At 36.7% G+C, this 57671-nt stretch carries 44 protein-coding genes and 1 pseudogene; 21 read left to right on the top strand and 24 right to left on the bottom strand.

The genetic code is table 11. From position 1 onward, the window contains the following. Window positions 1-333: 333 nt before the first annotated feature. The gene (locus tag SAGCYANO_RS09690) at window positions 334-1014 is read right to left on the bottom strand and encodes an SDR family oxidoreductase (RefSeq protein ID WP_202219883.1); all 681 of its coding nucleotides are present in this window, start codon (window positions 1012-1014) and stop codon (window positions 334-336) included. Window positions 1015-1410: 396 nt separating this feature from the next. Here SAGCYANO_RS09690 and SAGCYANO_RS09685 point away from each other — a divergent pair, with 396 nt between their 5' ends. Then, window positions 1411-2316, top strand: a complete 906-nt coding sequence (locus SAGCYANO_RS09685; RefSeq protein ID WP_202219882.1) for a glutaminase — start codon at window positions 1411-1413, stop codon at window positions 2314-2316. A gap of 748 nt (window positions 2317-3064) precedes the next feature. Here SAGCYANO_RS09685 and SAGCYANO_RS09680 read toward each other — a convergent pair. From SAGCYANO_RS09680 to argS, 3 genes are all read right to left on the bottom strand, one after another. After that, window positions 3065-3547 (bottom strand): PleD family two-component system response regulator, encoded by a 483-nt coding sequence (locus SAGCYANO_RS09680; RefSeq protein WP_202219881.1) that lies wholly within the window; start codon window positions 3545-3547, stop codon window positions 3065-3067. A 782-nt stretch (window positions 3548-4329) separates the two neighbouring features. Beyond that, complete coding sequence (locus SAGCYANO_RS09675) at window positions 4330-4470, bottom strand: hypothetical protein (RefSeq protein ID WP_202219880.1); 141 nt, start codon at window positions 4468-4470, stop codon at window positions 4330-4332. Between the two features lie 1283 nt (window positions 4471-5753). Further along, window positions 5754-7511 carry an arginine--tRNA ligase gene (gene argS, locus SAGCYANO_RS09670; protein WP_202219932.1) on the bottom strand — a complete coding sequence of 586 codons (1758 nt, stop codon included), beginning with the start codon at window positions 7509-7511 and terminating at the stop codon, window positions 5754-5756. 181 nt (window positions 7512-7692) lie between these two features. Here argS and SAGCYANO_RS09665 point away from each other — a divergent pair, with 181 nt between their 5' ends. Next, window positions 7693-7851, top strand: coding sequence for a hypothetical protein (locus tag SAGCYANO_RS09665; protein WP_202219879.1), 159 nt, complete (start codon window positions 7693-7695; stop codon window positions 7849-7851). 570 nt (window positions 7852-8421) lie between these two features. Next, window positions 8422-8844 carry a hypothetical protein gene (locus SAGCYANO_RS09660; protein ID WP_202219878.1) on the top strand — a complete coding sequence of 141 codons (423 nt, stop codon included), beginning with the start codon at window positions 8422-8424 and terminating at the stop codon, window positions 8842-8844. 30 nt (window positions 8845-8874) lie between these two features. Here the strand turns inward: SAGCYANO_RS09660 and SAGCYANO_RS09655 are convergent, their stop codons facing one another. Next, on the bottom strand, window positions 8875-9255 hold the full coding sequence (locus SAGCYANO_RS09655; protein ID WP_237396016.1) for a hypothetical protein: 381 nt from the start codon (window positions 9253-9255) through the stop codon (window positions 8875-8877). Between the two features lie 2140 nt (window positions 9256-11395). On the opposite strand from SAGCYANO_RS09655, the gene SAGCYANO_RS09650 reads away from it, so the two are divergent. The 5 genes from SAGCYANO_RS09650 to SAGCYANO_RS09630 all read left to right on the top strand — a co-directional run bounded on the left by SAGCYANO_RS09650 (window position 11396) and on the right by SAGCYANO_RS09630 (window position 19188). Then, complete coding sequence (locus SAGCYANO_RS09650) at window positions 11396-12784, top strand: malic enzyme-like NAD(P)-binding protein (protein WP_202219876.1); 1389 nt, start codon at window positions 11396-11398, stop codon at window positions 12782-12784. A gap of 1156 nt (window positions 12785-13940) precedes the next feature. Then, a complete protein-coding gene (locus SAGCYANO_RS09645) occupies window positions 13941-15389 on the top strand; it encodes a hypothetical protein (protein WP_202219875.1) in 1449 nt (482 codons plus the stop codon). Window positions 15390-16379: 990 nt separating this feature from the next. Further along, window positions 16380-16841 (top strand): ribosome maturation factor RimP, encoded by a 462-nt coding sequence (gene rimP / locus SAGCYANO_RS09640; RefSeq protein ID WP_202219874.1) that lies wholly within the window; start codon window positions 16380-16382, stop codon window positions 16839-16841. Between the two features lie 331 nt (window positions 16842-17172). Continuing rightward, a complete protein-coding gene (gene nusA, locus SAGCYANO_RS09635; RefSeq protein WP_202219873.1) occupies window positions 17173-18516 on the top strand; it encodes a transcription termination factor NusA in 1344 nt (447 codons plus the stop codon). 393 nt (window positions 18517-18909) lie between these two features. Further along, window positions 18910-19188 carry a YlxR family protein gene (locus tag SAGCYANO_RS09630; RefSeq protein ID WP_202219931.1) on the top strand — a complete coding sequence of 93 codons (279 nt, stop codon included), beginning with the start codon at window positions 18910-18912 and terminating at the stop codon, window positions 19186-19188. A 590-nt stretch (window positions 19189-19778) separates the two neighbouring features. On the opposite strand, the gene SAGCYANO_RS49125 is transcribed toward SAGCYANO_RS09630, so the two are convergent. The 4 genes from SAGCYANO_RS49125 to SAGCYANO_RS49110 all read right to left on the bottom strand — a co-directional run bounded on the left by SAGCYANO_RS49125 (window position 19779) and on the right by SAGCYANO_RS49110 (window position 20923). Then, a complete protein-coding gene (locus tag SAGCYANO_RS49125) occupies window positions 19779-20165 on the bottom strand; it encodes a transposase (protein ID WP_307785861.1) in 387 nt (128 codons plus the stop codon). A gap of 77 nt (window positions 20166-20242) precedes the next feature. Beyond that, window positions 20243-20539, bottom strand: a complete 297-nt coding sequence (locus SAGCYANO_RS49120; RefSeq protein WP_307785860.1) for a transposase — start codon at window positions 20537-20539, stop codon at window positions 20243-20245. A gap of 44 nt (window positions 20540-20583) precedes the next feature. Then, window positions 20584-20841, bottom strand: a complete 258-nt coding sequence (locus SAGCYANO_RS49115; RefSeq protein WP_307785859.1) for a hypothetical protein — start codon at window positions 20839-20841, stop codon at window positions 20584-20586. Further along, window positions 20828-20923 (bottom strand): helix-turn-helix domain-containing protein, encoded by a 96-nt coding sequence (locus tag SAGCYANO_RS49110; RefSeq protein WP_237396434.1) that lies wholly within the window; start codon window positions 20921-20923, stop codon window positions 20828-20830. Before SAGCYANO_RS49110 ends, SAGCYANO_RS49115 begins: the two co-directional genes overlap by 14 nt. Window positions 20924-21578: 655 nt before the next feature. Between SAGCYANO_RS49110 and infB the strand changes: the two genes are divergently transcribed. Both infB and SAGCYANO_RS09615 read left to right on the top strand, forming a co-directional pair. Further along, window positions 21579-24707: a translation initiation factor IF-2 gene (infB, locus tag SAGCYANO_RS09620; RefSeq protein WP_202219872.1), complete on the top strand. Its 3129-nt coding sequence runs from the start codon at window positions 21579-21581 to the stop codon at window positions 24705-24707. Between the two features lie 828 nt (window positions 24708-25535). Beyond that, entirely contained in the window at window positions 25536-25766 is a 231-nt protein-coding gene (locus SAGCYANO_RS09615; protein WP_237396031.1) for a hypothetical protein, read from the top strand. Window positions 25767-27041: 1275 nt separating this feature from the next. Here SAGCYANO_RS09615 and SAGCYANO_RS09610 read toward each other — a convergent pair. The 4 genes from SAGCYANO_RS09610 to SAGCYANO_RS09595 all read right to left on the bottom strand — a co-directional run bounded on the left by SAGCYANO_RS09610 (window position 27042) and on the right by SAGCYANO_RS09595 (window position 31009). Then, complete coding sequence (locus SAGCYANO_RS09610; RefSeq protein WP_202219871.1) at window positions 27042-27320, bottom strand: DUF3493 domain-containing protein; 279 nt, start codon at window positions 27318-27320, stop codon at window positions 27042-27044. Window positions 27321-27539: 219 nt separating this feature from the next. After that, window positions 27540-28766 (bottom strand): DUF445 domain-containing protein, encoded by a 1227-nt coding sequence (locus SAGCYANO_RS09605; protein ID WP_202219870.1) that lies wholly within the window; start codon window positions 28764-28766, stop codon window positions 27540-27542. 449 nt (window positions 28767-29215) lie between these two features. Beyond that, window positions 29216-29917, bottom strand: a complete 702-nt coding sequence (gene ubiE, locus SAGCYANO_RS09600; RefSeq protein WP_202219869.1) for a bifunctional demethylmenaquinone methyltransferase/2-methoxy-6-polyprenyl-1,4-benzoquinol methylase UbiE — start codon at window positions 29915-29917, stop codon at window positions 29216-29218. 153 nt (window positions 29918-30070) lie between these two features. Then, complete coding sequence (locus SAGCYANO_RS09595; RefSeq protein ID WP_202219868.1) at window positions 30071-31009, bottom strand: response regulator; 939 nt, start codon at window positions 31007-31009, stop codon at window positions 30071-30073. 738 nt (window positions 31010-31747) lie between these two features. Between SAGCYANO_RS09595 and SAGCYANO_RS09590 the strand changes: the two genes are divergently transcribed. From SAGCYANO_RS09590 to SAGCYANO_RS09565, 6 genes are all read left to right on the top strand, one after another. Further along, window positions 31748-31939, top strand: a complete 192-nt coding sequence (locus SAGCYANO_RS09590) for a hypothetical protein (RefSeq protein WP_202219867.1) — start codon at window positions 31748-31750, stop codon at window positions 31937-31939. Between the two features lie 144 nt (window positions 31940-32083). Continuing rightward, window positions 32084-32404: a hypothetical protein gene (locus tag SAGCYANO_RS09585; RefSeq protein ID WP_202219866.1), complete on the top strand. Its 321-nt coding sequence runs from the start codon at window positions 32084-32086 to the stop codon at window positions 32402-32404. Further along, window positions 32398-32565 carry a hypothetical protein gene (locus tag SAGCYANO_RS09580; protein WP_202219865.1) on the top strand — a complete coding sequence of 56 codons (168 nt, stop codon included), beginning with the start codon at window positions 32398-32400 and terminating at the stop codon, window positions 32563-32565. Before SAGCYANO_RS09585 ends, SAGCYANO_RS09580 begins: the two co-directional genes overlap by 7 nt. 222 nt (window positions 32566-32787) lie before the next feature. Next, window positions 32788-33078, top strand: coding sequence for a hypothetical protein (locus SAGCYANO_RS09575; protein ID WP_202219864.1), 291 nt, complete (start codon window positions 32788-32790; stop codon window positions 33076-33078). A 656-nt stretch (window positions 33079-33734) separates the two neighbouring features. Next, window positions 33735-34853 carry a RuBisCO accumulation factor 1 gene (locus SAGCYANO_RS09570; RefSeq protein ID WP_202219863.1) on the top strand — a complete coding sequence of 373 codons (1119 nt, stop codon included), beginning with the start codon at window positions 33735-33737 and terminating at the stop codon, window positions 34851-34853. 908 nt (window positions 34854-35761) lie between these two features. After that, window positions 35762-36940 carry a phytanoyl-CoA dioxygenase family protein gene (locus SAGCYANO_RS09565; RefSeq protein ID WP_202219862.1) on the top strand — a complete coding sequence of 393 codons (1179 nt, stop codon included), beginning with the start codon at window positions 35762-35764 and terminating at the stop codon, window positions 36938-36940. Window positions 36941-37240: 300 nt separating this feature from the next. On the opposite strand, the gene SAGCYANO_RS09560 is transcribed toward SAGCYANO_RS09565, so the two are convergent. Together SAGCYANO_RS09560 and cysC are read right to left on the bottom strand one after the other, a co-directional pair. Next, entirely contained in the window at window positions 37241-38476 is a 1236-nt protein-coding gene (locus SAGCYANO_RS09560; RefSeq protein ID WP_237396015.1) for a transposase, read from the bottom strand. Window positions 38477-38675: 199 nt separating this feature from the next. Beyond that, window positions 38676-39200 (bottom strand): annotated as a pseudogene (gene cysC / locus SAGCYANO_RS09555) (adenylyl-sulfate kinase); the annotation flags it as partial. Window positions 39201-39958: 758 nt separating this feature from the next. Between cysC and SAGCYANO_RS09550 the strand changes: the two are divergent. The 4 genes from SAGCYANO_RS09550 (at window position 39959) to SAGCYANO_RS09535 (ending at window position 45849) form a co-directional block, all read left to right on the top strand. Beyond that, a complete protein-coding gene (locus tag SAGCYANO_RS09550) occupies window positions 39959-41386 on the top strand; it encodes a DASS family sodium-coupled anion symporter (RefSeq protein WP_202219861.1) in 1428 nt (475 codons plus the stop codon). Between the two features lie 372 nt (window positions 41387-41758). Further along, window positions 41759-42142 carry a hypothetical protein gene (locus SAGCYANO_RS09545; protein ID WP_202219860.1) on the top strand — a complete coding sequence of 128 codons (384 nt, stop codon included), beginning with the start codon at window positions 41759-41761 and terminating at the stop codon, window positions 42140-42142. A 421-nt stretch (window positions 42143-42563) separates the two neighbouring features. After that, a complete protein-coding gene (locus SAGCYANO_RS09540) occupies window positions 42564-43133 on the top strand; it encodes a Uma2 family endonuclease (RefSeq protein ID WP_202219859.1) in 570 nt (189 codons plus the stop codon). Window positions 43134-44154: 1021 nt separating this feature from the next. Further along, window positions 44155-45849, top strand: a complete 1695-nt coding sequence (locus tag SAGCYANO_RS09535; RefSeq protein WP_202219858.1) for an FG-GAP-like repeat-containing protein — start codon at window positions 44155-44157, stop codon at window positions 45847-45849. A gap of 444 nt (window positions 45850-46293) precedes the next feature. Here SAGCYANO_RS09535 and SAGCYANO_RS09530 read toward each other — a convergent pair whose 3' ends face one another. The 4 genes from SAGCYANO_RS09530 to SAGCYANO_RS09515 all read right to left on the bottom strand — a co-directional run bounded on the left by SAGCYANO_RS09530 (window position 46294) and on the right by SAGCYANO_RS09515 (window position 50326). Continuing rightward, window positions 46294-47082 (bottom strand): ABC-2 family transporter protein, encoded by a 789-nt coding sequence (locus tag SAGCYANO_RS09530; protein ID WP_202219857.1) that lies wholly within the window; start codon window positions 47080-47082, stop codon window positions 46294-46296. Between the two features lie 92 nt (window positions 47083-47174). Continuing rightward, on the bottom strand, window positions 47175-47885 hold the full coding sequence (locus SAGCYANO_RS09525) for a DUF1963 domain-containing protein (RefSeq protein WP_202219856.1): 711 nt from the start codon (window positions 47883-47885) through the stop codon (window positions 47175-47177). Between the two features lie 122 nt (window positions 47886-48007). Then, on the bottom strand, window positions 48008-48703 hold the full coding sequence (locus tag SAGCYANO_RS09520) for a DUF1963 domain-containing protein (RefSeq protein ID WP_202219855.1): 696 nt from the start codon (window positions 48701-48703) through the stop codon (window positions 48008-48010). 624 nt (window positions 48704-49327) lie between these two features. Next, on the bottom strand, window positions 49328-50326 hold the full coding sequence (locus SAGCYANO_RS09515; protein WP_202219854.1) for an ATP-binding cassette domain-containing protein: 999 nt from the start codon (window positions 50324-50326) through the stop codon (window positions 49328-49330). A gap of 88 nt (window positions 50327-50414) precedes the next feature. Between SAGCYANO_RS09515 and SAGCYANO_RS09510 the strand changes: the two genes are divergently transcribed. Beyond that, entirely contained in the window at window positions 50415-51218 is an 804-nt protein-coding gene (locus tag SAGCYANO_RS09510) for a calcium-binding protein (RefSeq protein ID WP_202219853.1), read from the top strand. 690 nt (window positions 51219-51908) lie between these two features. Here SAGCYANO_RS09510 and SAGCYANO_RS09505 read toward each other — a convergent pair. The 5 genes from SAGCYANO_RS09505 to SAGCYANO_RS09485 all read right to left on the bottom strand — a co-directional run. Then, window positions 51909-54845: a DUF4912 domain-containing protein gene (locus SAGCYANO_RS09505; RefSeq protein ID WP_202219852.1), complete on the bottom strand. Its 2937-nt coding sequence runs from the start codon at window positions 54843-54845 to the stop codon at window positions 51909-51911. After that, window positions 54761-56296 carry a DUF4912 domain-containing protein gene (locus SAGCYANO_RS09500; protein ID WP_202219851.1) on the bottom strand — a complete coding sequence of 512 codons (1536 nt, stop codon included), beginning with the start codon at window positions 56294-56296 and terminating at the stop codon, window positions 54761-54763. Before SAGCYANO_RS09500 ends, SAGCYANO_RS09505 begins: the two co-directional genes overlap by 85 nt. Next, the gene (locus tag SAGCYANO_RS09495) at window positions 56283-56801 is read right to left on the bottom strand and encodes a DUF4912 domain-containing protein (RefSeq protein WP_202219850.1); all 519 of its coding nucleotides are present in this window, start codon (window positions 56799-56801) and stop codon (window positions 56283-56285) included. Before SAGCYANO_RS09495 ends, SAGCYANO_RS09500 begins: the two co-directional genes overlap by 14 nt. Next, a complete protein-coding gene (locus SAGCYANO_RS09490) occupies window positions 56780-56971 on the bottom strand; it encodes a DUF4912 domain-containing protein (RefSeq protein WP_202219849.1) in 192 nt (63 codons plus the stop codon). The genes SAGCYANO_RS09495 and SAGCYANO_RS09490 overlap by 22 nt, the downstream gene beginning before the upstream one ends. Next, the coding region (locus SAGCYANO_RS09485) for a DUF4912 domain-containing protein (protein ID WP_202219848.1) at window positions 56958-57671 on the bottom strand (714 nt) is incomplete at its 5' end. The genes SAGCYANO_RS09485 and SAGCYANO_RS09490, both read right to left, overlap by 14 nt.

Genomic DNA, 57671 nt, shown 5'->3' with positions numbered 1-57671 from the left:
GTTGAGTTACAGAAATAATTACCGAAAAATTCAGGTATAAAGCCTCTGCATTCATGGAGAAAAAAGCGGTCGTTTTGCTTCGCATAACTACGTTAACGCTACGCGACATGTTTGCGGAGCATGACCTAGGAAAAAGCGTAGCTTCCCGAAGGGTGGGATGGCGGAGCGCGGAGCGCCTCTGATAAGAGGGGGTCTCAGAGCCATATCCATGAGACCAAGAGAAGAAACAAAATCCTTTTAACCAATCCTCTTACTTTATAAGAAGAGTTAATTCTAAATTCTAAATTCTAAATTCTAAATTCTTGAATATGCCACTTTCTAGAAATATCAGACTCAAGACACAGTTAAAGGCATTCCATTATCACTAGGTTTCAACTTCAACAACAAAGGAACAGCTTTCTTTACCCAAGACTGCACAGGAGTACAGGACTTTGCTGCCTCCCCAAAACAGACATCAAGCATCTCAGTATGAATAACTCCAGGGTTAAGAGGAATAGCGGCCATTCCTGACGGTAACTCTTGGGCTAAAGTACGGGTCAAACCCTCTATTGCCCACTTTGAAGCACAATAAGGCCCCACTTGTGGAGAAGTGGAACGTCCCCACCCAGAACTAAAATTAACAATTATTCCACTCTTTCTAGAAATCATAGCAGGGAGAAAATGACGCATCACATTTGCTACACCCTTAATATTAATATCAATTAATTGAGAAAATTCCTCACTATCAACTTCCCAAACAGACCCAAGTTGATTAACTATGGCGGCATTATTTATTAATAAGTCTGGCGGTGAATAATTACCTAATGTTTTAGCTGCCCACTCTCGCACAGATTTTTCATCTGCTACATTCACACAAGTAAACTGATGTGGATTACCATATTGAGTAGTTAATTTTTCAACAGCAGATGCAGAGCGAGCACAACCAATAATAGTATGACCTAATCTAATAAATTCATCGGTCATAGCTCTACCTAAACCACGGCTAACCCCTGTAATAACAATTATCTTTTTCATCGAGTATATATATTTTTTTACTTAGCTCTCATTATAATTAAACTCCGTTCTAATTTAAGAAGGAAGAAGTAAGAAGGAAGAAGGAAGAAGGAAAAAGTGGATAGGGATAGTCTTCGACACGCCACTTCCTGTCTACAAACCCCAAGCAATTGCAAACACCATGTAGACGGCGGTTAAACAATTAATAATTAACAATTACCTCTCCTTAAAAAAAAGAAGATTTATCCTTAAGGAAAATTTTTTCTTTTCTGTTTGCCTCATGGATATGGCGAGGATACTTCGCCATCCCTCTACCGCTTTTTTATCCTTTAAAGGAGAGGCTTTAAAACTCAATTATTCGGTAATTAAACCCAAAATAAAAAGATAACAATAATAAAACCCGATAATAATTTTAGAATGTTAGCCATTGACGAACAACAATTATCAGCCTGGGTAGAAACAGCATTAATTCAAACAAAACTAGGTAATTTACCTACTTATATTCCTTCACTTGCTGAAGCTAACCCTAATGATTTTGCCATAGTTTTACAAAGTATTGAAAATCAGATTACCTCATTAGGTAATGTAGAAAAAAAATTGCCTCTAATGAGTGCAATTAAACCTTTTTTGCTCTTATATTTATTATGTGAATTTGGCAGTGATTTTGTATTTAAAAGAGTGGGAATAGAACCTTCAGAAAAGCCTTTCAATTCTTTAGAACAACTAGAAATTGACGGTGGATGGCCAAGAAATCCAATGATTAATAGTGGAGCGATCGCTTTATCATCGTTACTACCAGGAAATACTGCTCAAGAGCGCTGTGAAAATTTTTGTTCTTGGCTGAACGAGTATGGAAAATGTCAATTATTTTTAGATACAAATATATTAGCTTCTGTTAGGTCTTTACCTAATCAGAATAATCAAGCGATCGCTGAAAAATTGGTAGAAGCTGGTTATATTCAAGACTGGAAAATTGCTTTAGATACTTATAATCAAATTTGTTGTTTATCTGGCACAATCTTTGATTTAGCTAATTTAGGAATGTTGTTAGTAAAAGGTCCTAATTCTAAGTGGAAAAAACACTGTTGTGCAGTTAAAGCACTAATGACTACCTGTGGTTTGTATGAAGCATCAAGTTGTTATACTGTAAAAATAGGAATTCCGATTAAGTCTAGTGTAAGTGGAATTGTTTTGGGAGTAGTTCCTAGTACAGGAATAATTGTTTGTTATAGTCCTCCTCTAGACAAGCAAGGAAATTCTGTAGCAGGTTTATTTCTTTTAGAACTAATTTCTCAAAATTTACATTTAAGTGTCTTTTGCTAAAAGGGGAGGAGTCAGGAGTCAGGAGTCAACCCACCCCTAACCCCTCCGGTGGAGGGGAAGTCAGGAGAAATGGGAATTATAGAGGAGGTAGTTGGATGTTTTGTCCCTTGATTTTTCTGCCCAACTCTTGCCCAAAATGCTCACTTTTTGTAGCTCTCAGACACCGAAAACCAGGTACTTTTTTCCATAAAAAAAATACTAAAGCCTTTATCTGTAAATGCTTTGAGATTCTATCGGTAATAGCAATTTGATAAATGTTTGCTACAAATATCTAGGGTATTTCTTAGGAGTCAACCCACCCCTAACCCCGACCGTGCAGGAAGTCAGGAGTCGTATGGGAATTGCTTTAATACCATTTTTTAGGGCGTAAATTATCTTTTTTATCAAAGGGATATCTCTTGCATTTGTCTTTTTATCCCTCATAACTATTCGTAACATTCTTTTTTCAAATTGGTACAAGTCCTAATTAACACTCCCCCACTCCCCCACTCCCCACTCCCCACTCCCCACTCTCTACTCCCCCGCTCTCTAGCTCAAAAAAACATAGAAAAGTGTGTTTAGGGTTTTAAAATTCATTTTGAGTCGCTCCCACCTGTAAATTTTTCAACAATAAAAACTCTCCAATTATCTTCCTTTATTTCTTATTTCTTCAAGCATTTAATTCACTGTTAATATTTTAAATCTAAATGCTGAAGTAATCTTTACTGAATTAATTAACCGTCAATCTTTTGAGAAATTTATCGGCAAATTAAATGGGGCAGAATTCATAACAATTCGACTTAGATTCTATTTCTGGGGAAAAAATTCTGACACAACCCTGCTTATAAATAAACTGGTCGCTATATCTGTTCTTGATATTTGTAATGATATTAAACCTTGCCATTATTGCCATTAACTCAGATCTTTTTATAGGTTTGCTCATATAACCATTAGCTCCTTGTTTCATGGCCCAATAGACATCAACTTCTTCGTTTTTATTAGAGAAAAAAACTACAGGTATATTCATAATTTTAGGCTCTGATTTAATTTGACGACAAACTGAATAGCCATTCATTTTTGGCATAATAATGTCTAAAAGTACTAAATCAGGATGTTCTAACTTAATTTTTTCTAGTGCTTCTAAACCATTACTTGCCAGTATAATACTCAATCCCATCTTAGTAAGAATATATGAACATAGTTTTCTGACAACCTCGCAGTCATCTACTATTAAGACTGTTTTTTTGATCATGATTAAATAATGAAGCTAGTGTATAGTTACCGAACTTAATTGAAGTGTAGATTCAGCACCTCTGAATTAGGTAATTTAATACTCGCACTCCTGACTGTGTTCCCAATTGCAGGTTAAATCAATCGATTCAGTTAACAATGAAATTTTTAACTAAGAAGATATTAATCTTATTAACCTAGTTTCAGAACTTTTTGGTAGAGCATACAATCGTATATGCCTATAACTATAATACACATTATTAGTAAAATATTAGAAGTTTTACCGAAAATTTGTGAAGTTATGATGAAATTTTTATAGCTAGGAGTTAATTAGCTAGAAAAAATTGAGTATTGAGGTGAAAATTTAGAGTATTTATACCAATTACCAAAAATAATCCTATACTTCAGTCTAGCTTCAATACTTAAGTAATTAGTAGAATTTTATAGCAATTCCCAAGAAGCATGAGGTACAAAATTCCTTGTTTTTAGGGAACAGGGAATAGGGAATAGTACACAAATAAATTAAAGATAAGTGTACCTAATTAGGATGAGAAACGCTATAGCAATTCCCAAGTAAGGTATTTACTTTACCTCCTCAAATTTTATACACCGCTTTTTACTTTGACTTTTTGAATATAGCAGTAGAAGGGAAGGGTGCGGAAAGATGAAAAACTTAAAATTCAGACAACATAATATTTTTCCTTCTTCCTTCTTACTTCTTCCTTCTTCCTTCTTCCTTTTTCCTTCATAACAATTCCCAAGTAAGGTATTTACTTTACCTCCTCAAATTTTATACACCGCTTTTTACTTTGACTTTTTTGAATATAGCAGTAGAAGGGAAGGGTGCGGAAAGATGAAAAACTTAAAATTCAGACAACACAATATTTTTCCTTCTTCCTTCTTCCTTCTTCCTTCTTCCTTCTTCCTTCTTCCTTCTTCCTTCATAGCAATTTCCAAGTAAGGTATTTACTTTAACTCCTCAAATTTTATACACCACTTTTTACTTTGACTTTTTTGAATATAGTAGTAGAAGGGAAGGGTGCGGAAAGATGAAAAACTTAAAATTCAGACAACACAATATTTTTCCTTCTTCCTTCTTCCTTCTTCCTTCTTCCTTCATAGCAATTTCCAAGTAAGGTATTTACTTTAACTCCTCAAATTTTATACACCACTTTTTACTTTGACTTTTTTGAATATAGTAGTAGAAGGGAAGGGTGCGGAAAGATGAAAAACTTAAAATTCAGACAACACAATATTTTTCCTTCTTCCTTCTTCCTTCTTCCTTCTTCCTTCTTCCTTCTTCCTTCTTCCTTCTTCCTTCTTCCTTCATAGCAATTCCCAAGTAAGGTATTTACTTTACCTCCTCAAATTTTATACACCGCTTTTTACTTTGACTTTTTTGAATATAGTAGTAGAAGGGAAGGGTGCGGAAAGATGAAAAACTTAAAACTCAGACAACATAATATTTTTCTTTCTTCCTTCTTCCTTCTTCCTTTTTCCTTCTGCTATATCAGCTTACTAAAGCAGAATTGGTATGAGATTTGAAAATTGTTTCAGCTTTTGTGGCATTTAAGTCCGGATAGAATATCTAATTAAACTTAAAATCAAAAATACTATCCGTTAAATACATCAAATTCTCAAGCTTTAGGAATAAATAAAACAATTAAATTGAGGTGAAAATCACAGTTCAGTATTTAGCATTCAGCTATCTAAAATGGAACTTTGCATTAGCAAATGGCCATTTGCCCCTACGAATAGAAAAAACCATGAGTATTTGTAGCAAACATTTATCAATTTGTTATAACTCCGTTAACGCTCCGCGACATATAAAGCGTTTGCGAAGCATTCCGTAGGAAAGCTTTGCGTTACCTTTCTGGCCATTAGCTAGCGTACAACTACGTTAATGCTCCTACTGTATGAATTCTATAACTAAGAAAGAATTGCTTAGGACTTATACGGATGATTAATCTTAGACTAGGAGATGTTTTTCCAACTGTTTCCAGTTAAGTGTTCCCTGCTATATAAATTACGTAAGCATTCAGCTATCAGCAATAAGACCCTGTGCTTAAGGACAAGGTCTAAATGAATATAGACTTTGGAGCTGACTTTTGTAGCAAGATTTTTCGTTTCTCAATTAAATATTGCTTTCATCACTTACTAAAAGCAATAGCTGATAGCTGATAGCTGACAGCTGTTTGCGCAGCATTCCGGAGGAAATGCTTACTAAATTACATTCTTTCTAAAACAGAAATTCCGAGCAAAGATAATCCCAACTTTAGAGTTCTAGCTGTCAAGTCACACAATAATAATCTAGAAGTACGCAAAGGTTCTTCTGAAGTTAAAACTGGGCAATTCTCAAAAAATTGATTAAACTTTCCACTTAATTCATATAAATATTCACAAAGACGATTAGGCAATAATTCAACAGCCACCATATTTAACACTTCATTCAACAACAATAGATGTTTTCCTAACACCAACTCTTGCTCATCTTTCAAGATTATTTTGCCATCCTCTCTTAACTTTTCAAAATCAATTTCTCCCTTCCGAGCAATTCCTTTAACCCGCACATAAGCATACAACAAATAAGGAGCAGTATTTCCATTCAAAGCCAACATTTTATCGAAACTAAAAACATAATTACTATTCCGATTTTGACTCAAATCTGCATACTTAACCGCACTCAAACCCACAACTTCAGATGCTTTTTGAATAAACTCATCACTCTCCGAACGATTCTCCTCTTCCAGCCTCTTTTCCAAATCATTCCGCGCCCTATTTATAGCCTCATCTAATAAATCTTTTAACCTAACAGTTTCCCCAGAACGAGTCTTTAACTTCTTCCCATCTTCTCCTAATACCAAACCAAAAGAAACATGAACAACTTCCAAATTTTCTGGAATCCAACCAGCACGTTTTGCCACTTGCCAAACTTGAGAAAAATGATTAGCTTGACCAGCATCCGTAACGTAAATTAATCGCTTTGCACCCTCCTTTTCAATCCGATGACATAAAGCAGCTAAGTCAGTAGTTGCATAATTATAACCACCATCAGATTTTTGTACAATTAATGGTAAACGCTCGCCTTCCTTATTAGTAAATCCCTCCAAAAATACACATTGAGCACCATTATTCTCCTCCAATAAACTTAACTTATTTAATTCTTCCACAACCCCAGACAACATAGAATTATAAAAAGATTCTCCCCGCTCATTTAACTCAATATCAAGTAAGTCATAAATAACTTGAAATTCCCGGCGAGATTGATTACATAAAAGTTGCCAAGCATAACGACTATCCTCCGCACCAGCTTGCAAATTTACTACTTCTTCTCTCGATTTTTCCTTAAAATCTTCATCTTCATCAAACCTTTTTTTTGCCTGTCGATAAAAAGCAACTAAATCTCCTATATCTAAAACATCAGCAGTTTTTAAAGCTTCTGGAAAAGCTTCTCGTAAATAAGTAATTAACATTCCAAACTGAGTACCCCAGTCTCCCACATGATTTAACCTGAGTACATCATGTCCCTGAAATTCTAGAACCCTTGCCAAAGAATCTCCAATAATTGTTGAACGTAAATGTCCAACGTGCATTTCTTTCGCAATATTGGGACTAGAAAAATCAATGACAACTCGCTGCGGATTTTTTGTAGGGGAAATATTAAGTCGTTCATCTTTGATAATCTGTTGTAAATGAACTTCTATATATTCTGGTTTGAGGGTAATATTTATAAAGCCTGGTCCAGCAATTTCTGGAGGCTTACATATATCAGTAATATCCAGCTTTTCGATAATTTGAGTAGCGATCGCTCTTGGTTTATTCTTTAATTTCTTAGCTAAAGACATTGCTACGTTACATTGATAATCTCCAAATTTGGGATTACTAGCTGGAACGACCATTGGATCTGTATTGGCTAAATCTTGACCTAAAGCAGCAATTATAGCTTTGTCAAATTTACTTTTGAGTTGTTCAATAGTAGAATTAATCATTATGTTTAAAATTTTAAATTTCTTATAGATAATAACTTTATTGTTATGAAAAAAGCACTGATATCTGATAAGCTCGTTGTAAATATTTAAGTAGGTAGGGAAAATCATTTATATATGGTGTTTCTCAAGTTACTGAGGTACGGTTGTTTTTTTCTTTTCTATTCCGTAAGGACGTTTCATGCAACGTCCCTGCTACTCCCACACAGTAAAGGAATTTTGTACCTCATTCTTCTTGGGAATTGCTATATTTGGCATTGGTAATTTTGGCTATGATTGTGCTTTAATGGCAATTGCCAAAGTATTAACTGAAAAGCATTTTATACTTGGCCAAATTTAGGTTTCATAGCTTGATTCACCAACGCCCTATATTTAACACCCCAATAATCTAACTAACGTACCAAATTAACTGTGTCAGTCCAGTAGTGGTGTGACACAAAAATGTTGTAATAGTAGAGGCGGGTTCCACGTTAAATTAATGAGTCTTAACCAATTATATGAAGCCTCCCCCCAATGATATAGTGCATAATTTTAGCTGTGTTAGTCCACTAGGGAGATGTTCAAAAAATTTTAATTTAGGTAATTAAACGATAATAACTAGATTTAGTATCAGATATATTTTCTGTTCCCAAATTTAGTATTTCATCTATATAATTTTAGATTAATTTGGCACAAATACTTATCTAATATAATTTATTTCTACTTTGTAGCTAGTATTTTAACTGTAGTATTAATGTAGTTTTTAAGGTATTAGATTCTGAATGTAGAATCTCCAATTTAACTTGAGATATTTAGATTAGCAATAATTATCTTATAGTTTTGTGATTTTAATAATAAGTATAAAAAATGATCGACAGACAATTTTAAGAAATGTTACAATTATTGACAATCATACTTGAGGACATTAATTATGTTATCCAAGCCAACTTTTGACGATCATTCCCTAAGTGAATCTTTCTATCAAGCACTAATTAATCTCTTCTATGAATCTTTAAGTTTTTCCACTCAATCGTTATTAGGTGAATGTAGTTTTGGCTTTGCTCCCGACTCCCTTGGAGTAAAAACTTTTTTCATTATTGCTCCTTCTATATCAGATGCAGATCGACTAATTCAAGATATTGACAGCCTCAAAAATCGAGTCATGTCTTTAATGGGAGGAGTAGGAAAACTTGCTATTTGTGTAAATCCATTGAAAGAAACAGAGGAGACTAATTCTCAGAATCAGGAAGAGGAAAAATTTCAAGACTGTGTTGATGAAGTCCGAGAATTTTTACCACAATATATGATGTGTAAAGTTTTTCCTATAGATTTATCGAATCAAAATCTAGATTAATTTTTTCATCCAATTAGATACTTTTGATATCTAAAACTTTTCAAATATTGTTTTTAGTTCAACCTCCGAAATAACTTTACCAGAAGGATTTTTAACTTTAACTTTGCCGTCGAAATAGTTAGTACCTTCATCACTTCTACCTTCATGATAGTAACGTGGTAACCAAATATATCTTCCTTGATAGAGAGTTTTATCGGAGGTAATCGTAAATTCTAAATCCTGATTATAAGTGTTCTTTGTATACTGTAAATGTAATCTGGTGATAAATGCTTGTCTGTGGTTCATACCCAAATCATTCAACTCTTGAGAATTTAACGGCATTGTATTACACGGGTCATAAGAACCTGTATCCCAAGCATATTCTATAACTGCAATTTCTTTGTTTGTAGTTTGAATAGTTGAAGTCAACAATTATCGATAAAATTCGCCAAATTTTGACCCTATGTTTAGTGGCACATTAAAGTTACTAGGAATCACCACATTTTCATAATTACTAACTTCAGCTTTTTCCTCTCCCCAAAAATCAGGAAATTTTCCAACTATATTTAACCTCTCTAAAGATAGAAACTAATATTCAACTTCCAACCCTAGAAAATTTAGTGAATTTTTTTCACTATGACTGAGTAAAATATATCAGCCAAAAATATTAATCCAGCTTCACATACTTTTGACATCAAACAGTCATAATTTCCATTTCCAATTTTTCCTCTCCCCAAAAATCAGGAAATTTTCCAACTATATTTAACCTCTCTAAAGATAGAAACTAATATTCAACTTCCACCTCTAGAGAATTTAGTGAATTTTTTCACTATGACTGAGTAGAATATATCAGCCAAAAAATATTAATCCAGCTTCACATACTTCTGACATCAAACAGTCATAATTTCCATTTCCAATTTTTCCTCCCCCCAAAAATCAGGAAATTTTCCAACTATTTTTCACCTCCCTTCTCTAAAGATAGAAACTAATATTCAGCTCCCCAAAAATCAGGAAATTTCAAGAGTATTTTTCACCTCCCTTATCTCAAGATAGAAACTAATATTCAGCGTTCAACCCTAGAGAATCTAGTAACTTTTTTCACTATGACTGAGTAGAATATATCAGCCAAAAAATATTAATCCAGCTTCACATACTTCTGACATCAAACAGTCATAATTTCCATTTCCAATTTTTCCTCTCCCCAAAAATCAGGAAATTTTCCAACTATATTTAACCTCTCTAAAGATAGAAACTAATATTCAACTTCCAACCCTAGAGAATTTAGTGAATTTTTTCACTATGACTGAGTAAAATATATCAGCCCAGAAATATTAATCCAGCTTCACATACTTTTGACATCAAACAGTCATAATTTCCATTTCCAATTTTTCCTCTCCCCAAAAATCAGGAAATTTTCCAACTATATTTAACCTCTCTAAAGATAGAAACTAATATTCAACTTCCACCTCTAGAGAATTTAGTGAATTTTTTCACTATGACTGAGTAGAATATATCAGCCAAAAAATATTAATCCAGCTTCACATACTTCTGACATCAAACAGTCATAATTTCCATTTCCAATTTTTCCTCTCCCCAAAAATCAGGAAATTTTCCAACTATATTTAACCTCTCTAAAGATAGAAACTAATATTCAACTTCCAACCCTAGAAAATTTAGTGAATTTTTTCACTATGACTGAGTAAAATATATCAGCCCAGAAATATTAATCCAGCTTCACATACTTCTGACATCAAACAGTCATAATTTCCATTTCCAATTTTTCCTCTCCCCAAAAATCAGGAAATTTTCCAACTATATTTAACCTCTCTAAAGATAGAAACTAATATTCAACTTCCAACCCTAGAAAATTTAGTGAATTTTTTCACTATGACTGAGTAAAATATATCAGCCCAGAAATATTAATCCAGCTTCACATACTTTTGACATCAAACAGTCATAATTTCCATTTCCAAAAATCGGCAAATTTCAAGAGTATTTTGGATAAAATAAAACCCAATAAATATTTTCAAATTTCATAATTCCATATCCTAATATTCTTCATTAATTTACAACTTGTAGCAACCTTAATATTATCTATTTTATATATAAATTAGGAATAAATTATGATAATTGAGGCATTATTTGAAAACATAGAATATGCCAGTTATCATATTCATATATACTCGTTTTTTATTCTTCCCCGTTCCCTGTTCCCCGTTCCCTACTCTTGGAGAATAACTATATTTTAGTCAACATTGTTAGACGATTTTTTTTGTGCTTAATAGTTGTGTATAATTGAGTATTCCCACCAACCTACTACCTGTCCTCTTTTTTAGATTTACTTCACTATTCAGTCTCTTAATTATCTAGTAGAGAAGGTTAATTCTTGAAATTCTATTGTTTCAGCCATTCTATAACTCAAGATAAATAATAGTGACTGCTTTATAGATAGAAAAACCATAAATGAAGAAATGAAGAAAATCCTGATTAAACCCAAAAAATGCTAAATCACACTTAACATTAACTACGATAATACTAAAATCTAGAACTCAAAACCTAGAACAAACCTAAAATGGTACAACTAACACCTAATCCTTCATTTAGTCTCACAATTCGCCTCGAAACTCCTAACCGCACCGGAATGTTGGCCAGCGTCACTCAAGCCATCGCATCAGAAGGAGGTAATATAGGCCACATTAACTTACTAGAGCAAAGTCGCCGAATTACACTCAGAGAAATTACAGTCGATGCCTATAGTACCGAACACGCCGAGAAAATTGTCCAAGCGGTTAAAGCATTGACAGAAATCAAAGTAGTTGATGTCTACGACAGAACCTTCAATTTACATCGTGGTGGTAAAATAGCAGTTCAAGGTAAAATACCATTAAAGTCTCAATCTGACCTATCAATGGCCTACACCCCAGGAGTAGGCAGAATATCCAAAGCAATTGCAGAAGACCCCGAACAAATCTATAAACTCACTATTAAACAAAATACAGTTGCCATTGTTACAGATGGTAGTGCAGTTTTAGGACTAGGTAATCTAGGTCCAGGAGGAGCTTTACCAGTAATGGAAGGTAAAGCAATGCTATTCAAAGAATTTGCTGGAGTAGACGCCTTTCCTATCTGTCTAGCAACTCAAGACACTGATGCTATTATCGAAACAGTTAAAAATATTGCTCCTGTATTTGGAGGAGTCAACTTAGAAGATATTGCTGCCCCTCGTTGTTTTGAAATAGAAGCCAAACTACGCCAAATATTAGACATTCCAGTATTTCACGACGACCAACACGGTACTGCAATAGTTAGTTTAGCTGCGTTGATTAATGCTTTAAAGTTGGTCAAAAAATCTATAGAAGATATTCGTATTGTAATTAATGGAGCTGGTGCTGCAGGAATAGCGATCGCTCGTTTGTTACGCAAAGCAGGGACTAATAAAATTTGGTTATGTGACTCTAAAGGTATAGTATCAAAAGGTCGTACAGGTTTAAACCCAGAAAAACAAGAATTTGCTGTTGAATCTTCAGGTACTCTAGCAGATGCTTTGGTAGACGCTGATGTATTTTTAGGTGTGAGTGCTCCAGGGGTTGTTACCCCAGAAATGGTACGCTCTATGGCCAAGGACCCTATAGTATTTGCTATGGCTAATCCCATTCCTGAAATACAACCAGAGTTAGTTAAAGGAGATGTGGCAGTTATGGCCACAGGTCGCAGTGATTACCCAAATCAAATTAATAATGTTTTGGCATTTCCCGGTATATTTCGCGGTGCCTTAGATTGTCGGGCCACTACCCTCACATCTACAATGTATTTAGAAGCTGCTAGAGCGATCGCCTCATTAGTCAAAGCTTCAGACCTAGATAAAGAACATATTGTACCTTCTGTCTTTGATAGTAGGGTAGCTACTGCTGTCGCCAGTGCAGTGGCCCATGCAGCTCGCCAAGAAGGAGTAGGGGAGTAAGGGAGTAGAGGAGTGAGGGAGTGAGGGAGTGGAGGAGTAGGGGAGTAGGGGAGTAGGGGAGTGGGGGAGAAGTAAAAATAATAATAATCAGGACTTACGCAGAACCACCTTATGTAGTAGGGGCAAATGGCATTTGCCCTCTACAGATAGCGTATTGCCTGAGAGTCTGCGTAAGTCCTGAATAATTTAGACATCTCCACCAAAAGAGGGAGTCGAGAATAGTTATTAGGAAAGGAGAATAGAATTTATATTTGTTAGAGTGATTTTTATGCAATTATTTTATTCTGTCTGTGATGCTAACTTTTTAACTGTTCCCTGTTCCCTCCTCCGGTGTTCCCTATTTCCTTTGACATCCTCCCGACGCTGCACTTGCGTGACAGCGCAGGATTCCCGCTCCATCACTGATAGGGACTTTCTGCTGCCTCTTGACAGAGGAGCTGCGCTAACATAGCACCAGCCTCCGAGGCCGAACCTCTTTTCGGTCTAAAGGCGCGCTCCACAGACTGACACTGCTAGCCCAGCAGCCTTATCCTATTTAGGATAGCACACTATTGTAAGAACCGCTCTTATTGATTGGTTTTTCCTGCGGAATGCTGCGCAAACATCCCGACGCTCCCCTAATAGCTGCCGCCACCATCCTCCGCCAACGGGAGAGCGCGGGTCTTCAACCAACGTTGAGATAAACCTACTTTCATACCTTAATTCAGCAATGCCGGAAAAACATTTCCCCTGAATTAGGATCGTCCTTAGTCTATGTCCGCGCCCTACCTGCTATTATCGAATAATTAAGGTTCAAAGCCTCTCCTTTAAATGAGAAACAAGCGGTCGTTTTGCTTCGCATAACTACGTTAACGCTACGCGACATGTTTGCGGAGCATGACCTAGGAAAAAGCGTAGCTTCCCGTAGTGGACTGTTTCATCTTAAATGTTGCATTAGAAAATGGGGTGATGGGAACCCACCCCTAACCCCTCCGGTGGAGGGGAATTGGGGGGTTACGAAAAAAGCTAATGTACTATTTTAGGTGAAACAATCCAGTAGGGTGGGATAGCGAGGAAACCTGCGCCATATCCAATTGACCAAAAAAGGAGAGGTAATTATTAATTATTAATTATTAATTGTTGAATATAGTCATTAGTCATTTCAAATAAATCATCAATGGCAACTACAAAATATATCCGCCGGAAAACTCGCAAAGTTCCAATATTTGAAAGAATCATGGCACTTTTAGTCCTAGTAAATTTTATTCTAGTGCTATTTAACATGACCTATATTACCTTTCGTGATTTTTATTTTGAGCATTTCCCAATACTCACAGAAAAATACGACCCAATAAAAGGAATTGAACCTAACAGAGATACAGAAAAATACTTAACTCACCTTCAAGAGTTGAAAAATCAAATTTCTCAAGGTGCTGATTCTTTAATAGTACAAGAAGAGTTGGCAGAATTACGAGAACTTAGTGCAGAAATGATCGATCAAAATCCTTTCGCAGTTGCCAACAAAAGTGGATCTTTAGAAAAAATAAAAAATAGAATCAGGGATAGAATTCCTAATTCAGAAGATTCTGCAAAAGAATCATTTAAAACCTTCTGGAGTAAAGAATACTTAACACAAAATGAATTGATTGAAGAACTAAATTGGTTTGAAACAGAAATTCAACCACTAATTGCTAAAAATTATTATCGTGGCATTGGTGAAAGTGGAGGATTAACTGATTATTTTGGCATTATTGATCTACCATTCATTGTGATATTTGGTATTGAATTTCTAGGCAGAACATTTTTAATTAGTCGTCGTTATCCAAGTGTCAATTGGCCAGAAGCAACCCTATGGCGTTGGTATGACATTTTTCTGCTATTACCATTTCTACAGATTTTACGGATAATTCCTGTAACAATTCGCCTCAATGATGCTCAAATTATTAACCTTGAAACAATTAGGGCACAAGCTAGCCGAGGTTTTCTTGCTTCCATTGCTCAAGAACTAACAGAAGTAGTAATAATGCAAGTAATTAATCAGGTGCAAAAAGACGTCAAAACAGGAGAATTAGCAAAGCAAATATTTTCCTCTCAAGACAAAACTTATATCGATCTAAATAACATTAATGAAATCGAAGCGATCGCTACAAGATTAGTACAAGTAACTGTTTGTAAAGTCATACCTCAATTACAACCAGATATAGAAGCTCTAATCCGTTACAGTGTAGAGAAAATAGTAGAAGAATCACCAGTTTTTCAGAGATTTCAACAAATACCAGGAGTAGAAAATTTAGCAAATCAACTATCAGAAAGATTAGTTCAAGAATTATCCAATCTTGCTACTGAAGGACCGCAAAATGCTTATGAAACAGTTAAAATAGCAATGGCAGATCCAGTAGGAACAAAATTATCTAACCAGCTAGTTCAAAACTTCGGTAAAGCACTAAGTACAGAATTACAACAAGAACACACATTAGAAGAACTTCAATCCTTAGTATCAGCCTTTCTTGAAGAAGTAAAAATTAACTATGTAATGCGGATGAGTGACGAAGATGTCGAGAAAATATTAGAACAAACCAGACAAATGCAGCTTAAAGCTAATCAAACCCAAAATAATATAAACTAATACCGTTTCACGGAAGTCAAAAGTTAAAAGTTAAAAGTTAAAAGATAAGATTTAATAGACAGAAAACTTTGAAGTTTCAATACTTTCAACGGATTATTTGGCATTATAATTTTGAAACTATTTGTAACCAAAAAATAAGGTCAATAGTCTCCCCTTGGCTGCGCCGCGAGCTACCGCTCTACAAGGGGATGAAAAAGCGGTCGAGAGATGGCGCAATTAGGAGCGGCTCTGTCAAGAGCGGGTTTCCTCGCCATATCTAATCGACCAAGAGAAAATCAAGTTATTTTCAATTATTTCAAGCCTCTGACTTTCCTAGGTCATGCTGCGCAAACAAGCAGAGAGAGGTACTGATAACTAATAACTGATAACTGAAATGACATCCTTAAAAGTGAAATGGTATAAAAATTTAATTGCAATAGGAGAAAAAATTCACTTGCTTATAAATAAAAAATATGATATGGATAAAGACTAATAGTTTAATAGAACTAAGAAGTAGGGAAAACCTATCCCGATTCTAAACTTGTATAATAAAGGTTGTAAACAAATATAGTCAGATATAGTTAAATATAGTATTTTGTCTCCAGAAATCTGGGCAACTATTGAGATAATTTAACTTTAAAACATAGACTATACAAGACTTATATCTATAAAAATGTCCATGTTTTTACGCCATTAATTTGTGTTATTATCACTTATGTCTGCTAAGACCAGAGGATTTTAGCAACGATTATGGAGTGTTTTGCACTCGACTTTTCATAAGGATGAAAACCCCAGAGGGAATCCTAAACTCAATGTGCTTGAGCGGAACATCAGCCTTCTTTGCCAGTAGACTTATGGACGGGTGAGTCAGAAAATCGCTTTTAGTCACCTATGAAGAGCGTGTCTAGGTAGGATTGTCTAGATTTTTAGAAGGTGTCAAGGATTTAAGTTAATGTTAACAGTTGTTAACGGGGAGTGGGTGAAGCCCACTTTTTTTGTTGCATTTGTCCTATGAGTCATCCATTAATACCACAAATTATCAAATTTGCTACCCCTATTGCCGAGTCCCTAGGATTGGAATTAGTAGGAGCAGTATTTCATACAAATCAGCATCCTCCAGTGCTACGTTTGGACATTCGGAACCTTCATCAAGACACAGGTTTAGATGATTGTGAACGGATGAGCCATGCCATAGAAGAATCACTAGATGCAGCAAATATTATTGCTGAACCATATCTACTAGAAATATCCAGTCCTGGTATTTCTAAATTTTTAGATAATGACCGAGATTTTATTGCCTTTAAAGGGTTTAGCGTAATTGTTAATACTTCCGAACCATATAAAGGTAAAAATCAGTGGACAGGACAACTGGTTGGTCGCGATCCAACAGCAATTTATATTAACCAAAAAGGACGACAAGTGACTATTCCACGCTCTCTAACTATGACTGTTGAATTACAGGAAGGAAAGTAATTAAATGACACTAGAAAATATTAAAGAACAAATATTAATTAAGGTCTTAAATTGATTTTTTGATTGCTCGTCAGGCTTAAATATCAACAACCAAAATCAACAACTAAAAAGAATTTCAAATTCCCATAGTTTCATAACTGGATATCAAGTCAAAGATAACACTCTATACTTGTCCCTCTTTACTTGTTGTTTCAATTCTCAAAGTTTAAGCTCTCGAAAAAACAAAAACTACTTCACTTGAATACCCAAATTATTAATATCCTAATTTCACAAGGATGAAAAAAACTCGCCTCACAGTACAAAAATTTAGAAAAATAGAGGATAAAAAATTATGTCAATGGTCAATTTGCCTGGACTTAAAGATATGATCGAAGGTATTAGTAAAGAGCGCAATTTACCAAAACAAGCAGTTCAAGCTGCTTTACGAGAAGCTCTGCTAAAAGGATATGAACGCTACCGACGTACTCAACGTCTAGATGGAATTCATTTCACAGATGATTACTTTGACAACTTTGAAGTAGAGTTAGATGTAGAAGAAGAAGGATTTCGAGTATTGGCCACTAAAACCATTGTTGAAGAAGTAACCAATCCAGACCACCACATAGCTCTGGAAGAAGTTAAAAAGGTGGCTCAAGAAGCCCAGTTAAATGATGCCGTATTCTTAGACGTCACACCAGAACAAAATGAATTTGGTCGTATGGCTGCTATCCAGACCAAACAAGTATTAGCTCAAAAACTACGGGACCAGCAGCGCAAGATGATTCAAGAAGAATTTCAAGATTTAGAAGGCGAAGTTCTTCAAGCCAAAGTCCTAAGATTTGAAAGACAATCAATTATCTTATCTGCAAGTAGTGGTTTTGGTAGACCAGAAGTAGAAGCTGAACTACCTAAGCGAGAACAATTACCCAACGATAACTATCGTGCTAATGCCACATTCAAAGTTTATCTCAAGCGAGTATGTGAAGGTTCAACTCGTGGGCCTCAGTTACTTGTATCCAGAGCAGATGCTGGTTTAGTGGTTTATTTATTTGCAAACGAAGTCCCAGAAATTGAAGATGAGATAGTAAGAATTGTAGCAGTAGCCAGGGAAGCAAATCCGCCATCCCGATATGTTGGCCCTCGGACTAAAATAGCAGTTGATACTCTAGAAAGAGATGTAGATCCTGTCGGAGCCTGTATTGGTGCCAGGGGGTCGAGAATTCAGGTAGTTGTGAATGAACTGAGGGGAGAAAAAATAGATGTGATTCGCTGGTCTCCAGATCCTGCAACTTATATTTCCAATTCCCTTAGTCCAGCTAGAGTAGACGAAGTTCGTTTAATAGATCCAGAGGAAAGAAGAGCACATATTCTGGTATCTGAGGATCAACTTAGTTTGGCTATAGGTAAGGAAGGACAAAATGTGCGTCTGGCCGCTCGCCTCACTGGCTGGAAAATTGATATTAAGGACACTGATAAATACGATCATGCTGAAGAAGATAGCAAAATTGCAGTTGAAGTTTCTCATCGGCAAGCATTAGCTGAACAAGAAGAAGCTGAACAAGCATTAGCTGAACAAGAAGAAGCTGAACAAGAAGAAAATTATGCTGAGGAATTAGAGTTACAAAATACAGATTTTGACGATCCAGATAATTATTCTGAAGTTGATGAAACTGAATATCCTGTGGAATTAACTTAAATATTAAAGATTGTCATTTCAGAGATAGAGTTAATTACTTACCTAAATAACATGGGAGCATGAAAGCCATCGTCTTTTAAGCGATGGATGAAAGGCGAGGAGTCGGATTTTCATCCGATGTATTTTATTTGACCTGTCGGCGATAGCTTGAGCTACTCTGTAATAGGCTAGTAGTTAACGTTTGCGGTAGCATGACCGTAGGAAAGTTATGCGAAGCGCAAAATGACCACTTTTTATTCCCTTTAAAGGGGATAATTTTGACCTAATCTTTTGCTCGTTTTTAAGTTAAAATATTAGGGAAAATATCTATAAATAGATTACTTAATATTTACCAATTTATTCTGAAAAAATCAAAAATAATTGAGTAAAGTTTTAATCAAACAAAAAGTTAAAATGAAGCCAAATTACCGTCGGTGTGTTAGTTGTAAAAAACTTGCTCCTAAAGAAGATTTTTTGCGAATTGTTCGTCTTAAAAAATCTTCTACCATTAGATTAGATCGAGGAGAAGGACGTTCAGCTTACATTTGTCCAGAAATAGAATGTTTGCAAATTGCTCGTAAAAAAAATAAATTAGGCCGTTCACTTAAAACTTATGTATCACCAGAAATATATCAAGAATTGTGGCAAAGATTGAAAAAATCTTCATCAAAAAATACAAAAGATGATGACTGAAAAAACTTCAAAAAACTGTTATAAAGTACAATAAAATAATATTTACATTATTCACAAATGAACTCGAAATTACTAAATAAATCCAAGACCACAATTAATTTTATCTATCTTCTCTAGCAGTTAGATATTTCATATATATAATTAGGGCTTACCGATCTAATCTAAAAGTATTTACAGATAAAGGTTTTAGCCTTTTTGGAGCCTTTAAAAAGTGCCTGGTATCACGTCTAAAAACCTCAAAAAGGAGCGTATTTTAGGCTCATAGTTGGGCATAAAAATCATTATTACAATTCTTACTCCTACCTCCTCGCTCGTACCCATTTCTCCCCTCCCCTCCTGGGAGGGGCTAGGGTGGGTTGGGAGGGGCGAGGGGTGGGTTGTCTCCTGTCTACCACCCTCACCCATAAAACTTTTTCAGCAAACCCTAATTAATATAGACCTATAAATTACTGAGCTGTAGTGCATTTTAATTTTAGATAGCTGAAACCCTTTTGACATCCTCTCCGGCCTGAAGGCGCGGAGATTCCTACTGAACCATAGCTCTTCGGTGGGTTGACGTTTCACTGGCTGCTGCTAGCTTGACGTTAGTCTTATGCTTGCCTCCACGTCCGTTTAATGTCTCGGACTGCCCGCCCGCGACTAATATATTTATTGCTGCATTCTCGTCTAAGAACGTGTTTGCTGCCACAGTTTAGACACTCCCATTCTCGCACCTTCAGGTCTAGCTTGCCACCTTTAAAGCCACAATTTGAGCAAATTTGAGAGGTAGGCTCCCAACGATTAATTACTCTAAAATCGCGACCATATTTTTCTGCTTTTCCTTCTAAAAAAGTCCTGAATGTTCTCCAGCCTAAATCTGATATGGCTCTAGATAATTTACGGTTTTTCACCATACCAGAAACGTTTAAATCTTCTAAAACAACTGTTTGGTTTTCACGAATTATTTTAGTAGATAATTTATGTAGAAAATCTGTCAAGCGTATCTTTCAGCTTGGCATGGAACTTAGCAACTCTAACCCGTGCTTTTTCATACCTTTTAGAGTCTTTAGTTTTTTTAGATAATGACAAACTTTACCTTTCTTAATTTCTTAATTCGTTTCTTCAGTGGCTTAGGAGCATTAACCTTCGTACCATCACTAAATGTAGCAAAGGTAGAAATGCCTAAATCTATACCTACTGAATTATCAGTTTGAGCTAAGATTTCTGGTTGTATTTCTACTACAAAACTCAAGAAATATCTATGAGCTGAATCTTTGATTACTGTTACTGATGATGGAGCAGCAGGCAACTTTCTTGACCAGACTATTTTCAGCTTTCCAATCTTGGCGCTTCTAAACTTTGTGTTGACCAATTTTAAACCCTCCCTTTGTAAACCTAGCAGTTTGCTTTGACTTTCTAATGCATGAATTTAGGAGGTTTTACAGGTCTACCTTTCTGTTGACCTTTAGTTGATTTGAAAAAATTTTGATAAGCCTGATTTAAATCATTTAAAGATTGCTGCAATGGTATCGCAGAAACTTCTGATAACCATTCTCTGTCTTCAGTGTTTTTTGATTGAGTGATAAACTGTTTTTGTAGTTGAGATAAGTAAGGTTTCTTTTCTCCCGATCTATACTTTTGTTGACAACAAGCCAGGCTATCATTCCAAACCACACGGACCGAACCAAATAGCTTTGCGCTCTCGGTATTTTTGTCCCGGTGTGGGATAGATACGATACTTAAATCTAGCTTTCATAATTTGACTCTTAAACTAAATACATGATAACATATTTCTTGAAATAAAATCAACTACTAAAAAGTCGCCCTAGAAGGGCGAGGCTTTAAACCCAATTTTCTGGTAAAACAGTATGCCAGTTTTCAAATTAAATGAAAAGCCTAAGGCAGCATTCAGACTACATAAAAATTATAAATCCTGCTAGAATAGATATTCCGAGGACAATAAATGTCTTAGGAAACTTAAATTCTGATTGAATTCAATATATCTATAAAGTTAAACCCTTGACTGAAGTACCATAAAGATTATATGTATAAAAAATAACAAACTTAAACAGGAGGAATAAATACAATTGCCAGAAACTTAAACTTAATATATATAATTTTCAACCCATACCATAAAGATCGAGTCTAGTTAATAAATGGAGCAACTATACTTTCAGGCAACTACTCTGAAATATTCATTTCTCCAATCTAAATAATCATGAGTTTTAACTAAAATATAAACTTAATCGAGATATTAGCTAAACAGTTCATAAACTCAAAGCAGTAAAAAATAAAAAAAAAGCATTTAATGTAGCTAAACTGAGCCTAAAGCTAGTATGATTGTAGTGTAGTCATTAAATAAACATTATGACAATGTAAAACTATAGACTTGTAAAGAGAGGGTAGAGTGGATGAACAACGGAAAAGTAAGAATTTACGAATTATCAAAGGAATTGAATTTGGATAACAAAGATATATTAGCAGTTTGTGAACAACTCAACATATCTGTGAAGAGTCACAGTAGTACTATTACAGAAGCAGAAGCAGAACTAATCCGCAAAAAAGCAGAAAGCTTACCCCACTCTCCCAGTAGGTCTTCTGTTCCAGAAAAAAGCAACTCTCAAAATCAAGAGTCAACTTCTAATCATAACGAGGGTAAGAAACAGCAGATATTAGAAATACGCAAACCAAAACCAAAACCATTAGAAGAAAGATCTAAATCCAAACTAAAAAATCAAAACCAAACCCAGAATAATAAAGTTCAGTTAGTGGCAACTCCTCCAAAACCTCCAGCACCAGAAACATTAGACCGGCAAACTAAGCCGAACGCTAAACCTAGGCCCAACCTGCCCCTCAAACAAGAGGGAGAAAAAGGTAAATCTGTATCAGAAGTAGATAAAAAATCTACAGATATAGGTGTGAACGTATCATTAAAAAATACAGTCGAAACGGAAGTCCCCCAATTAGTAGCACCACCTGTAAGACCAGCACCTCCTAGCACAAATCGAAATCTACAAAGTCCCCCCACAACAAAGCCTAATCAAAAAAATAAGAAAACAAAGCAGGAAGCTAAAAAAAGAAAAGATAGAGAAGAAAAACCTACTCAAAAGCCTGCAATTGTTAATAAAAAAGAAAACAAAGAGACTGCTCAAACAAAAAGTATAAAACCAGTTGTTCCAGTTAATGAAACTTCAAGTCAGTCAAAGCAAAAACGAGATAGACCTACAGTTAAAGCAAAGCCAGTTCAAGAACTACAAAAACCTCAGCTAGCACCAAAACCAAAACTAAAAACATCATTTGATTCTTCTGTAAAAGATACAGATATTGACTTAGATATAACAGAACAAAAAGAACCAGAAGAAAAAATAGTAGAAGAATTAGATTATAATGAGCTAGAAAAACCAAGACGAAAAATAACATCTCCAACTAAGCCTTCATCATCGAAATTAAAGAAAGGTCCAACTTGGGAAGAAGAAGAAGATCCAAGCGAAATTGCTCAGAAAAATACTAAAGCTAGTGCAAAAGCTAAACGTCTTCGTCCAAAACCACTCCTAGAAGAAGAAGATGAAGATTTAGAAGAAATTTTAAGTAAGCCAGAACCAGTAACAATGAGCTTATCTTTAGCTCGTCCACCAAAACCAAATAGTAGTTCTGGCAAAACTAAATCCAATTCTGGTAATAGCACTCCCAGCATCAAAAAGAAACCTAGTGTATCACAGCAAACTGTCAAGTCTGAAATTGCTGAACAAAATAAATCTGTTGAAGCTCAACCTGTAGAAAAGCTAGTAATTAATTCAAGCATGACAGTTCAAGAATTAGCAAAAGCTTTGGCAGTATCAGAAACAGAGATTATTAAAAGACTGTTTATGAAAGGCATAGCAGTCAACATTACAGAAAGCTTAGATATTGCCACCATAGAAATGGTAGCAGAAGAAGAGGGAATTCCTGTAGAAGCCCTAGAAGAAGAATCAGCAGCGAAGAAAACCACTGAGATGCTAGAAGATGCCGATCTAGAAAAGCTGGAACGTCGTCCTCCAGTAGTAACAATTATGGGGCACGTCGATCATGGAAAAACCAGTCTTCTAGATTCAATCCGTGCAACTAAAGTAGCAGCAGGGGAAGCGGGCGGTATTACTCAACATATTGGGGCCTATCATGTTGATGTTGAACATGAAGGTCAGATGCAACAAGTAGTATTCTTAGATACTCCTGGTCACGAAGCTTTCACTGCAATGCGAGCAAGAGGAACAAGAGTTACAGATGTCGCAGTGCTAGTTGTGGCAGCAGATGATGGTGTACAACCACAAACTATAGAAGCTATCAGCCATGCGAAAGCTGCGGGAGTACCACTTATAGTAGCAATTAACAAAGTCGATAAAGAAGAAGCAAACCCAGACCGTGTTAAGCAAGAATTGATGGAACATGGCTTAGTTCCTGAAGAATGGGGTGGTGACGCTATTATGGTTCCAGTTAGCGCGATAAAGAAACAGAATCTGGATAGCTTACTAGAAATGATTCTGTTAGTGTCAGAGGTAGAAGACTTACAAGCTAACCCAGAACGTCCGGCCAAAGGCACCATAATTGAAGCTCACTTAGATAAAGCTAGAGGACCAGTAGCTAGTTTGTTAGTACAAAATGGTACTTTGAAAGTGGGAGATATTGTCGTTGCTGGTTCTGTCTACGGAAAAGTGCGGGCAATGATTGATGACCGAGGCAACCGGGTGGAAAAAGCGAGTCCATCCTTTGCGGTAGAAGTTCTTGGTCTCAGAGATGTGCCTCAAGCTGGTGATGAGTTTGATGTGTTTGAATATGAAAAAGATGCTTCATCAATTGCTACAGACAGAGCAGATGCTAAAAGAGAATCCCGTATCATGCGTAGGACAACTCTTGGCGCTGTTTCAGCTCGTGCCCAAGCAGGAGACCTCAAAGAACTAAACTTGATACTAAAAGCAGATGTTCAAGGTTCTGTTGAGGCTATTGTTGCAGCTCTGCGACAACTACCTCAAAAAGAGGTGCAACTAAGGCTATTATTCTCTGGAGCTGGAGAAGTGACAGAAACAGATATTGACTTAGCAGCTGCTAGTGAAGCTGTGATTGTTGGCTTTAATACAACGATGGCATCAGGAGCACGTCAAGCAGCGGATGCGGCAGGAGTAGATGTGCGGGAATACAACGTCATATACAAACTCTTGGATGATATTCAAGGAGCAATGGAAGGTCTATTAGATCCTGAGCTAGTAGAGGAACCGTTAGGTGAAGTTGAAGTGCGTGCTGTGTTTACAATTAATCGTGGTGCTGTTGCAGGTTGTTATGTACTTTCTGGCAAAGTTATCCGTAACTGTAAGGTAAGAGTACGTCGCAAAGGAGAAGTTATTCACCAAGGTGTACTGGACTCGCTAAGGCGTATTAAGGATGATGTAAAAGAAGTCAATGCAGGTTATGAATGTGGCATTAGCTTAGACAACTTTAGTGCTTGGGCTGAGGGTGATATAGTTGAAGGCTATCAAATGGTAACTAAGCGTCGGAAACTGTCCGTGTAAAATGCTGAGAGAGTGTTTGTCAGATAAATATTAGATGGCGTAGGGTGTGAAGTGTGTTATAGAGGACACTACTTCATACCATGGGGTGTGTGAGGTGTAATATCAAATCCGGTTGAATACTTATTATATAGTTGAGAGTAGGGGACCCACCCCTAGCCCCTCCCCGACCGTGGAGGGGAAGAGGGGACTGGGGGAGTGGGAGAGATTAGATAGACATCTCCAATAATAAAAAATCTATGATCGTATTATCGTAACAGAAATTATCAATTATTTCCCCCTCCATACCTACTCCCTATCCGTGGAAGAGATGTCTAATATTGGAGTAATTTAAGAAATTATAAACAGATATTATATAGCCGGATTCTATGTGCAACCCCACCGGATTTGATATAAAACCTTTCGCAAAGTGGAAGTGAGTTCTATTGTAATTCCAGAAATGATTATTGTGCTGTCATACACCCTACTTAATCTTTCGTTTACCTGAATGCAGCAACTCAAATTTTTAGCAGGTTTAGTTATATCAAGCCACATTAATTAAATTGTATATAGGGAATTTGTATGCAATATTCCTATGTCTGAAGAAAAGCAATTTTTGTTACAGTTTTTTAAATGAGATATGCTACTTATTAACAAATAATTTGAGAAATAGGTAGGCATTAAAACTGTCTATCTTAAATGTTTGAATAAATTCAAAGATGATATCTAAAAGTCAAGATTTGATGACATATATAGTCCTGTACTAATACCTGGTTTGTGGATAGTGAGCTATCTTTAAATAAGTAGAAGCTAAAAATCTCAGCAACTTTATCACTAACTTAGGTAAGTATTATGAATAAATTTAATGTCACCTCTTGGAATAATAATTCAGCTAAAGTAATTACAAAAAATGAATCAGAATCTAGAATGTGGGATGGTTTGAAGCAAGCGATCGCTGTAAGTTCAGGTTTTCAGAGATGGCAATTAGAGCGTAAGATTAATGAAGGCCAGCAGCAAAATCTATCCTTGGATCGACAAGTTAGTATTTATTTACGGGAAACTCTAGAAACACTAGCTTATTAACAACAGTAGTCTATATTACAAATTTTCTTGTTCGTTTTTTATCTCAACGTTGGTTGAAGACCCGCGCTCTCCCGAAGGGGAGCGTCGGGATGAAAACCAATCAATTTTGCGGTTTCGTTAATAGTGTGTTAGACTTAGAAATATGGCTGCTGGGCTAGCAGTTTCAGTCTGTGGAGCGCGCCTTTAGACCGAAAAGAGGCTCGACCTTGGAGGCTGGTGCATTGAAGCAGAAAGACCTAATAGCGCGATGGTTAGGAATCCCGCGCTGTCACGCAAGTGCAGCGTCGGGAGGATGTCAAAGGCAGGAAATATACAGTAAGATTCAACTGCATCTTAGAAATACCATCACAAAAAGTTTTCTAATTCTATAGCAGTCGCAGAAAAGGGCGCGGACTACTTCAGAAGCTTCAGGACTTACACAAAATACGAAATTATATACACACCATTTGTAGGGGTTAACGGCTGTTAACCCATAGTATCTGTCATAATTATGCGTAATTCCTGAGCTTAAAACTTAGACAATGTAAGATTTTTCCTTCTGCTTTCTGCCTTCTGCCATAATTCTGATAACAACTCAAATTACAAAACGCCTGGTCCTAATATATTTAGAGCCAGGCGTTTTGCTTTTAAAAAAAGTTTTTTATATTTAGGGCCTTTATATTAGCTAACCCCACTTAGATATTTAAGGTCTTTATTTTTAGCTGACCTCAATTTATATTCATTTACTATTTGACAACAACTTTACAGGGATCGACGATTTCGTAATATTTTCTTTATTTTTGTGTATTTTTATGGCCAAATATATATCCTTATGACAAAATTTAAACTTTTGTTACTTAGACGAAGAGGATCGATTATGGCGCTCCGCGCTCCGCGCAAGTCAAAAGTCAAAAGTCAAAAGTTAAAAGTTAAAAGTTAAAAGTTAAAAGTTAAAAGTTAAAAATCAAAAGTTAAAAGTTAAAAGTTAAAAGTTAAAAGTAATCTTTGACGATCATAAATGTCAGCGCCCTTTGTTTTGACTGCTATACTTAGGGCTTGCTGAATAAAGCTAAAAGTCAGGATAGCTTACAGTAATGGAGCTTTTTATATTCAATTTATCTCCTTAAGTTATTGGCTAGTTTTGCCTCAAAATACTGAAATTTTCTGCTGAAATTCAAGAAAATTTCTTCACATAAAATTGCCGAAACCATTGCCTGTTCCCCACAAATCGACCCGTCCCCGCGTCTGGTCCGTCTCCGTGTCCTACCCCCACCAACCAATTTTTTCACCCGTACCCTACTTACTGGCCTGTTGCTCCCAACGAAATAGGACAATCATCAGGACTACAATTCCGACTTGTAAAGCAAAATTAGGGAAAGCAGAAGCAATATTTTGGCCAGCAATAATTTTTGCCAAAAAAATAAAAGCTCCGATGAAACCAGAAGCTCCGAAAGCTACATATATAAATTGCCGTAGTCCTCGATAAGGTGTATCCAGTTCACTTTTGAGGCGAGCATATTTTTCTGGGCTAAGTTTAGTTTGAGAGGAATTATTATTTGAGTTTGGAGTTGACATAGTGTTTTAGATACAAACTTGAAGAAGTGAGTAGGTTGGTATTAGAAATTATAGTGACGATCGGGCAGGAGGCGAAAAAGAAGCAGTTTTTGGGCGTTGGATATTTGCGGGATTAAAGATAAAGGGGTGTGGAGAGTGTCAAGGGCGTTACATAGAGTGCCCATTGGAATTATTGTCCATAAATTATTAATTATTAATTATTAATTATTAATTGTTGAATTACCTTTGTAGCAACAACAATATTGTCTGAAATAAACCAACCACAACACCTAAAACACCACCCAAATTAACAATAGCTTGCAACTCATTTTTAACAATTACATTAACAGCAACTTCCAAATCTTCAGGAGAAGTACCCTTAACACGGTCAATAATTACTTGGTCAATATTTAAAATTGGAATTGCTTGAGCCACAATATTTTCTAAATCCCGCTCTAAATAACGTTCTAAAACCAAAGCTAATTCTTGACTCACTAACTCTAGAGAACTATTCATTATTGATGAAGCTTGTAAACGATTAATAATTAAATCGGCAATATGCTCCCAATCTATAGATAAACTTAAACCTTGAATTAAATCAGCACCACGCTCTCGCAAATATAAACGTACACTATCGCCCATAGTATTTCTTAACTGGCGTACCGTAGAAACAGGTAAATTTTGCATCGAGAGATTTTGTAACCATTCCTGAATTCTTTCTCTCACACCTAATGCTCTGATTAATTCTTTTAAGCGTTGATTAGTTAATTCTCTCTCATCTAAACAAAAAGTTCTTAATCTAACTAAAGTATTACGCAGCCCGAACAAATTAGCTACTACCCAATAAGTACCACTAGCTTTTTCGCGAAAGCCTTCATCAATAATTGAAATATTTTGATCTGTGAGAAAATCAATTAAGGTCTGTCTTAATACATCTGGTGGTAGTACAGCTTTAAGCAACCAATCTGATAGTTGAATTGCCTGCATTTCTGTTAGCTGAAACTCTAGTAATACTTGGTCAAAAATTTGGTTGAGTTGAGGTTCCAAAAAGTCTTCTCTTTTCGCCCAAACTTTGAGCAATCTTGGCAAAGATTGACCTAATAAATCCCGTAAAATATTTGCTAGAATTTTAGCAGTTTTCTTACTTGTATCGATTTTAAATTGTTCTAAAGACATTTGTAGCAGCCAGAGAATAGCTGCCTCCATTCGCTCCGTTTGTAACAAACGACGTGCTAAATTCTGCAACTCTGAAGGAGTTAACAAAGAACCCATTATCGTATCAGCAACTCGCTTTGCTAAACGTTCTTGGTTAGCAGGAATTAAGCCAGGAGTAAAGGGTAGCTTTTGCCCAAAAGCATAGTAAGGACGATAAGGGCGAAATAGCATTTTAATAGCTATATCATTAGTGAAATAGCCAATAATTCCACCTGCAATTGGTGGTACAAAATAAAGCCAGATATTAGACAACTTTAATTATTTCAGACTATCTACTTTGAAAAAAACTAATATAGCAATGTGCGCTGGCATATTTACAAATTTCAGGAGGTGTCCAATAGCTAAAAGTTTTATATTATCAGCTTTTTATCCCCCCTACTGCCTATTGCCTATTGCCAGATGAGCTGCGCGCAGCGCTATAACAATTATAAAATTATCAGAGAGTGTTTGTAAAATAAGTACTTAGACCGCGTAGTGGCGTGACACGTCGAAAATGTTGCATCGGGTAGGGGCGGGTTACACGCTATTCTTAATTGCTCAACATTAAATTTAGATCAACCCGCCCAATACCCCTGTGTCAGTCCAGTAGAGGGTGTTAGTTTTACATGACGTATCCCACAGCAAACATTTGTGACTGTAAAACAGACCATTATTCCAGAAATGGTAAACGTAGCGTCACACACCCTTTAAGCTTAAAAAAATTATTTTGTAATTACTAATATTCCCATCATACCCCCAGCAATAGGGTAATGTTTGGCATTGACAAATCCTACTTGATATGCTAAAGCTACTTGTTCTTGTCCAGTGGGAAATTTAGTCAGACTTGGACTAATATAAGCGTATTCCTGGGTTAGATCCAAATTACGAGCCACAGGAACTACAACTGTATCTAGATACCACTGTTGAAAACTTCTTGCTAAAGAAGCACTCGGACGGTGCATATCCAGAATCGCTGCCTGAGAATTAGGTTTAAGGACCCGATATAACTCTTGTAAACAACGAGGAATATCTAGGACATTACGCAAACCATATCCCATTGTAGCACAATCGAAATAATTATCTGCAAAGGGTAAATTCAAAGCATCTGCTTCTACCCAATTAATAGGACTAATTTGACCACATAAAGGCGATCTGCGGTTACGAGCGATCGCCAATTGTTGTACAGAAAAATCTACTCCATACACTAGACCTTTACTACCCGCACATTTGGCCAACATCCACGCCAAATCTCCACTACCACAACATAAATCTAAGCAAGTATCTCCATCATTAGCTTCACTCCACATGACAGCCATTTGCTTCCAGATTTTATGTAGTCCCAGACTTAGTGCATCATTAAGTTGGTCATAAACTGGGGCTATTCTATTAAATATGGCCTGAACCTCTGTGGAGTTATCAATCATAAGTAGCAGTTTTCATTTTGATAGTAAGTTTATAGAGACTTTTGCTGATTGCAGGAGGCAGCTATGTTAAGTGCAAAAGTTATCAAAATAATTGGGTTGCTCACGCATCCCCGTTACAAAAAAACTTCTGACTTCATTAAAGTATGCCTGAAGCTATGCAAAACTATTTAAAGTCAATGCCAGTAGTTGAGTACAGATATTAATTGTATCAAGTTCTTCTGGACGTATTTTACTCGGTTGCTGCCATTGTAAGGATATCAAGGCCATAAGTTTTTGCCGATAGGAAATTGGCATGACAATATGAGTATTTATTCCTAAAGTTTGATAATTTGCCATACTAGAAAGCTCCTTATCTGCTGATACATCTAGAGCTGCTTGTAATTTTTGAGAGGCGATCGCTTCAATTGCCAGAGGATCGTCAGCTAACCAATTGTCCACCTTACCCAAACTACTACTAACTCCTTCAATTGAAGTTTGAGCATTATCCTCAATCAATTGCAAAATACATACATCACAAGAAAAAGCCTTTCTGTAGACAGACGCAATTTCCTCTAGAGCTTGCTCTATTCTCTCAGAATTTTGAGAGATATTAACCACATTGTTCAACAATTCCAATTGAGTTTGAGCTTTCAGCAATTCTTCAGTACGATGATTCAAAAGTTCATAAGTATTTGCTGCTTTTTGTACAACTCTTTTTAGTTCATTAGGGTCCCAAGGCTTAGTAATATACTTATGTACTTGTCCAGAATTAATCGCTTCCACCAAATCTTCAATATCAGTAAATCCTGTCAGAATAATTCTGATAGTATTAGGAAACTGGGGCAATGTTTTACTTAAAAATTCTGTACCCTTCATTTCTGGCATTCGTTGATCGGAGATAATGACAGCCACCTCTCCTTCCGATGCCAAAATTTCCAAAGCCTCAATCCCACTTTCAGCTTTTAGTACGCTAAAATCTCGTCTAAAGGTGCGGTAGAGCAAGTCCAGGTTATCTGGTTCATCATCTACCACTAGCATTTTAGGCTTTTTTCTTCTAGTTAAGCTCATCAGTTGGCTTTTTATGCTATCTAACTGTTGAGGAATTGCTTCCATTCAAACAAACCTCTGCAATTGTAACCCCGAAATAACATAATACTAATTTAATTTTCGACATCTTCCCCACACTTTCAAAAATTAATTTATGGCAACAATACCTTAAACTCAAAGCTGATTTGATTGGATGCTTAAGAATTTCCTTTTAATTTTACCGAAAAATTGTGGTATGAAGCCTCCCCTTTTAAGGGGATAAAAGCGGTCGTAGCGGAGCTTCCGTAGGGTGGGATGGCTCGAAACCTGCGCCATATCCAATCGACCAAGAGAAGAAAAAATTTCATGATTAGTCAATGCTATCCGTTTTAAAGGAGAGGCAATTCTAAATTCTAAATTCTAAATTCTAAATTCTAAATTCTTGAATATCTTATCCAGTCTTAACTATATCAGATACATGAAAAGCCCAAGTCCCATCAGCCAGCATTAACAAGCAATTTGTTTAATGTTCACCAAGTGATAATATTAACAGATTGTGGCGCTGTTTTGCGATCGGGCATTTATCTATCAAATACTACTTGACCTAAATAACACAGGAGCATGAAAGCCATCGTCTTTTAAGCGATGGATCAAAGGCGAGGAGTCGGATTTTAATCCGAAGTATTTTATTTGACCGAAAAGCCACGTTGAAGGCCCCCGTGTTTGAACCGAGGGGATGAAAACAAGGTAGTCGTTTGGACTAGACAACTAAAGTTTTCCTCTGTTACTATGATCGACAATAAGTTTTCGTTCCACCCGTTTCAAATGTACTCTTGTCAGCAAGTTTTAGTTGCTCAAAATTCTGAATTAATTGCTATCTTAACATTCTTATGTGAACAGTTTCACAAGCTCACTAACATGGGAATATATTATGCCAGACAACTATATTTTAAGTCTCAAAAAGGCATTGGCAAGTATGACGCAAGAATTGGTATACAAAAAGAACAATCACTATAAAGTTCTACATCTCTCTTGCAGCACAACAAATCTTGAGAACTGTAGGGGAATCATTTAGGTCTTCAGGATGGTCTTATTATTGCCTATAGTTCAGGAAAAATATCAGACAGACCAAGGATTCCTAACTATAGAAAAAAAGGGGGAATGGCTACAGTTAGTTATCCCAAGCAAGCATTAAAACTTAAAGATAATCAAATCAGAGTACCATTAGGGAATACCTGTAAACGCTGGTTTGGAGTAGATAGCTTTTTAATTCCCATACCTAGTAATCTAGCATTTTATAATCTCAAAGAACTGAGAATATTACCGAGAAATAGATGCTTTACCCAAGAATTTGTCTATAAAAAAGAAGTAGTAGTTAAACCTCTATTAAATCAAGATGATGTATTAGGAATTGACCATGGTTTAAATAACTGGTTGACCTGTGTATCTAATGTAGGTACTAGCGCGGATAGTAGATGGTAAACACCCACCCCTTTAGTTCCCATCCCGGGAGGATAGGGGTGGGTTGGTACAACAAACAGATATCAACTATTAAGGAAAATCAACCGACTGGATTTTGGTCAAATAAACTAGCTGCCATTACTGAAAAGCATAACCGCCAAATGCGATTTGGGTATAAATAAAGCAGCCAGAATAGTAATTAATCATTGTTTAAAAAATCAGCTCGGTACAATTGTTTTTAGTTGGAATAAAGGTCATAAAAATGAAATAGAATTAGGTCATAAAAGTAATTCATAATTTGTACCAATTCCCACAGCTAGACTGAAAGAAAGAATATCTCAGTTGTGTGATGAATATGGAATAATATTGATAGAAACCGAAGAAAGTTATACTTGTAGGGGCGAATGGCATTCGCCCCTTCGTTTTTAGATAGTGACGATCTGCCTATTTATGGTGAGAAACCCAATGATTGGAAACCTAAGTCTTTCAGACAAGCTTTCCTACGGAATGCTACGCAAACGCTTTTCATGTCGCGCAGCGAAACAGGAAAAAGAACAAAGCGTGGTTTGTATAGAACAGGTAATAATTGGTGTGTGAATGCAGACTGTAATGGGGCTGCAAATATAATTGCAAAAGTAAGCCACAAAGCTGTAGGGGCGAACGGCCGTTCGCCCCTACTTAAGCCAACTGTGTAGGGGCACCGCGGAAATTGTCCCCAAAGAGTATATCTTTGGTCAGCTAAGAAGAAACGTAGCAACACGGATTTATCCTGTTGCGTAGTATCTGCGCTTGTTTCCCCGTGACTTGAGTCCCGGGAGTAGTCAATACGTTATTATCTAACAACCGTCTATCTTTAATTGTCAGTATTCAACCGAAACCTTAGGCATTTGGAGAAAAAGATATAGACTTTTTGTAAAAGTAGGGCACAGGGAACACCTAATATGGAAAAAGACAATAAATTTTAAGGAAAAAGGTATAGAAAATGATTTTGTGAACAAATTTTACAGTTCTAGTTTATGCTAAATAAAGGGCAAGTTTATTTTCTGGAGATGTCTCTTTTATAACCAGAAATTATTCCACTTTATTTATGGTGTTGTATGGATTTATGATGTTGTATGGAAGTAGCCACAACTTTTAGGACATTCTATCAGAATTCAAATTCAATAATGACAAGAGTTTTTCTTGTAAATTCTCACTACTGACTACTGACTACTGACTACTGACTACTGACTACTGCTATATCTCAGAAATAAATTAATTTATGGCCTTGTATCTCTAGCTGATATATTTTTAGGTAGCATGGTCAAAGGCTTATCCATTCATTTAAAGTAAAAAAAGTGCGCCCTCAACTATGATCGAAACACCAGAAAATTCCCCCAACTCTCAAGAAAAATCAACAAACCCAGTAGAGATAGAAAACTTAATTGGTTTGCTACGTCGCAAAGAAAGTAATTGGGTAGAGTGGGGACAAGCTTGTGCAAAACTACAAAAAGCTGGATATACTTCTCAGCAAATATTTGAAGCAACAGGGTTTGAACCTGTACAGCAAAATCAGGTGATAGTGGGTTCTCAAGTATATACCAGTATTGTCAATGCCAAAACTGAAAAAAATGTGAACTCACAAAGTGAAACAGATTTTTTATCGCGCTTTGAGAGATCGGGTAGTGATATTCTTTACGAATTGAGAATTTTAACTCAAGAGCAAAGAGTTATAGCAACTAAGTTTATAGTTGAGCATAATCTTGATGTTGACGATGCTAAAGACTTAGCAAAGGCCATGAAGGAATTTGCTCGGATGAAAACTATACCAGAAGGATTTTCCGATCGCCCTGGAGATATAGTAGCCTATCAATGTTGGAAACTAGCTAGGCAGCAAAACGACTTACAACATCGGTCTCGTCTCATTGCCAAAGGTCTTAAATTAGCTGATTCTCAAGCGGCCAGAAAACAACTTGAACAATTACTGACTGATTTTACTATTGTTTCCCAGAGACCAGCACCCCGTTTGCCAATTTATCGAATGGAGTCAGAAGAAGAATTGCCCCGTGTTTTACCAGTGGTGGGAAAATTACCGCTGAATACGGAAGATTTAAAAGCTGTACCTATAGTTGAGGAGGTGGGGTCTCATGGAATAGTAAAATTTGCTGGTGGAACAGGTGCTTGGGTAGGGATACCTGGATGGCGAGTTGTTATGCAAGCAGAAGATCCTGTAGCAGTGATTGAAAATAGCGATCGCTTACCTACTCCAATACCAGGAGAAACTGAAGAAGTTTTGTTAATTATAGATAGGTCTCAACGTGAATGGCATGAGGATGGTTATTTTATATTAGACCAAGCTGGGAAGATAGAGATGCAGTGGTTTGATGAATTACCTAATACACCTTTGCTCGGACGGGTTTTGCTAGTATTAAGACCTAAAAAGATTTTCGATCAAGAATTTGTGAAAGACCTTTTGCAATTTGAGGAATAATAGTTCACTGAAAGGGAGCAGGGAGTGTGGGGAGTGTGAGGAGTGTTGGTACCCACCCCTAACCTCTCCCAGGAGGGGAATGTGGGGAGATGGAGGCAAATTTCTACCTTTTTCTCATATTATATTTCTCTAGCTCCTGACTCTGTCCTCCTTTGCCAAAAACTCGTACTGCGGGCTAATATTCCAAATGGTTTCTATAAGAGTAGAAAAAAGATTAAATATCGGGAATTTGATATTTTGAGGGCAAAAATAGCTGAAAAGCATACAGAACAAGGGAAATACATCAAAAGGCTAAAATAGCTAATATATCAGGACTTACGCAAAGACACTATGTATAGAGTCCAGTAACTATTGGACAATAGTTACAAGTACTATATATAGCGTATCTGCGTAAGTCCTATATATATAATTTATGGAGGCAAATTTCTACCTTTTTCTCATATTATATTTCTCTAGCTCCTGACTCTGTCCTCCTTTGCCAAAAACTCGTACTGCGGGCTAATATTCCAAATGGTTTCTATAAGAGTAGAAAAAAAGATTAAATATCGGGAATTTGATATTTTTGAGGGCAAAAATAGCTGAAAAGCATACAGAACAAGGGAAATACATCAAAAGGCTAAAATAGCTAATATATCAGGACTTACGCAAAGACACTATGTATAGAGTCCAGTAACTATTGGACAATAGTTACAAGTACTATATATAGCGTATCTGCGTAAGTCCTATATATATAATTTTTTGCTCCTGCTTGCTTATTTATCATTTCCCTTATGGGTTTAATAACCCACTGTCTACACGGTGTTCAAAATTGTTTGGGGTGAGAATCCATAAGCAATTTTCCCTTCTGCCTTCTGCCTTCTGCCTTCTGCCTTCTGCCTTCTGCCTTCTGCCTTCTTCAATTACAAATTATGAGCAAAACAAAAGATAAAAAGTTTACTCCTCCTCTGATGAATGTACCTTTGGTAGATTCGCCATTTTTTGAACAAATTTTTAGCCAGTTAACTTTAGACGAAGACACAAAAAAACTTGTCAAACAATTTGTCGAACAAGGATATGTAATCATAGACGACTTAGGCATAGAAAATATTGCAGAAACTACAGACAGAATAGTTAAAGACTTAACTCCCATATATGGAGACAAAGGCAAAGTAGAATCAGCTTGGATTTATCACGACCGAATTCAAGATGCTTGGACATTCAATCAAGATGTTAAAAAAATTGCCACTTCTCCCAAAATTCTTAACTTATTAAAAATACTTTATCAGCGAGAACCAATCCCATTTCAAACCCTAAATTTTAAGTTTGGTACTCAACAATCTACTCATAGTGACAGTATACATTTTAGTTCAATGCCAGCTAGATTTATGTGTGGAGTTTGGGTAGCTCTTGAAGATATAGATGCAAATAACGGTCCCCTACATTATTATCCTGGTAGTCATAAATTACCAATGTTTGATTTAAACGACTTAGGAATTACAGGTAGTTATCAAAATAAGCCTTATGATGTTTATCCTATATATGAAGAGTTTTTACAGTCATTAATTGAACATAATGGTTTAGAAAAAGTAGAACTTTATGTGAAGAAAGGGCAAGCTTTAATTTGGGCTGCAAATTTACTACATGGGGGTAGTCAAGTTTTAGATAAAAACCGCACTAGATATAGTCAAGTAACACATTATTATTTCTCTGATTGTATGTATTATATTCCTTTACTTTCAGACCCATTTTTACATAGAATTCATCTGAAAGAAGTGAGAAATATTATGACAGGAAAAGTCGTCGATCATATTTATAATGGAGAGAAAGTTGAAGTTAATCCCGAACAGTATGAAGTGGAAAGATTAAAATATCAACTGTTACAATTTCAGGAGGAGTTAGAAAAATTACGACCTATGGCAATGGAATCTTATGATGAACTGAGTGTATTAAAACCTCAACTTCAAACAGTTGAGTCAGAATTAGAAAAGTTACGCAGTCAGTTATATAATTGTCAAACAAAATTTCAATTATCAGAAGCTCAAAATCAGGTTATTGAGGCAGAATTAGAAAGATTGAGAACGAAGTTATATGGAATAATTAATAATTAACAATTAATAATTAATAATTACCTCTTCTTACAAATTCCAGTAGTGGACTGACACAGCTAAAACTGTGCATTAGTTTTTAACTTGAAAATTCTTACTTTTGACTTTTGACTGTCTTGAGTGCGTCTTACATTCTGAGGAAACCTCGCCAATTAGCACTCGATGAATGACTTTTGAATTGAATCTAATGCACCATTTTAGATGTGTCAGTCTACTACTAGATACTGCTGTACAATACCTATACAATTCCAGCAAAACTCGGTAAAACCTGGTAATGCAAGTCTTAGATGTTTGCTTCTTGCTTCAACCTGGGAGGCCGCCCTCTTCCAGTTCACAAGCGTAAATTCGGGCACAGCCTTCCCTATTTTCTTGATTAACTTCCCCATACTGAGATAACACCAGTGCAGCATTCAAGTCCCGGTCTATTCTTATTCCACAGTGAGGACAGTCAAAGGTGCGGTCTTTTAGCTTTAATTCTTGATTAATGTAACCACAACTATGACAAGTTTTGGATGACGGAAACCACTGGTCGGCTAGCACTACCGTCCCACCAGAGCTTACGATTTTGGTTGTCAATCGTTCTCTAAATTGATAAAATCCTTGGCGGGCTATAGACGCTGCCAACTTACCATTTTTCATCATCCCTTTAACATTTAAACTCTCTAAGCAGACATGCTTAATTTGAGTCACTAATTTTGTAGTAATTTTCTCTATGAAATCTCTACGCACATTAGCAATACGACCATGGTACTTCGCGAGTTTTTTGTAATATTTAATGGCATTTTTTGAAGGTGGTTTATCTTTACCTCCTAGTTGTTTATTCCGATTGCGCCATTGAAACTTAGCCAGCAATAATAGCTCAAGTTTTATAGAGTCTGGGAGGCTTACAACAACGTTATTCCCCTTTTCTTGGTTCGCTATACTTGCAAATTGTTTAACCCCAACATCTATACCAAAAGTTTCGTATTGTCGCTCATCTAATAGGGGATGAACTGGCAACTTCTCAGCTTCAATACCAAAACTAACAAACCATTTTTCCCCTGTTCTACTAATAGTAAAAGTCTGACTTGCTGTGGTATAAGGAATTGATTCCCATAATCGAAAAATCCCTAATGTTGGTATTTTAATTTTTTTACCAGGACTAATAGTTACTTTTCCATTACCGTCATAAACCGTAAAAGATTGTCGGTCTTTTTTCCTTTTCAACTTAGGATACTTACTGATTCCTTCTTTATACCGTTTAAATGCTTCACCTAGGTGTTGAAAAGCACTTTGGTAAATGCGAGAGGAATAATTGTTGATCCATGCATATTCTGGTTGCTTTTTCACATAGTTAGTAAAGACTTTTTTAGCTTCTAAAATGCGTAATGCGTAACTTAAGGTAACTTTCTGACCTCGTTTGTTAACTTTGGTCATGCCAGAAGTTCCATTAACCATATTGAGGCCATAGTTGTAAACGAAACGAGCATAACCAGCGCATTGAGCCATAAATGAACGCTCTTGGTTACTGAGTTTTAATTCGAGTTTTTTGGCGTACAATCAAATCACCTCCAAGCAGATTATCAATTATTTTTTTTGTCAAGTCAAAAAAATCCCCTTTTTTTTTCAGTTATTGCCGGAAATTGCCATAGATATTGATACTAGCAATCAGCTCCTTCCTCCTTGCTTCTTCTTCCCTCTTCCTTCTTCCTTTAAATATCAAAAAATAAGCACTACTATGAGAAAAATCACGAGGTTTTAAATAACCATTATTTATCATTTTTAGAATAACTTTTTCTTTACTTTCACCAACTGTTTCTAAATCAGTTAGACATTCAACTTCAGGATGAGGAGGTGCTTCATAAGGTAAGTCAATGCCAGTAAATTCTTTAATTCCTCCAGCTCTGGCAAGTTGATAAAGTCCTTTTTTGTCTCGTGCTTCGCATACTTCTAAAGGTGCATTAACATATACTTCCATAAAATTACCAATTCTTTTTCTAACCTCAGCTCGAACTTGATTATAAGGAGAAATAGCAGATACTAAAACAATCACACCATTACGAGTTAAAAGATGAGCTAAAAACCCAATTCTGCGGATATTTTCATCTCGGTCAACTTTACTAAAACCCAAACTTTTACCAAGGTCTTGACGAACAACAGTACTATCAAGAACTTCTACCGTATAACCAAGCGATCGCAACTCTTCTGCCACAGCTAAACTCAGAGTAGTTTTACCAGCACAACTTAAACCAGTAAACCACACTGTTACACCATTTTGATTGATTTTTTCCATTCACAACATCCTTTCAACAATTAATAATTAATAATTAATAATTAATAATAACAATTACCTCTCCTGGAAAAAAGATGATTGACGCGGTAGGGAAAATTTTTTCTTTTTTCTCCTTTAAAGGAAAGGCTTTAAACCTTAATTATTGGCTAAAAAACAAAATTTAAATCCCGAATAAAAATAGGAATTTTAGGAATTTAAAGTTTCATTGTTTTCTTGACTTAGATATTTCTACTATGATACTATAACTGTTTAACTTGCTAAAAGTCAAACATAGTGTAAAATGTAACTGCTCATTTAGTTATAAGTTATAGAAGCTATATTAAAACAGTAAAAATTATCCTTTCTGTGGCGGGTTTAATATCCCACCGTCAAGGGGGGTGCCTAAAATTGTTTGGGGTTTGTAGACACGGAGTGGCGTGTCGAAGACTATCCATAAACAATTTTTCCTTCTGCCTTCTGCCTTCTAATACCATTTCTCAAAAAAAATTCTACATTTTATTGAGTAGGGGACCCACCCCTAACCCCTCCCAGGAGGGGAAGTAGGGGAGTGGGGGAGTAGGGGAGAAGTAAAAATAATAATAATTAATATTAAATTGACTCAAATTAGCAAAAAATCTTAGGATAGTTTAATTACTTAATAACTGAAGTGTTACCTAAGTATAGAATTACTGTTGGTAATTGGTATAAATTCTTCAATTTAAATTCCTCATATCATCGCCTATTTAATCTCCACAACTTAACTCATATAAATGGAAAATATTAGACATCTTCGTAGTTGGTTACGCATATCTCGTCAACCTCAGTATCGTTGGGCTTGGTTTGTAGCTGCAGCACTGATCTATGTAAGTATTCTCCTGTTTCCAATAGCAGGAATAGAACAAGAGGCAAAAGGAGCATTAGCAGTATTTGGAGTAACAGCTTTCCTGTGGGCAACGAATACCTTACCAGTAGCAGTCACAGGTTTAATGGTCTTATTTTTAATCCCCCTCAGTGGCAGTATGTCTGCCACAGAAACTTATGCTTATTTCGGCAACAAAGCAGTATTTTTCGTATTAGGAGCATTTATTTTAGCCAGTCCTATTCAACGTTCGGGACTGAGTACCCGTCTAGCACTAACAGTAGTTTCCCGTTTTGGCAATACCCAGAATACTTTAATTGCCTCTATTTTAATTCTTTCCGCCGTAATGTCTTTTGTGATTAGTTCCTACGCTGTGACGGCAATGTTATTTCCAGTAGTGATAGAAGTTATACAAGCAGCAGGAGCTAAACCCGGTGGACGTTTTGGACTAGCAGCATTCTTAGCTTTAGGGTGGGGTTGCGGTATTGGTGGTATTGCAACTTTACTTGGAGGTGCCAGAGCGCCACTAGCATTAGGAGTTCTTCGCAGCACCACTAATGGAGAATACGATGTCAGTTTTGTGGAATGGTTTATTTGGTCTATTCCTTTGGTCGTATTACTGTTGACAGTGGCTTATGTAATCTTACTTCAAATAGGAAAAGGTACAGTTGTGTCTTTACCAAACGCTCTAAAATTTCTCAAAATTAGGTCAAAAAGTCTGGGAGGAATTTCACCAAGAGAAATTGGTACATTAGTATTAGTGACAGGGATAGTTTTATTGTGGATTTTTCGAGGAACAGTTTGGGGACTAGATACAATAGCTTTCTTTGGGGTGATGTGTAGCTTCATTTTTGGGTTGGCAAGTTGGCAAGAAGTAGAAGAAGATGTTAACTGGGGTATTTTTTTGATGTATGGTAGTGCTATTGCTCTAAGTGCAGTGTTAAGAGATACGGGGGCAGCACTAGCATTAGCAGAAAGCTTATTGGGATCGTGGATTAATTCTGGTTTAATTTGTTTTATAGCAATGGTTTTGATTATTACTATCTTGACAGAAGGAATGAGTAATGCTGCTGCTGTGGCAGTTTTGATGCCAGTTGGACTTGCTTTAGCAGCTAAATATGGCATAGACCCTAGAGCAATGACATTGGGTATTACTCTGCCATCAGGTCTGGCTTTTCTTTTGCCAGTAAGTACCCCGGTAATGGCCATTATTATTGGTAGTGGTTATGTGTCTCCTGCTGAAGCTTTTAAGCGTGGCTTATTGCTAAAATTAGTGGGGACTTTGATATTCTTGGCAATGGCGAAATTTTATTGGCCTTTATTTGGGCTGGGAGTTTGAATAATTAATAATTAATAATTAATAATTAATAATTAATAATTAATAACTGGAGAGTACAAAGTTATTCCCAAGAACAATTAGCATTGAAAGCTGAAAGAATTGCCGTAAAAGCCTTACAGTATTTACAGCTCTGAATAAAGAGTTTTTAACCTTTAGATTGCTGAAAGCCTTAGCTAGCAATATTTATTTCAAGAACTTTGCACTGTCTAGTTAATAATTAATAATTACCTCTCCTTGAAAAGAAGAGGATTGACTCAGAGGAAAATTTTTTCTTGTTTCTCCTTGAAAGGAGAGGCTTTAAACTTTAATTATTCGGTAAGATATGAATATTTGGTTAGTGGTTGCAAATCCCTATGCTTACGATAAAGCAATGTGGAAAGGAATTTCAGAAGCTCAACAAAATCAAGCCAAATTGAGAGTTGTGTTTTTATTAATAATAATTCAATTAATGATGTTATTGGGGAACTGGGGCAGACTGGTTGGTTGGGTTCTAATCCTTTGCATAAACTTCAAAACTCTATGTTGGATGGTTATCGCGCTCTAGCTAATGATGTTTTGAAGCGGGTAAAGCGTAAAGCTAAAGAAAAAGAAGTAAAATTAGACATTCAGGAAGTAATAGAAAGACCTAGTTTAGAAGAATATCTGTTTGAGCTTGTAGAGGAAGATGCAATAAAAATTATTGTTGCTGGCCCTCAGCTACTTACTGCTAAAATTGGCAACTTACCAAGTATAGCAGAGTATCTTGAGGAAGATTAAAAACAATTAATAATTAATAATTAATAATTAATAATTAATAATTAACAATTACTTCTTCTTTTCAAGGAGAGGATTGACTCAAAGGAAAAATTTTTCTTGTTCCTTTTTTAAAGGAGAGGCTTTAAACCTTAATTATTCGGTCAATAATATTATATTCAAATAATCAGTTATATCAGAAGGAAGAAGGAAAAATCTGGCGTTGTTTGAGTTTTAAACTTTTGAGATATCTGCACCCTTTACTTCAACTGCTATATCAAAAAACATAGCTTCTTGCTGATGAACAATCTCCCTCCGGATTTTCTATTACTTACTATTTTTAGATAAATTTATTTCTCTGAATTGAACGACAAAATCTATATGTTCCTGCTTTTTTTTTCTGATTCCTCGCATATATATAATCTTGACGAAAGAAGTGAATCTGATGGTACAAGTTAAACATAAATTTCAAAGCTTTGAAGAATATTTATCATACAGTAACAATTCAGAAAAACTCTGTGAATTATTTAATGGTGAATTAATTGAAATGCCTCTTGAATCAGGTTTAAATGTTGAAATTGCTAATTTTTTGTTATTGAGATTTGCCTTACTTTTAGGTCATCGTAGAGTACGGGGTCAAGGATTAGAATTAGAGGTTAGAGGTGAGCCGAAAAACTGCTATCCCGATCTGACTATAATCCGAGAAGAACATATTCAATTATTATCAAAATGGAATACAATTCGCCTGTCTATGTCGCCTCCTTTATTAGTTGTTGAAGTTGTTAGTCCTGGAGAAATACAAAGAGAGAGAGATTATATTGCGAAGAGAATTCAATATCAAGATTGTGGTATTCCTGAGTATTGGATTGTTGACCCTGAAACTAAAACTATTCTAATATTAGAATTAATCGGCAAAAATTATACAGAAGTCGGTAGTTTTTCTGGTAATGATTTAGTATTGTCTCCTGGATTTAGAACCCTTAATTTGAAAGTATCTACAGTTTTTGATGGTTGAAGAAGGAAGAAGGAAGGATTCAACAATTAATAATGAATAATGAATAATTAATAATTAATAATTAGGGCTTGCTGATTAAGTCTAAAAGTCAGGATAGCTGATGTTCAACAATGAATAATGAATAATGAATAATGAATAATGAATAATGACCTCTCCTTGGAAAGAAGAGGATTGACTAATAATGAAAATTTTTCTTTATTATCCCCTTAAAAGGGGAGGTTTTAAACCACAATTTTTCGGTAATCGAGCTTTTTATATTCAGTTTATCTCCTAGTTATTTGCTCTTATCGGCATCAATTTACTGAAATTCTATACTGAAATTCAAGAAAATTTCTTCATATAAAATTGCCGAAACCTTTGCCTGTTTCGCCCATCTCCGCGTCTCCGTGTCCTACCCCCACCAACTAATTTTTTCAGCAGACCTTAATTAGGGCTTGCTGATTAAATCTAAAAGCATTGACATATAAAGAGAAGTGCATTTTTGTGGTAGAAAAAAGTGCGCTTGTTTCAGTCTAAAACCCTCAAAAAGGAGCGTATTTTAGCCACATAGTTGGGCAGAACAATCTTGGGAAAATTCTTACTCCTACCTCCTCGTTCATTCCTATTTCTCCTATCTCCTACCCCAGCAAAAAGACTTTCCATAAGCAAACCCTAAATATTAGTAAAACTACCGACTGTCAAACTTTAAAAACGACAATTTGTCAAACTTTTATTCGTTAAAAATTACTGTATAATACCCCGAGAATAAATCCAAAAATCACTTTTGGGTCTGTTCAATAAAGCTTTTTCTTATTTGATAAAAATGCTGATTTTTTTGAAAATAAAATTATATTTCACCCTAAATAGTATTATCTTTTCTTATTACAGTAGTGAGTCTAACTTTACCGAAATATTATGGTTTAAAGCCTGCCCTTTTAAGGGGATAATAAATAAAAATTTTCATAATTAGTCAATCCTCTCCTTGAAAAGAAGAGGTAATTCTAAATTCTAAATTCTAAATTCTAAATTCTTGAAGATACTAATGAACGATTTAATTACCTCTGTTGCCTTTAGCCGGACTGATTTTGCAGTAGGAACAACTCCATTATCCATTATTAGTGGTAATTTTAATGATGATGGAAACTTAGATTTAGCAGTTGTTAACTTTGAAAGTAATGATGTTTCCTTGCTATTAGGAGATGGCTTGGGAAATTTTAGCGGTCCAACAAATTTTTCAGTGGGTCAAGCTCCTACATTTATTGCGACAGAAGATTTTAACAGTGATGGAATATTAGACTTCGCTGTTGTTAACAACTTAGATAACAATGTCTCAATTTTACTGGGGGATGGCTTAGGTAGTTTTGATGCTCCTGTTAATTTTCCAGTAGGCGATAGTCCTGTTCCTCTCGGAGTTGGAGATTTCAATGGTGATTCTTTCTTCGACCTAGCAGTTGTAAACTTTGGTGGAAATGATGAGGGAGGAGACGACGTTTCAATTCTGCTAGGAGATGGTCAAGGTAGCTTTAATCCTATCTCAGAAACTTTTGCAACTGGTGATGGACCTTTTTCTATTACTGTGGGAGACTTTGATGAGGATGGCAATGAAGATTTAGCCATTGCTAATTCTTTTAGCGATGATGTTTCCATTCTTTTTGGCAACGGAGATGGTACATTTAGCACTCCAACTAACTTTGTAGCTGGAGATCGACCTGATGCAATTATTAGCAGCGATTTGAATCAAGATGGAAATCTAGATATAGTCGTTGCTAATGCAGATACTAATGATATTTCAGTTTTTCTAGGAGATGGTACAGGAGATTTCAGTCGTACTGATTTTCCAGTTGGACAACTTCCTCCTGGTATTGGAGTAGGAGATTTTGATGGAAATGGTACTGAAGATTTAGCAGTTGCCAACTTTTTCAGTGATAGTGTCTCAATTTTACTAGGAGATGGCTCTGGAAATTTTGATAATCGGAATGATGTGACAGTGGGAACCGCCGCTAGAGCAGTAGCTACTGGAGATTTTAACCAGGATGGTCGTCTAGATGTGGCAGTGGCCAACTTTGGCACTGAAGAAGTACCGAGCAACGAGATTTCTGTTTTGCTCAATACAGGTTCATTGATAAAAGGAAGTAATGATAACGATACTTTAGTTGGTGGTAAAGGCGACGATACTTTAGTTGGTGCAGAAGAGGACGATACTTTAGTTGGCGGTAAAGGCAATGATTTCCTCTACGGCAACGATGGTGATGATATTTTAGAAGGACGTCCTGGTTTTGACCACTTGTTTGGTGCCAGTGGTAACGATATTCTTAGTGGGGGTATTGGTCGCGACAGACTTAATGGTGGAGCTGGAAACGACCAGTTAATAGGAGGTGGTAGTATTGACCGCTTTATCTTTAATACTAATCAACCATTTCAGTCAAATGATTTAGGTATAGATACGATCGCTGATTTTTCCCAAGCTCAAGGAGATATTATTCTTCTAGACCGCAATACTTTTACTACTATCAACAGTGAGTCAGGAACTGGGTTTAGTATTACTGGTGAGTTTGCCACAGTTACCGATGACCAATTGGCAGCAACGGTTGATGCAGTTATTGTCTACAATAGTGAAAATGGCAATTTATTCTATAATTCTAATCGTAGCGAAAATGGTTTCGGTAGTGGAGGTCAGTTTGCTACTTTGACCAATACTCCATCATTACAAGGAGATGATTTTTTCCTCAGAGGTTAGGAAATTTTACAGCGCTTTTTTTGATTGCGGTCGTGGGGTCGAGGGATTGCCAGGTCTCGGAGCTGTCCGACCATCGACCAAGAGAAGAAAACATTTTCTTTAAACGTCAATCCTCTTCTTTTTAAGGAGAGGTAATTAGGGCTTGCTGATTAATTCTCAAAGTATTGACTGTTAATCATTTGAGCATTTTTTTGTTGAAAAAAGTACAAGCTTTGGAATGGAAAAAGCTCAAAAAGTGAGTATTTTAGGATGATTATGGCAGAAAAATTAAAGGACAATTTTTCCGACTACCTCTTCTAAATTTCCATTTCTCCTGTCTCCTGTCTCCTGTCTTCTGTCTCCTGTCTCCTGTCTCCTGTTTCCTGTCTCCTGTTTCCTACCTCTACTAAAAGACTTTTGAGCACAAACCCTAATTATTAATTATTAATTATTAATTATTAATTATTAAGCCCCCATCCCCGAATATTGCTTTAACCCTTTTCGCCACAACCAACGATTTAATCCCAAAAATATTGCACCCCAACCAAACATCATTAATAACCCGTGCCCAATATCCACAGGCAACCCCACTAAGATAGAAGCAGGAAAATAAACTATATAAGGAAACGGAGTCCATAATACTATTTGATGCACTGATTCTGGAAACACTTCTAATGGAGCAGTTATTCCCGATAAAAATATATAAGGTAAAAACCAAAGCTGCTCAAGCGCACTAGATTTTTCTATCCAAAAGGCAAATAAAGCCAATGTATACTGAATTAAAAATCGTAATGCAAATGCCATTACTACTACAATTAAAAATAACAAAATATCGCTCAAATTTGGCAACCAAAATATCCGGGGATAGAGAACAAAAAATAATAATATTAAACCTAAAACAAAAGGTCCTCTCGCCAACCTTTCTGCAATATGACCAAAGAAATGATGCCAAACTGGATCTATCGGTTGTAATAATTTAGGAGATAATTTCCCTTGAACTACTTCTTTTTCAAAATCCCAAATCACCCAAACAGGTGTGATTGCACGGGCAAGAAATACAGCTAAGAAATAATGAGAAAACTGTGATTTATCTAATGCAAATTCACCTATTCCTGAAGCTTTTACCCAGATTCCCATCATAATAAAAGGCAAAGAAGATGACAACACCCATAAGAGGAGTTCGGCTCTATATTCTAACATATAGGCGTAGTAAGTAGATAGAAAAACTTTGGCTATTTTGATGATTTTTTTCATGGTTTTTAATGGTTGAAGAAGGAAGAAGAAAGAAGAAAGAAGAAAGAAGGAAGAAGAAAGAAGGAAGAAGGAAAAATATTATTAGTATTATATTAGGCACAAGCCCAACCAAATGCTACTTGATTTTTATGATATTTGCACTGAGTAATATGACCACAACCAGCATCCCCAAACATAAAAGGTAAATTATCCTCAGAATCAACCTGAAAAACTAACCGCATTCTTTCATTACAAATCGGACAATTAGGATATTCTATTCCCTGAACCCATAAAGGCCAACCTGCTAATTTATCTCCTTCAATTGGGAAATTATCGAAAAATAATTCATCTAAATTAAAATTTAATTCTACACCAAGTTCTGCTGCTTCTTCATAATTAGGATAATCTTCTAGATATTGCCAATCGACAATTAATTTAGGAGGAAAAAATTCTTGATTTTCAGGAATTTTTACATCTTGGGCTTTTCCTTCTGGTTGAACGATTCTAATTAAATGAATGTCGGAAAATGGTTCCCATCCTTCATAATCGCAATCACAAAGTAGTTCTGCATTAGTGCAATAAAACATCTGTAAAATACCGCTACCAAATTCATTTTTTAATGCTTCTGGTAAGGTATTAAGGTTTAGCTGAAGAAAGAATTGTAAAGGATTTTGGCAATGGGGACATTTCGGCCATTGCTCGTCTTTTCCTAACCAAGGTTTACCAGCAAATTTAGAATCTGTTAAAGCACCATCTCCATCAATAGTTATTGGTTTCCAAGCGTGATGTTTATAGGGTTGAATTTTTGGGGGAATATTAGTCATAATATTTATTTGTAGAAAGAATTAATCAACTATTTAGAGGATAGTAATTAATTGAAAAAATTGAACGTTTCAGATTATTTATTACATTAGTTCATAAATTAGTAGTTTAGCGATCGCGTCAATCAATAAGACGAAGAAAATGCTAACTGATGTTTATGATTTTGACATTGAGTAATATGGCCGTGAGCTGTTCTACAACCTATAAAAGGGGAGTTACCTTCTGAATAAAGTTGAAAAACTAATTCCATTCTTTCACCACAAATCGGACAATTAGGATACTCTATATTTTGTTCCCAAAAAGGCCAGCCTCCTAATTGATCTCCTTCAATTGGATATTTTTCTAGAGATGAGTAGTATTCATCAAAACTTAGTTCAATGCCTATTTCCTGAGCTTCTTCAAAATTAGGATAATCGTCTAATTGTTGCCAACCAACTATTAGTTTTGGTTGATAAATATCTTCAATTTCAGGAATTTCTACATCTCTTGCTTCTGTTTCTGGCTGAATAATTCTGAGAAAATGAATATCTGAAAATGCCTCCCATCCTTGATAATCTAATTCGCAAAACTCGTCTCCATATACATTCGTATATGTACAATAAAACATTTGTAAAATTCCACTGCCAAACTTATTTTGTAATGATTCTGGTAATTGATTTAAGTTTAGCTGAAAAAAGAATTCTAAAGGATTCTGACAATGAGGACATTTCGGCCATTCTTCATTTTTTCCTAACCAAGGTTTACCTGCAAATTTAGCTAAATCGCTCTTGAGCAGATCGCCATAATCTGTGATTTGGCGACCAGATGAATCGGCGTTCAATAATTGATAATTGATAATGGATAATTGATAATTACCTCTCCCTAAAAGGAAGAGGATTGAATCAAAGGAAAATTTTTTCTTGTTTCTCCTTAAAAGGAGAGGCTTTAAACCTTAATTATTCGGTAAATTAATGGGAGGAGATGTTCCATTAATTTACAAATTTTTATGTTATCATCGAATTACGCTGGTTTGAGCTAATCGCCGCCAGTAATGAACCATGAAAATTCAATAGGATATGGGGTTGTTGGCCTAAATTCCTAGTCAACCGTGGGAAAACATAAAATCTTATTGCGGAACTAGGTGAGCAGTTTTTTATGTCCAAAAAGAGCGGCAGGGCATTCCGTTCTTAAAGCACGCGCTTGCCCGACGGGATACCGGGGCTGCGAAACGAGAGAGCTTATACTATAGCACCTGCTTAGTGTGGGAGTATGTCACAAGCAGTTAAATCCCCATCTCCATCAATAGTTATTGGTTTCCAAGCATTACGTTTATAGGGTTGAATTTTTGGGGGAATATTAGTCATTTCAGTTATCAGTTATCAGTTATCATCAACTCGGTAATTGCTGTAATATAATTCAGAAAAATTCCTACTTTTGACTTTTGACTTTTAAATTTTGACTTAAACTATACTTTTCCTGCACGAAAAACTCTACCAATAACCTCCTCAATAGGTGGGTCAGTCACAGTCAAATCTTGCACTTCTAATTCTGCCAAAATCTGAGCTACAGTTGCCGTTAAATTTTCCCGGCGTACTAACAAATGTATTGACTGACCTTCCAACATTTCCACCTCCCCATAATTAGATAAATGTTGCTCAAAATTATCTACATCTGTAGACACAGGATTAAGTAACTCTATTTGTACCTCTCGATAAGGAGCAAAGCGATCGAGTAAACCATCTAAACTCCCATCATAAATTAACTGACCTTGATATATTAACAATACACGCTTACACAAAGCCGTAATATCAGCCATATAATGACTCGTCAATAACACAGTTGCCTGATAACGTTGATTATATTCTTGCAAAAACTCCCGCACTGCAACTTGTGCATTTATATCTAAACCTAAAGTTGGTTCATCCAAAAATAAAACTTTCGGTTGATGCAACAACGCCGCCATCAACTCTGCTTTCATCCGTTCCCCCAGAGATAATTTTCTGACTGGTTGCTTCAACTTTCCCTCCAGGGACAACATCTCCGTTAATTCCATTAACCTTCTGTAATATTCTTTGTCAGAAAGACCGTAAACAGCAGCATTAATTTTCAGCGAGTCTAACACTGGTAAATCCCAAATTAACTGTTGTTTTTGCCCCATAACTAAAGTAATTTGCTCTAAAAATTCTCTCTTGCGTTCAAAGGGGACATAATCAGCTACCTTAACTATACCGTTAGACGGATGAATTAAACCTGTCAGCATTTTCAGAGTAGTAGTTTTACCAGCGCCGTTAGGTCCGAGAAACCCCACTACCTCCCCCGGGTCTATTTCAAATGTAATATCTTCAACTGCCTTAACATATTGGTAGTTGCGACGTATAAAATGACGTAGTGTTCCCTTAATTCCTGGTTCTTTGATAGCTACTGGGTAAATTTTACTCAGATTTTTAGCGACTATAATAGACATAACTTTTGAATATTAATTTGAGTTACAGACAACATTCGACATAAATAGGACAGCAAAAATTTAGCATATTTAGGAGACATACTAAGTTATGGTACTTACTGAAGATTTTTCAGATTCTTTTCCTCGTTTATTGGGAACAGGTGGTGATGATAATGAGATTCTCACAGTAGAGCAAGCTAATTCTTTTCCTGGGGGAGTATTAGCTCTTAGTGGTGATGATACCATTACTGGTTCATCTGTCAACGACTTAATTTTTGGTGGTAGAGGAGAAGACGAGTTATTTGGAGAGAATGGTAATGATAGTTTGTATGGCAACAAGGATACGGATTTTCTCAATGGTGGTTTTGGTGATGACATATTGTATGGAGGTAAAGGTACCGATCTATTAAATGGTGGAGAGGGTAATGATACTTTAATTGGTGATGCTGGTGTTGGTATTTATAAAGGTGGTTTGGGAAGTGATGTATATGTTTTCAGAACTGAGTTAGCAGGAATAACACAAGATTTAAGTGGTGTTATTTCTTTATTTCCAGGAATTCCCAGTACTGCTGAATTGCCTAATGCAATTATTACTGATTTTAACTCTTCTGAAGATATTATTGGATTAACAGGAGGGATGACAAAATCCGATCTGATATTTGAAGATTTTAATAGTTTTGAAGAGTTTGGAATTAATGCAAATTTGATTTTTCCATTTATCGATGATGAAGTCGAACTTTTACCTAAGGCAGGTCTTTCACTACAGGATTTAGACCCAAATAATGATGGTGTTTTAGAGGGTACTGCGATTAAAATGAGTGGTACAAATCAACTCTTAGGATATGTGTTGAACACAAGTTCGGCAGAAATAGCTGCATTGCCAGAGTCACAGTTTGTTAGTGTGAATTTTTAAGGGAACAGGGAACAGGGAATAGGGGATAGGGAATAGTGGGAAAAATATCAGGACTTATATCATGTCCGGTTGAACAGTGATAAATAAATAACTACGGAGTCCTCAGGAGTCAAACCACCCCTCGCCCCTCCCCTCCCAACCCACCCCTAACCCCTCCCAGGAGGAGGGGAAGTCAGGAGTCAGGAGTCAACCCACCCCTCGCCCCTAACCCCTCCCAACCCACCCCTAACCCCTCCCAGGAGGAGGGAAGAAAGAAGAAGAACTGGAGTTGAAGGAGAAAGTTTTTTTATAACTAATTATCCGGACATGATATTACCCATGCAACTCCCTTGAACACCCCATATATAGGGGCGAATGGCATTTGCGTTCCGCAGAGCTGCCGAATTGCGCCCTCACTCGATTTATTGTTAGTGTGAATTTTTCATGAAATATAGCAGGGAACAGAGAATAGGGAATAGTGGGAAAAATATTAGGACTTACGCAAATTCACCTTGAAAACGCCATAAGTAGGGGCGAATGGCATTCGCCCGACTCCCCGACTCCCCGACTCCCCGACTCCCCGACTCCCCGACTCCCCGACTCCCCGACTCCCCGACTCCCCGACTCCCCGACTCCCCGACTCCCCGACTCCCCGACTCCCCGACTCCCTACTCCCCTACTCCCCTACTCCCTACTCCCCTACTCCCTCTTTTAGGAATATAACTTAGCTACAGAAACAGTAAGCTCTCCGTTATTATCATCAGGATAAGTATCAACAAAAAAGGCATACAAAGTAGTCGTTTCCAGGACCTCTAACGTTAGTGTTTCGTGAGACCCATTCAAAGTTGACCAGGTTTGCCCAACCGGAATATTCGTCTTTTTATTCTTCACCTTTCCACCAAAAATCCAAAGTAAAACAAATGGTTCACCAGAGGGACAAATATTAGAACCGTAACTAAATGTACCACTTTTAATCCGCACAATATAAATCCCTGGTTCAAGGGTTTTAGAGACGGCCGTTTCTTGAAGTCCCTTAATTTGTGAATCATTGAGTGAATAGCAATTGTTACGACTATGGACAACAAGATGCTGAATCTCACAGTCGCCAGGGGTGATGTTACTTGTTGCGATCGCTGTTTCTTCTTTACTTCCTGATACTGGAGATATTACATCTGCACCAATAATTGGTTTAGTTGGTTCACCAATTGTTTTTACCTCTGCAATATCATCAGTTTGAGCCAAAATAGGCATTCGTAGTGGATTAGAACGAGCAATCATTAGCCACTGCAAACTATCAGTGACATAACCAATCTCTGCTAAATAATCAACATAGCGGGGAGAAGTAATATTAATAGGTATTTCTTTTTTCTGGATAGACTCCTCACAATCGTATTGTTGTATCTTTTGAGCTGTTTGTGATTCTATATCAACATCTGTAACATCATAAATCCGCAATTGATATTGCTGTCCACCTTGTTGTTTTGCTGCATCCTTAGCAGCTTGAGACACTACTAAATGAACACAAGCACTCTGGCGATCGTGAGGTACTATAGTAATCCAACTGGATTTCAACACTTCCTCTGGAATCGTTGCTGTAGAGGGAGTTCCGTCTAAATGTGTACTTTTTTCTTCATCACTGTCTACAATCAAATTAGGTACAGGTATCCAGATACGATTAGAACGAGCCAATTTTAACCACTCACCATCATCAGTGACATAGCCTATTTCTGCTTGATATTCACGTTCTTTTACAAAAACAGGTGCTTGCATTTGCTGAGTAGATTCCTCACAATCGTAGGCTTGTACATTGTATGCTGGCTGTGTATCCAAGTCAATACCTGTAACATCATAAATTCGCAACTGGTATTGTTCTCCCCCCTGTTCTTTGATTGCATTTTTCGCCACTTGAGGAACTTCCCAAACCACCATCATATTCTCTTCATTCTCAGGAGTAATAGTAATTTGACAGGGAGGTAATACCCATTTTACTGGTGCTTTACCTAATAATTCTGGTTCTTTTGCTACACCTATATTTTTATTTTCATCTACACGATCTTCTGAGATCCGAACTCGGTTAGAACGAGCCAATGGTAGCCATTGACCATCATCAGTAGCATAGCCTATTTCTGCTTGATATTCGCAATCATCTAGTAAGCTTCCTACTTGCCACTGCTGATTTGACTCTTCGGAATCATAATACCTGGTACTGTGAGCTGTTTGTGAGTCTAGGTCAATATTTGTGACATCATAAACCCGCAGTTGATATTGTTTACCTCCATATAATTTAGCTGCATCTTTGTCTGCTTCTGGAACTGACCAAGTTGCTGATGCACTTTTACTATGATTAGATTTCAGATTTATTTCACTATTTAGTTCCCGTTTTCGATTTGCCCATGCTACTAATAACCCTGGTCCTACTAATCCTAATGCTATTTGCCCTAGTCCTATACCATCTGTTGGAGTTGTTTGATTTCCATCAACTGGTGTTGTTTCTGTATCAACGGTCGTTGTTGGTGTATCTGTCGTATCTAACCCTGCTTCTGGTGTTGAAACTCCTATACTTTCATCCCCATCCACAGGAACGACAGTTTCTGCTGTTAATATCCTGATTTTCTCTGAACGAGCTAACTTTAACCAATGACCATCATCAGTCACATAACCTATTTCTGCCTGATACTCATGTTCTGCTGCCAGGTTTTCTAGTTGTTTGTCCGTGGTTGACTCTGAGCAATCATACTGCTGCACACTTGGAGCTGGTTGTGAGTCTAGCTCTATATCTGTGACATCATAAACCCGCAGTTGATATTGCTTACCTCCTAGTGATTTGGCTGCATCTTTGTCTGCTTCTGGAACTGACCAAGTTGCTAATGCCGTTTGATTGGGTTGTGCTGTGAGATTTATTTCACTATTTTTTGCTTGATTTGCCCATGCTGCTAATAACCCTGCTAATCCTAATCCTCCTACTATTGGTGCTACTCCTATGCCATCTGTGGGAGTTTCATCAACGGAAGTTGTTGGTGTCTCCGTCGTATCTAACCCTGCTTCTGGTGTTGAAACTCCTATACTTTCATCCCCATCCACAGGAACGACAGTTTCTGCTGTTAATATCCTGATTTTCTCAGAACGAGCTAACTTTAACCAATGACCATCATCAGTCACATAACCTATTTCTGCCTGATACTCATGTTCTGCTGCCAGGTTTTCTAGTTCTTTGTCCGTGGTAGATTCTGAGCAATCATACTGCTGCACACTTGGAGCTGGTTGTGAGTCTAGCTCTATATCTGTGACATCATAAACCCGCAGTTGATATTGTTTACCTCCATAGGATTTTGCTGCATCTTTGTCTGCTTGTGGTACTGACCAAGTTGCTAATGCCGTTTGATTTGGTTGTGCTGTGAGATTAATTTCACTATTTTTTGCTTGATTTGCCCATGCTGCTAATAACCCTGCTAATCCTAATCCTCCTACTATTGGTGCTACTCCTATGCCATCTGTTGGAGTTTCATCAACGGAAGTTGTTGGTGTCTCTTTCGTATCTACCCCTACTTCTGGTGCTGAAACTCCTATACTTTCATCCCCATCCACAGGAATCGTACAGTTTCTGCTGTTGATATCCTGAGTTTCTCTGAACGAGCTAACTTTAACCACTCACCATCATCAGTCACATAACCTATTTCTGCCTGATACTCATGTTCTGCTGCCAGGTTTTCTAGTTCTTTGTCCGTGGTTGACTCTGAGCAATCATACTGCTGCACACTGGGAGCTGGTTGTGAGTCTAAGTCTATATCTGTGACATCATAAACCCGCAGTTGATATTGTTTACCTCCATAGGATTTGGCTGCATCTTTGTCTGCTTGTGGTACTGACCAAGTTGCTAATGCCGTTTGATTTGGTTGTGCTGTGAGATTTATTTCACTATTTTTTGCTTGATTTGCCCATGCTACTAATAACCCTGCTAATCCTAATCCTCCTACTATTGGTGCTACTCCTATGCCATCTGTGGGAGTTTCATCAACGGTCGTTGTTGGTGTCTCTTTCGTATCTACCCCTGCTTCTGGTGTTGAAACTCCTATACTTTCATCCCCATCCACGGTCGTGACAGTTTCTGCTGTTAATATCCTGATTTTCTCTGAACGAGCTAACTTTAACCAATGACCATCATCAGTCACATAACCTATTTCTGCCTGATACTCATGTTCTGCTGCCAGGTTTTCTAGTTCTTTGTCCGTGGTTGACTCTGAGCAATCATACTGCTGCACACTTGGAGCTGGTTGTGAGTCTAGCTCTATATCTGTGACATCATAAACCCGCAGTTGATATTGCTTACCTCCTAGTGATTTGGCTGCATCTTTGTCTGCTTCTGGTACTGACCAAGTTGCTAATGCCGTTTGATTTGGTTGTGCTGTGAGATTTATTTCACTATTTTTTGCTTGATTTGCCCATGCTATTAATAATCCTGCTAATCCTAATCCTCCTACTATTGGTGCTATTGGTATGCCATCTGTGGGAGTTTCATCAACGGTCGTTGTTGGTGTCTCTTTCGTATCTACCCCTGCTTCTGGTGTTGAAACTCCTATACTTTCATCCCCATCCACGGTAATGACAGTTTCTGCTGTTAATATCCTGATTTTCTCTGAACGAGCTAACTTTAACCAATGACCATCATCAGTCACATAACCTATTTCTGCCTGATACTCATGTTCTGCTGCCAGGTTTTCTAGTTCTTTGTCCGTGGTTGACTCTGAGCAATCATACTGCTGCACACTTGGAGCTGGTTGTGAGTCTAGCTCTATATCTGTGACATCATAAACCCGCAGTTGATATTGCTTACCTCCTAGTGATTTGGCTGCATCTTTGTCTGCTTCTGGAACTGACCAAGTTGCTAATGCCGTTTGATTTGGCTGTGCTGTGAGATTTATTTCACTATTTTTTGCTTGATTTGCCCATGCTACTAATAACCCTGCTAATCCTAATCCTCCTACTATTGGTGCTACTCCTATGCCATCTGTGGGAGTTTCATCAACGGTCGTTGTTGGTGTCTCTGTAGTATCTACCCCTGCTTCTGGTGTTGAAACTCCTATACTTTCATCCCCATCCACAGGTAACGACAGTTTCTGCTGTTAATATCCTGATTTTCTCTGAACGAGCTAACTTTAACCAATGACCATCATCAGTCACATAACCTATTTCTGCCTGATACTCATGTTCTGCTGCCAGGTTTTCTAGTTCTTTGTCCGTGGTTGACTCTGAGCAATCATACTGCTGCACACTTGGAGCTGGTTGTGAGTCTAGCTCTATATCTGTGACATCATAAACCCGCAGTTGATATTGCTTACCTCCTAGTGATTTGGCTGCATCTTTGTCTGCTTCTGGAACTGACCAAGTTGCTAATCCGCTTTGATTTGGTTGTGCTGTGAGATTTATTTCACTATTTTTTGCTTGATTTGCCCATGCTGCTAATAACCCTGCTAATCCTAATCCTCCTACTATTGGTGCTACTCCTATGCCATCTGTGGGAGTTTCATCAACGGAAGTTGTTGGTGTCTCTGTCGTATCTACCCCTGCTTCTGGTGTTGAAACTCCTATACTTTCATCCCCATCCACAGGAACGTGACAGTTTCTGCTGTTAATATCCTGATTTTCTCTGAACGAGCTAACTTTAACCAATGACCATCATCAGTCACATAACCTATTTCTGCCTGATACTCATGTTCTGCTGCCAGGTTTTCTAGTTCTTTGTCCGTGGTAGATTCTGAGCAATCATACTGCTGCACACTTGGAGCTGGTTGTGAGTCTAAGCTCTATATCTGTGACATCATAAACTCGCAGTTGATATTGTTTACCTCCATAGGATTTGGCTGCATCTTTGTCTGCTTCTGGAACTGACCAAGTTGCTAATCCACTTTGATTTGGTTGTGCTGTGAGATTTATTTCACTATTTTTTGCTTGATTTGCCCATGCTGCTAATAACCCTGCTAATCCTAATCCTCCTACTATTGGTGCTACTCCTATGCCATCTGTTGGAGTTTCATCAACGGAAGTTGTTGGTGTCTCTTTCGTATCTACCCCTGCTTCTGGTACTGATATTCCCGTACTTTCATCTCCATCCACGGTCGTGGCAATTTCTTCTGCTGATATCCTGATTTTCTCTGAACGAGCTAACTTTAACCAATGACCATCATCAGTCACATAACCTATTTCTGCCTGATACTCATGTTCTGCTGCCAGGTTTTCTAGTTCTTTGTCCGTGGTAGATTCTGAGCAATCATACTGCTGCACACTTGGAGCTGGTTGTGAGTCTAAGTCTATATCTGTGACATCATAAACTCGCAGTTGATATTGTTTACCTCCTAGTGATTTTGCTGCATCTTTGTCTGCTTCTGGAACTGACCAAGTTGCTAATCCACTTTGATTTGGTTGTGCTGTGAGATTTATTTCACTATTTTTTGCTTGATTTGCCCATGCTGCTAATAA

The sequence above is a fragment of the Okeania sp. KiyG1 genome (genome assembly GCF_014132355.1).
Taxonomy (GTDB): Bacteria; Cyanobacteriota; Cyanobacteriia; order Cyanobacteriales; family Microcoleaceae; genus Okeania.
The sequence above is the reverse complement of the archived record's forward strand: the minus strand, read 5'-3'. Positions and strand labels throughout refer to the sequence as shown.

What these genes read in the sequence shown, in the direction of transcription:
- SAGCYANO_RS09675 (WP_202219880.1), bottom strand. Translation starts at nt 4,470, where the DNA reads ATGAAGGAAGAAGGAAGAAGGAAGAAGGAAGAAGGAAGAAGGAAGAAG.
- SAGCYANO_RS09645 (WP_202219875.1), top strand. Translation starts at nt 13,941, where the DNA reads ATGGCAACTACAAAATATATCCGCCGGAAAACTCGCAAAGTTCCAATA.
- nusA (WP_202219873.1), top strand. Translation starts at nt 17,173, where the DNA reads ATGTCAATGGTCAATTTGCCTGGACTTAAAGATATGATCGAAGGTATT.
- ubiE (WP_202219869.1), bottom strand. Translation starts at nt 29,917, where the DNA reads ATGATTGATAACTCCACAGAGGTTCAGGCCATATTTAATAGAATAGCC.
- SAGCYANO_RS09665 (WP_202219879.1), top strand. Translation starts at nt 7,693, where the DNA reads ATGCAACGTCCCTGCTACTCCCACACAGTAAAGGAATTTTGTACCTCA.
- SAGCYANO_RS09540 (WP_202219859.1), top strand. Translation starts at nt 42,564, where the DNA reads ATGGTACAAGTTAAACATAAATTTCAAAGCTTTGAAGAATATTTATCA.
- infB (WP_202219872.1), top strand. Translation starts at nt 21,579, where the DNA reads ATGAACAACGGAAAAGTAAGAATTTACGAATTATCAAAGGAATTGAAT.
- SAGCYANO_RS09690 (WP_202219883.1), bottom strand. Translation starts at nt 1,014, where the DNA reads ATGAAAAAGATAATTGTTATTACAGGGGTTAGCCGTGGTTTAGGTAGA.
- SAGCYANO_RS09650 (WP_202219876.1), top strand. Translation starts at nt 11,396, where the DNA reads ATGGTACAACTAACACCTAATCCTTCATTTAGTCTCACAATTCGCCTC.
- SAGCYANO_RS09610 (WP_202219871.1), bottom strand. Translation starts at nt 27,320, where the DNA reads ATGTCAACTCCAAACTCAAATAATAATTCCTCTCAAACTAAACTTAGC.
- SAGCYANO_RS09660 (WP_202219878.1), top strand. Translation starts at nt 8,422, where the DNA reads ATGTTATCCAAGCCAACTTTTGACGATCATTCCCTAAGTGAATCTTTC.
- SAGCYANO_RS49110 (WP_237396434.1), bottom strand. Translation starts at nt 20,923, where the DNA reads ATGAAAGCTAGATTTAAGTATCGTATCTATCCCACACCGGGACAAAAA.
- SAGCYANO_RS09575 (WP_202219864.1), top strand. Translation starts at nt 32,788, where the DNA reads ATGGCATTCGCCCCTTCGTTTTTAGATAGTGACGATCTGCCTATTTAT.
- SAGCYANO_RS09525 (WP_202219856.1), bottom strand. Translation starts at nt 47,885, where the DNA reads ATGACTAATATTCCCCCAAAAATTCAACCCTATAAACATCACGCTTGG.
- SAGCYANO_RS09595 (WP_202219868.1), bottom strand. Translation starts at nt 31,009, where the DNA reads ATGGAAGCAATTCCTCAACAGTTAGATAGCATAAAAAGCCAACTGATG.
- SAGCYANO_RS09510 (WP_202219853.1), top strand. Translation starts at nt 50,415, where the DNA reads ATGGTACTTACTGAAGATTTTTCAGATTCTTTTCCTCGTTTATTGGGA.
- SAGCYANO_RS09535 (WP_202219858.1), top strand. Translation starts at nt 44,155, where the DNA reads ATGAACGATTTAATTACCTCTGTTGCCTTTAGCCGGACTGATTTTGCA.
- SAGCYANO_RS09530 (WP_202219857.1), bottom strand. Translation starts at nt 47,082, where the DNA reads ATGAAAAAAATCATCAAAATAGCCAAAGTTTTTCTATCTACTTACTAC.
- SAGCYANO_RS09685 (WP_202219882.1), top strand. Translation starts at nt 1,411, where the DNA reads ATGTTAGCCATTGACGAACAACAATTATCAGCCTGGGTAGAAACAGCA.
- SAGCYANO_RS09680 (WP_202219881.1), bottom strand. Translation starts at nt 3,547, where the DNA reads ATGATCAAAAAAACAGTCTTAATAGTAGATGACTGCGAGGTTGTCAGA.
- SAGCYANO_RS09515 (WP_202219854.1), bottom strand. Translation starts at nt 50,326, where the DNA reads ATGTCTATTATAGTCGCTAAAAATCTGAGTAAAATTTACCCAGTAGCT.
- SAGCYANO_RS09550 (WP_202219861.1), top strand. Translation starts at nt 39,959, where the DNA reads ATGGAAAATATTAGACATCTTCGTAGTTGGTTACGCATATCTCGTCAA.
- SAGCYANO_RS09580 (WP_202219865.1), top strand. Translation starts at nt 32,398, where the DNA reads ATGGTAAACACCCACCCCTTTAGTTCCCATCCCGGGAGGATAGGGGTG.
- SAGCYANO_RS09565 (WP_202219862.1), top strand. Translation starts at nt 35,762, where the DNA reads ATGAGCAAAACAAAAGATAAAAAGTTTACTCCTCCTCTGATGAATGTA.
- SAGCYANO_RS09570 (WP_202219863.1), top strand. Translation starts at nt 33,735, where the DNA reads ATGATCGAAACACCAGAAAATTCCCCCAACTCTCAAGAAAAATCAACA.
- SAGCYANO_RS09585 (WP_202219866.1), top strand. Translation starts at nt 32,084, where the DNA reads ATGGCTACAGTTAGTTATCCCAAGCAAGCATTAAAACTTAAAGATAAT.
- SAGCYANO_RS09615 (WP_237396031.1), top strand. Translation starts at nt 25,536, where the DNA reads ATGAATAAATTTAATGTCACCTCTTGGAATAATAATTCAGCTAAAGTA.
- SAGCYANO_RS09590 (WP_202219867.1), top strand. Translation starts at nt 31,748, where the DNA reads ATGTACTCTTGTCAGCAAGTTTTAGTTGCTCAAAATTCTGAATTAATT.
- SAGCYANO_RS09630 (WP_202219931.1), top strand. Translation starts at nt 18,910, where the DNA reads ATGAAGCCAAATTACCGTCGGTGTGTTAGTTGTAAAAAACTTGCTCCT.
- rimP (WP_202219874.1), top strand. Translation starts at nt 16,380, where the DNA reads ATGAGTCATCCATTAATACCACAAATTATCAAATTTGCTACCCCTATT.